The organism is Pseudomonas sp. R5-89-07 (assembly GCF_003851685.1).
GTDB lineage: Bacteria > Pseudomonadota > Gammaproteobacteria > Pseudomonadales > Pseudomonadaceae > Aquipseudomonas.
Genome location: NZ_CP027727.1, coordinates 1600257 through 1655481, shown reverse-complemented (window position 1 = coordinate 1655481; position 55225 = coordinate 1600257). Strand labels below are relative to the sequence as shown.

Genomic DNA, 55225 nt, shown 5'->3' with positions numbered 1-55225 from the left:
GCTGCCCATCGACAGGCCCATGGTCGCCAACGGAATCTGCCCACGCCCGGCGCCGAGGATTGACCACACGTAATCGTCACCAAACAGGCGGTCGGCGGTGCGGCGCATGTGTGCCAGATCTTCCGGGTGCCCGCCGATACCGCCACGCAGGCCGAACACCGATTGGATGAACAGCGGCGGTTTGAGCAGGCCGCGCTCCAGGAAATGGGCGGCGGTGTAGAGGTGGCCGATGTCGTAGCACTCGATCTCAAAGCGGGTGCGGTTCTCAGCGCACGAATTGAGGATGTGGGTGATGTCGCGGAAGGTGTTACGGAAGATCCGGTCGTCACTTTCTTCCAGATAAGGCCGCTCCCAGTCATGCTTGAATTCGGTGAAGCGGTTGAGCATTTCGTACAGGCCGAAGTTCATCGAGCCCATGTTCAGTGAGGCCAGTTCCGGCTTGAACTGCATCACCGGTTGCAAGCGCTCTTCCACGCCCATGGTCGGCGCGCCGCCGGTGGTGATATTGATCACCACGTCACTGGCGGCTTTGATGTGCGGCAAGAACTCGGCGAACAGCGCCGGGTCCTGGCTGGGACGACCGTCAAGCGGGTCACGGGCATGCAGGTGAACAATCGCCGCGCCCGCCTCGGCGGCGCCGATGGCGGCGTCGGCAATTTCCTTGGCGGTGATCGGCAAATGCGGCGACATCGATGGCGTGTGAATGGCACCGGTCACGGCGCAGGTGATGATGACAGGTCGATTTTTGGACATGACGATTCTCCGACTTTTATTCTTATGAAAAAAATCCTGGGTGCAGCGCGATGTGTTCTTGCGTGGCTTACAGGTACTCGACGTTACCGTCGACACTGATCGCCTGGCCGGTCACGTTGCGGGCGGCGGGCGAACAGAGAAACAACGCCATGGCGGCCACGTCTTCGGCGGTCACCATGCGCTTGAGGGAAATCTTGTTGAGGTATTCCTGGCGCATCTGGGCTTCGGGTACGCCGACCTGCTCGGCGCGGGCACGGATCACGCTGTCCATGCGCGGGCCTTCGACGATGCCGGGCAGCAAGGCGTTGACGCGGATGTCGCTTTCGCCCAGCTCCGAAGCGAGGGATTTCATCAGGCCGACGATGGCCCATTTCGTCGCCGCATAGGGTGTGCGCCACGCGTAGCCGAGGCGCCCCGCCACCGAGGCGATATGCAGCAAATGGGCGTGGGACGATTCCTTGAGCATCGGCACCGCATGGTGGGCAAAGCGGTATTGCGCGGTGAGATTGATGTTGATGGTGGCTTGCCATTCGGCATCGCTGATCGTGTCGATTCCGCCCGTCGGCCCGGCGATACCCGCGTTGTTGACCAGCACATCAAGGCCACCGAAATGCTCGCGCTGCAGCTTGAACACCGCCTCGATCTGATCGGCGTCGCTCACATCGGCACGGGTGGCCAGGCTGCCTGGATATTTATCGCGAAACGCCGCCAGAGCCGATTCGCTGACATCACACACATGCACCTGGGCGCCGGCCTCCAGATACGCCGCCGCCAATACCTCGCCGATGCCTGCGGCGCCGCCGGAAATCAACACACGTAAGCCGGGATAAGGCTGCAGCCGTTGTAAGACACTCATGCACGTTTACCTCCTGAAACAGACGACCGCACACGGTCGTTCTTGACGAGCAGGCGCGCCAGGGAATCGGCGGCCTGCATGATATCGTCGGTCACCGCCGCGCGAGCGCCAGCGCCATCGCGGGCGGCCAGGGCTTCAACGATGCGCGTATGCGCTTCCATCGAGCGTTGCAGGTGGGCTTTATCCGGTGCGACCAGCGCAAAACACGGCCCCATGTGCAGCCAGAAATTCTCCACGGCGGCCATGGTCAATTCGGCTTGCGCCACCGCATAGATACGCCGGTGAAAGGCGAAGTTGGTCCACAGATAGCGGGACACATCAACTTCGTCGGCGGCATGCTGCATCTGCCGACACAGGTCGGTGATTTTATCGAGGTCGGTTTTTTGCAGAAGCAGCACGGCCTTTTCCGCCAGCAGCCCTTCGAGGGCGACGCGCGCGTCGCGAATTTCGCGCAAACGCTCCACCGTCATCAGGCGGACCCGAAGGCGTGAAGTTTCGGTGACTTCAAAGGCGTTTTCAGCGCTGAGGCGCTGCAGCGCTTCGCGCACTGGCATGGGGCTGGAACCGAGGGCTTCGGCAAGGCCGCGAATGGTGAGTTTCTGGCCGGGCTGGAAGCGACCGCTCATCAGCGCTTCGCGGATCTGGCGGTAGACCTGGTCTTGCAGGGTATCGCGGGAGACCTGGCGCAGGGTGGGCAGGAGCAAAGGACCGTCTGTCATGAGGAAAACCTGTCTTGTGATGCTTATGGCTCCAATATGTGATCACAAATCAAATATGTCAAATAATTTCCCGTAGCGCCGTGCACCTATGAAAGTAGGAGTGGGCTTGCCCGCGATTGCGGTGTATCAGCCAACACATGGGTTGACTGACACACCGCAATCGCGGGCAAGCCCACTCCCACAGTTGTACTGCGTTGTGCTTGAAATCAGGGTTTCAAGGGGAATTCCTGATCCCGCTCGGAAAGCTCGGTGCCGTCGTCCGGATGTTTCCAGGTTTGCGGTTTTTCTTCTTCATGCCGCTGCGAGGGCTGCTCGCTGTCCGGCTCGTTGTGCTGCTTCGGTTCATTGCCCATAGCCACCTCCCGTCCGTAAGAATTGGACACAGCTTCAAGCATAGAACAAGGCCGGGCTTCAGGCCGGCGCCTCGATTGATAGCCAAGACACATCAATCCATCCAAATTTGTCACTTATCATTTCTAAATGTGTCAGCCACTATCCCAAGTCTTAAGCGAAACAAGCACTTTAAAAAGAACGCTGGAGACACAAAACCATGACTAGCCCTTCCCGGCCTGCGGCTGCCCCCTCGAAAGTAGGCGCCGTATTACGCGTCACTTCGGGCAACTTCCTCGAACAGTTCGATTTCTTCCTGTTCGGGTTCTACGCCACCTACATCGCTGCCGCCTTCTTCCCCGCCGCCAATGAATTTGCATCATTAATGATGACCTTTGCCGTGTTCGGTGCAGGCTTCCTGATGCGTCCTTTGGGCGCGATCATCCTGGGTGCCTATATCGACGACGTGGGTCGTCGCAAAGGCTTGATCGTGACCCTGTCGATCATGGCCAGCGGCACGCTGTTGATCGTGCTGGTGCCCGGTTATCACACCATTGGCCTGTGGGCGCCGTTGCTGGTGCTGCTGGGTCGTCTGCTGCAGGGCTTCTCGGCCGGTGCGGAATTGGGCGGGGTGTCGGTGTACCTGTCCGAGATGGCCACGCCCGGCCGCAAGGGTTTCTATACCAGCTGGCAATCGGGCAGCCAGCAGATCTCCATTGTGGTCGCCGCCGCACTGGGCTATGGCTTGAACGTATGGATGGAACCGGCCGTGGTGGCCGATTGGGGCTGGCGCATTCCGTTCGCCGTCGGTTGCGTGATCATTCCGTTTATCTTCGTGCTGCGACGCAACCTGCAGGAAACCGAAGAGTTCGCCAAACGCAAGCATCGCCCGACCATGCGTGAAGTGATGGCCACCCTGGTGAAGAACTGGACCGTGGTGATCGGCGGCATGCTGATGGTGGCAATGACCACCACCGCGTTCTACCTGATCACCGTGTACGCACCCACCTTCGGTAAGACTGTGCTGCAACTGAGCACCTCCGACGCGCTGCTGGTGACCTTGCTGGTGGCAGTGTCCAACTTTGTCTGGCTACCGATCGGCGGCACCCTGAGCGACCGCTTTGGCCGCAAGCCGGTACTGATCGCCATGACCGTGCTGACCGTTCTCACGGCTTATCCAGCGTTGTCCTACGTGGTCAACGCGCCAAGCTTTGCGCACATGCTGGAAACCCTGCTGTGGTTCTCCTTCCTCTACGGCATGTACAACGGCGCAATGATCCCGGCGCTGACTGAAATCATGCCGGTGGAAGTACGCGTTGCGGGCTTCTCCCTGGCCTATAGCCTGGCCACCGCGGTCTTCGGTGGCTTCACGCCCGCGATCTCCACCTGGTTCATCCATATCACCGAAGACAAGGCTTCACCCGCCTACTGGATGATGTTCGCTGCGCTATGCGCGCTGTGCTCTACCCTCGCGCTGTATCGCCGTGCCAACACCCGTGGCCAGGTCATGCAGGGGGCCGCGCAATGAAGCCGCTGTTCAAAACCCTGACCGCCATGGTGCTCGGCGCCCTGGCGCTGTCAGCCCAGGCTGACGAACTCAAGGTGATGACCTCCGGCGGCTTCACCGCCGCGTACAAATTGCTCGGCCCGCAATACGCCAAGCACAGCGGTGACACCCTCGACACCATCCTCGGCCCGTCGATGGGCAAGGCGCCGGAAGCGATTCCCAACCGCCTGGCCCGTGGCGAACACGCCGATGTGGTGATCATGGTCGGCTACGCCCTGGATGAGCTGATCAAGCAAGGCAAGGTCGACCCGGCTTCCCGCGTGGAACTGGCGGATTCGCGGATTGGGCTGGTGGTGAAGGAAGGCGCGGTCAAACCTCACATCGGCACCGACGCCGAACTCAAGGCCGTATTGAGCAAGGCCAAGTCAGTGGCGTATTCGGACAGCGCCAGCGGTGTGTATGTCGAGAAGGAGCTGTTCAAAAAGCTCGGCATGCCGGCCAAGGGCACCATGATCGAACGCGTGCCGGTGGGCGAGCAGGTGGCCAAGGGTGACTACGAAGTCGGCTTGCAGCAGGTGGCGGAATTGCTGCCGGTCAAGGGCGTGACGTTTGTCGGCAAGATCCCGGAAGACGTGCAGTCCGTTACCCGTTTTGCAGCGGGTATTCCAGTAAACGCCGAACACCCGGAAGAGGCCAAGGCGCTGCTGCAGTTCCTGGCATCGCCGCAAGCTCAACCGGTGGTGCAATCCACCGGCCTGGACTCGGTGTCACGCTGAGCGGAACGGCATCTCCCGCACTAATCGTTCCAACTCCAGCGCCGCCGGCGGCAATGTTCGCCCGCGGCGCTTGATCAAGCCCACGTTGCGCATCACGTGCGGCTCCACCAGCGGCACACTCACCAGAATCGGGTGTTCACCCGCCGGCATCGCAATCGACGGCACCATCGCCACACCCAAGCCCGCCTCCACCAATCCGATCATCGTGGTCACGTGGTGGGTCTCGCAGATACTCGGCTTTTTCACACGCACACCGCGCAGCGCCTGGTCCAACAGGAAGCGGTTGCCCGAGGTTTTGTCCACCGTGATGTAGTCATGCTCGTAGGCTTCGGTCCACGTCACGCTCTCACGCGTGGCCAACGGATGGTCACGACGACAGGCCAGCACATAGCGCTCCTGAAGCAACAACTCGAACTCCACTTCATCCGCCAGGCTGCCGCTGAAGCTCACGCCAAAATCCGCTTCGCCACTTTCTACCGCATTGCACACCTCACCGGCACTGGCATCCAGTACCCGCAGGCGAATCTTCGGATACAACTTGTGGAATTCGGAGATTACGTGGGGCATGAAGTAGTACGCGGTGGACGGCACGCAGGCAATGGTGACATTACCCATGCGCGTGGACGCGACGTTGCTGATGCCCATCAAGGCGATATCGAGATCGTCGAGCATGCGTTCGACCTGGGGCAGGAACGCTCGCCCGACCATGGTCAGGCTGACCCTGCGCGTGGTGCGCTCGAACAGTTTTACATCGAGTGCGGACTCAAGCTTTTCGATACGCCGGCTTAGCGCTGGCTGCGAGATCCGGATAGCTTCGGCGGCGCCGCGAAAACTGCCCTTGTCTACCACGGCGCGGAAGGCTTGGAGGTCGTTGAGGTCGAAGTTGATGATCACGGGAGGGAGCCAAAGTGGTCAGGGTGACGAGCATTATCGTATGGGAGCCGGTGGGACGCCATGCGTGCCGGGACGGGTTTTCCGGATAACCCTGTTACACATATTGAGTCATACATATCAGCAGGTTATCAGCCGCCTACGACCACGCAATCGTCAAAACGGGTCAATACTTGCGGCCTGACTTACACAACGGGAGATGTAGCACTCATGGAAACCTATCAGTTCTGGATGGACGAAGAGACGCCGGATATCGGCATCGATCAGTTGCTTCTTGCATCGCGCCAATGGTCGAGTAGGGTTGAATCCTACCCATTGTCGGCGGACACCCCAATGCGCTCAACCCAGCAAATGAGCATCACGCTCCCCCTTGAAATGGCTGCCCTGGTCAAAGCCAAGGTGGCTGCCGGCGAATACGCCACCGAGAGTGAAGTGATTCGCGACGGACTGCGGGCGCTGCTGGCTCGTGACCGAGCCGTGGAAAACTGGCTGAGGAACGAAGTCATTCCCGCAGCGACCGCCCTTGAGGCTGAGCCTGAGCTTGGGCTGTCGGCTGAGCAGGTGCGCGCGCATCTGGCAGTCAAACGTCAGCGTAAAAGCACAGGAAAAGCGTGAGCTACTCCGTAGTCTTTTCGCCTGGAGTCCTGGCACAACTCGATGCACTCGAAGATTACATCAGCGATGCCGGCTCCCCTCCTGTAGCTGCGCGTTTCATAGATAACCTCGTCAGCCACTGCGAAAGCCCTGCCCTGCTTCCCTTGCGTGGGGTGCGACGCGACGACCTGCTAACGGGCTTGCGCATCACTCATTATCGTCGCAGCACCATTATTGCCTTCAGGGTTAAGCCTGATTGCAAAACGGTGTCAATCGTGGGGGTGTTTTACGGAGGGCAAGACTACACCGCGTTGTTGCAGGGAGATGAGAATTAGCGCCCAGTGATGAATCAAAAAGCCTGCTGAAAACCGGTCGGTAGGCTTAAGTGTTCCTTCTCGCTGATCGAGTAAGCGGACGACTCGTCACATCGATAGCACTGATGATTACTATCGAAACGACCGCCTGCTCGATTGCCGATACTGATTCCTATAATCCCTTCCAAATTCCCTTCCCGCCTGGCTTCAGGCGAACTTCCTCCTGGAACCCAATCCCATGCCAAGCGCGAGCCAGGCCCCTAGCGGGCCTCCCGAACATAATCAACAAAGCGTCAAACAACAGTGGCTGGCGATTCTTTCGGTCGCCGTGGGTGCTTTTGCCCTGGTGACCAGCGAATTTCTCCCGGTGGGCGTACTTAATGATGTCGCCAGCGACTTGGGCATCAGCGCCGGTCACGCGGGCCTGATGGTGACGCTGCCCGGTATCATGGCCGCCCTCGCCGCCCCGTTCCTGTCGGTGAGCATCGGCGCCATGGACCGTCGCTATTTGCTGATCGGCCTGACGCTGGTGATGATCATCGCCAACTCGGTGGTGGCTTTCGCCAGTGATTTCAGCCTGCTGCTGTTTGGTCGCGTCTTGCTCGGCATCAGCATTGGTGGCTTCTGGGCGACGGCCATTGCGCTCAGCGGGCGGCTGGCGCCCAAGGGCGTGGGTGTTGCGAAAGCCACCTCGATCATCATGATGGGCGTGACCCTGGCCACCGTATTGGGCGTGCCTGTCGGTACCTGGCTCAGTGGTCTGATGGGCTGGCGTATGACCTTTCTCGTTACCGCGCTGGTGGGTATTCCGGTGCTGCTGGCGCAGATCTTCCTGCTGCCCCGCCTCACCCCGGAAAAAGCCATTGAGATCCGCGACCTGCCTGCCTTGTTTATCAACCCACAAGCTCGGGTCGGGTTGATCGCCGTCCTGCTGATCGGCCTGGCCCACTTTGCCGCGTACACCTATGTCGCGCCCTTTTTCAAACACAGCTCAGGCTTTGACGGACCAACCATTGGTTCGCTGTTGCTGTTGTATGGCGTGGCGGGCGTGATGGGTAACATCTTCGCTGGCTTCGCCGCCAACCGCAGCGTACGCAACACCCTGCTACTCGTTGCACTGATGATCGGTACCAGCACCGCGCTGTTCCCCTACTTCGCCACCGGCATGACCGGCGCAGCGATGCTGATCGCCCTCTGGGGCTTCGCCTTCGGCGCCTTCCCGGCCTGCGCCAGCATCTGGATGTTTGTCGTCGCGCCCAAGGATGTAGAACGCGGCATGCCACTGTTTGTGGCGCTGTTTCAGGTGATCATTGCCCTGGGCTCATTCTTTGGTGGGCGCATTGTCGATCAGATGGGTAGCTCGGTGTTGTTGAGCCTGGCCACGGTGTTGGTGGGATGTGGTTTTGCCACCGTACTGGTGCTCGGGCGCAAGGTGAGCAATAGCCTGGTGGCGCAGCCTGCCTGACTAGGTTGAAACCGCAAAAAGCCTGCTGGGCGTTGAGTTCAGCAGGCTTTTTTATTTGGGCGGGAAATTATTGAACCCGCTTATTGAAAAGCCTGGTAACGAGAATTCCCATAGTACGCGCTGCTGCGCGTAAGTCCCTCGGCTAACCTGAAAAGGTCGCTGGTGTGGCGACGTACTTCAAGGAGCTTATATGCCAACGAAATATCGGGATGCGGTTACGGGAGAGTATGTGACAGAGGATGAGGCGAAGAAGAGGCCGCGGGAAACGGTGAGGGAAACGGATAAGAAGCCGTCAGCAAAATCACAGAGTAAAAAATCGAAGCTTCAGGCGTCGCAGTGAAACCACTCACCGCTCACGCCACTCGGTTGAGAACCAGCGAGTAAAGCGTGTCTATCGGCGATCTTAGGCGACAACCGCGCCGAAGGATGCGCTGACCCCTTCCCGCTTCAAAGGCTTGCTCCATGGCGCAGTAACCCGTCACGGAGGGGCTTTTGAAGCGGCTGGCTGGCTAGAGTCCTTGGTTAAAACATGTGAGCTGAAGGCCAGAAAATCGCCAAGGTGCTTGGTAATGATCGCAACTGTGATCGGCAGCTGCAGCGTTTGATACTCATGCACCGCGATATTGCGGAAACCGACCATATTTTTCAGATTGGTCAACAAAGAAGGGTTCACCCATCCACCCTGTGCCAGCAGCTCGAACACATCACGAGCGCCCTGGGGAACGCCAAGACGCTCGCGGCGGATCAGATGCTGCCCCATGTCCAGAGCAGCCTCACAGGCGCGCTGGATGTTCAGGATGGCCGCATCCTGACGGGTAAAATCGGTGGCAAAGCTGGCGGGATCCTTTTCGTATTCCTCGCGAGCCCTAGCAACGCAGCGCTCGATGCTGGCCGCCTTGTTAATGAGTACATCATCGACCATATACCGTCCCGTCCTTATGAATGTCGACAAGCAGCCCAGCCCTGGCAGAATCCAGCGCAGTTTTCTCGCTGAGAATATAACTTTCAAAAATACCGGCCTGGCTGTCCTTAGTCCAAAGTCGACGCCCCGTGGTTATAACCTGGTATTGCATGACCGTCGAAGCCGCACGCAAGTCCAGCAGGTCGACAGGAGCTTTGACGATATCCGCCAGCTCTCCGGATAAGCGCCACAATTGTAGGGGGTCGATGATCCCTTCAATCAGCACAGCCACGTCAAGATCGCTGTCAGCATTCGCCTCGCCCGTGACTCGGCTGCCAAAGACGTACACAGCCAACAGCCCTGCAAGATTCGCCTGTAAATGCTTGAGCACTTTTTCAAAATTCATGACCGACCCGCCCTTGTCATCAGGTGATGACGACCGTAGCAGAATTCACCTGGGCATTTCTGCTACAAAAACAAAAACCCCCAACAACATAAGTTATTGGGGGTTTTCGTTTATAAATAATGGCGGAGAGATAGGGATTCGAACCCTAGGTACCGGTGAAGGTACAACGGATTTCGAATCCGTCCCATTCGGCCACTCTGGCATCTCTCCAACGGCGCGCATCATAACAGCATGGTTCGTGGATGCAAAGCGCCGAAGCGGTTTTTTTCCGTGCTATCAGATGCTTGCGTCGATTACAGCGGTACGCCGAGACGATTGGCGACTTCTTCGTAGGCTTCGATGACGTCACCAAGGCCCTGGCGGAAGCGGTCCTTGTCCATTTTCTTCTTGGTGTCCTTGTCCCACAGGCGGCAGCCGTCTGGGCTGAATTCGTCACCCAGGACGATGGAGCCGTCGTGGAAAACGCCGAATTCGAGTTTGAAGTCCACCAGCAGCAGGCCCGCGTCGTCGAACAGCTTGCTCAACACATCGTTGACCTTGAGGGACAACTCTTTCATCCGCGCCAGTTGTTCAGCGGTGCCCCAACCGAAGGCCACGACGTGGGATTCGTTGATGAACGGGTCGCCCTTGGCGTCGTCCTTCAGGAACAGCTCGAAGGTGTAGGGATTGAGCTTGAGGCCCTCTTCCACGCCCAGGCGCTTGACCAGGCTGCCGGCAGCGTAGTTACGCACGACGCATTCGACCGGGATCATGTCGAGTTTCTTGACCAGGCACTCGTTGTCGCCCAGCAGTTTGTCGAATTGGGTCGGTATGCCGGCCTCTTCGAGTTTCTGCATGATGAAGGCGTTGAACTTGTTGTTCACCATGCCCTTGCGATCAAGTTGTTCGATACGCTTGCCGTCGAACGCCGAGGTGTCGTTGCGAAACAGCAGGATCAGGCGGTTGGCGTCGTCGGTCTTGTATACCGACTTGGCTTTGCCGCGGTAGAGTTCTTCACGTTTTTCCATGATGGGCTCCGCTTTGAGTGAGGTGGGCTAGGCGATGTGGCGCCAGTCGAGCCCTGAATCTTGATCGGCCAGTTGCAGCCAGTCCGGGTCGCACCCGAGGGTGTCGACAAAACATTGCCGGGCAAGCGTCGGCAGGTTGTTCTTGCTGCTCAAGTGGGCCAGGACCAGGTGTTGCAGGTCTTGCCAGCCCAACTCATACACCAGGTACGCCGCCTGATGGTTGTTCAAATGTCCCAGCTCGCCGCCCACCCGCTGCTTCAGAAAGTAGGGGTAATGACCGCGAGCCAGCAGGTCTCGGCAGTGATTGGACTCGATCATCAAGGCATCGAGGTCGCGATAACCGTCCAGCACCCTGGCGCAGTAGGAACCCAGGTCGGTGAGTACACCGAAGCGTCGCTCGCCGTCACTGAATACATATTGCGTGGGTTCCTGGGCGTCGTGAGCGACCGCGACAACATTGATGCTCAGGGCACCGATCTGCAGTTGCTCGCCACCGGCCAGGAAACCTGCGGGTTCAATGGGTTTGCGCATCCCGCGCAACGTGCCGCGACTCAAGTACACCGGAAGATTGTAGCGCCGAGACAGCAAACCCACGCCATGCACGTGGTCGGCATGTTCGTGGGTCACCAGAATCGCACTCAGCTGCGCAGGGTGAACCCCCAGGCGCAGCAGGCGCCGCTCGGTTTCTCTTAACGAGAAACCACAATCCACCAGTACGTACGTATCGTCGTGGGCGACCAGCGTGCCGTTCCCTTGGCTACCGCTACCGAGAACAGCAAAACGCATCGGATCAGCCCAGGTTGTCCTGAATCACGCCCAACACCTTGCGCGCTGTTTCAGCTGGCGCGACGGTGTTGATGTTTTTCTCGACGGTGACTTGCACGCTTTCGCCGACCTTGCTCAAACGAACCTGGTAACGCTCGGCGCGGGTCTCGACTTCTTCCTTGGTCGGCTGGCTGCCGAACAACTTGCCGAAGAAACCTGGCTCGTCGTCTTTTTTCTCGGCCTTTTCAGCCACATTGATGTAGTACAGGCCCAGGCTGCGGTTGATGTCTTCAACGCGCCAAGGGCCCTGCTCCAACGCGCGACCTACGCTGGCCCAGGCGCGATCCAGGTCTTCACCCAGGTTCAGCACCACGTTGCCGCTGCCGTCTTCGGTGAGGCTGACGCGGCTAGGCGTATCGTAATCACGTGCGGCGAGCAGCGAAACCGAGCCACCCTTCTCGGAGATACGGCTCATGCTGGCCAGCATCTCGTCAACCAGCGCAGCATCGACGCCGGTATTGACCGAGCGATTGGTGAAATCGACGTTGGCGGTGCTGCCGGCGGGACGCTCGGCGCTGACCACATAGACTTCACTGGTATTACGCTGCACGCCAGGCTCGATGCGTACACGCACGCGGGCTTCGTTATCGGCGGCTATGCCACTGGCCTGCAGACGCTGGGCCATGTTGGCGGACAGTTCGCTGCTGCGTTGCCAGGCGGTGGTGAACTCACCGGTCTGCGGACGCTGCTGGTCGAGACGGAAACCATTGTCCTGGAAGAACTGCACGGCCACCGGCCAGACTTCGGCTGGCGGACGCTGGGCCACGATCCAGCGGTTGTCGCCGCTCTTCTGCAGGCTGTAGTCGCTGGCATCGGCCACCGCCGTGATCGGCTGCGGGCGGGGCACCACGTACTCGCCCTTTACGGTGTCGTCGGCGACATTGCGCGGAATCGGCAGCAGCGGGTCGAGGCGCTTGGCGACGCTCACGTCAGGCGGCAGTTGCATGGGTTTGGTTGCTTGCGCTTCCAGGTAATCGCTGCCGCGGTCACGGAAGTAGCCTTCCGGGCCCCATACCCAACCGCAGCCACTGGTGCTGGAGATAATCAAGGCAAGTGCGGAAAGTCCGGCCAATCGCTTCATGCGTAGTGCTTCCTCAATTAAACCAGGACGCCGGACTGGCGCAGGGCCTGTCGCAGCGGTTCGTGACAGGCTTCGCTGAGCCGGGTGAGCGGCAGACGGATACCGTCCGGCATCAGGCCCATCTCAAACAGCGCCCACTTCACGGGAATAGGGTTGGATTCGATAAACAGTGTCTTGTTGAGCGGCATCAGCTTCTCGTGGATCGCACGCGCGGTCGCGGCGTCACCGGCAATGGCGGCGGCGCACATGTCGCTCATGGCACGCGGGGCGACGTTGGCGGTCACGGAGATGTTGCCCTTGCCACCCAGCAGGATCAGTTCCACTGCGGTGGCGTCGTCACCGGAATACACCAGGAAATCGCTGCTCACGCCGGCCAGGATGTCCTTGGCGCGCTGCAGGTCGCCGGTGGCTTCCTTGATACCGATGATGTTCGGCACGGTAGACAGGCGGATCACCGTTTCGGCTTTCATGTCGCACGCGGTGCGGCCGGGTACGTTATAGAGGATCTGCGGGATGTCGACAGCTTCGGCAATGGTGCGGAAGTGCTGGTACAGGCCTTCCTGGGTCGGCTTGTTGTAGTACGGCGTCACCAGCAGGCAGGCATCGGCGCCGGCCTTCTTGGCGTTGCGGGTCAGTTCGATCGCTTCACGCGTCGAGTTGGCGCCGGTGCCGGCGATCACGGCGATGCGGCCCGCAACGCGCTTGACCACGAACTCGATCACCTGGATGTGTTCTTCCACATCGAGGGTGGCCGACTCACCTGTGGTGCCGACCGCCACGATGGCGTTGGTGCCTTCTTGCAGGTGGAAGTCCACCAGTTTGCCCAGGCTGTCCCAGTCGAGATGACCTTGTGCATCCATGGGTGTGACCAGTGCCACCATACTGCCCGCAATCATGCAACCGCTCCTGCCGGAAAAAGAGAGCGGTAATGGTACTGGCGCCAAGATGCTTGTACAAGCGAAGTACCGTGCGAGGATGCGTTCTGGCGCAACTAAACGACGGGCAATGCCATCATTGGGCCAAAGCGGCACTTGAAGCAGGCTGTTCACGTAATGAAAACGCCACCTCCTAGCCCTTGGCGATGGTTTTCGCTACCCTTCATCCTTTGATCGATACAGCCCTGACAGTATCGACCGCTCATCGCTTTAGGAAGGCTGCATGTCCACCCCCACAGTTCGCGAACAATTCCTTGTTATCAGTGCCCTCGGCGCCAACCCCATGGAGCTGACCAACGTCCTGTGCCGCGCCAGCCATGAGAACCGCTGCGCCGTCGTGACCTCCCGCCTGACCCGCCATGGCGAGTGCAGTGCGCTGGTGCTGCAGATTTCCGGCAGTTGGGACGCCCTCGCACGCCTGGAGACCGGCCTGCCGGGCCTGGCCAAGAAGCACAACTTCACCGTCAACGTCGTGCGTAGCGCAGCCCTGGAAAATCGCCCACAGGCCCTGCCTTACGTGGCCTATGTCAGCTCGGCCTACCGCTCGGACATCGTCAACGAGCTGTGCCAGTTCTTTATCGATCACAACGTCGAGCTGGAGAACCTCACCTGCGACACCTACCAGGCGCCACAAACCGGCGGCACCATGCTCAACGCCACCTTCACCGTGACCCTGCCGGCTGGCGTGCAGATCAGCTGGTTGCGCGACCAGTTCCTTGACTTCGCCGACGCCCTTAACCTTGACGCCCTGATCGAGCCTTGGCGCCCACAGAACCCTATGTAAGGACGTACCCATGCCGGTAGCCATCGACACACCCGTAGCCGATTTCGAAGCCCAGGCCACCAGCGGCCAGACCTTCAGCCTTGCCGCCCTCAAGGGCAAGCAAGTGGTGATCTATTTTTACCCGAAAGACAGCACCCCGGGTTGCACCACCGAGGGCCAGGGCTTTCGTGATCAATACGCCGCATTCAGGGCTGCCAATACCGAAGTGTTCGGCGTTTCGCGCGACAGCGTGAAATCCCATGAGAACTTCAAGAGCAAGCAGGCGTTTCCGTTCGAGCTGATCAGCGACAAGGACGAAGCGGTATGCCAGCTGTTCGACGTGATCAAGCTGAAGAAGCTATACGGCAAGGAATACCTGGGTGTGGATCGCAGCACCTTTCTGATCGACAGCGAAGGCGTGCTGCGTCAGGAATGGCGCGGCGTGAAAGTGCCGGGGCATGTGGACGCGGTTCTGGCGGCGGCGCAGGCGCTGAACAAGGCTTGATCTTCGGCTGTTGACGCAATCAGGCCTTGCGCAGCCAATAACGGAACACACCAGCCGCCTCTTCTTCCTGGACCAGCGTATGGCCCGCCAGCTTGGCGAAGGTCCGAAAATCGCGCTGGGAGCCTGCGTCGGTGGCGGTCACTTTTAGTACGGCGCCGCTGGCCAGTCGATTGAGCTCCAGCTTGGCCTTGAGCAAGGGCAACGGACAGTTGAGGCCGCTGGCATCGAGTTCGGCGTCAAAGGCTACAGCGTCGGTCATGGTGTTACTCCAGGCAAACATTTGAGCTGCTTAGAATATCTGGTCCGAAGCTCAGTGTCCGGCTACAGTAAGCTCTTTGTCGAAAGGCTTTGTGCATGAATTTTTTGCGCCCTTCCCTGCTGACGCTGGCCTGCCTGCTGGCCTCCCCGGCCTTCGCTGACGAGCTGCCGTCACTTGGCGACGCCAGTTCTGCCATTGTCTCGCCGCAACAGGAATACCAACTGGGCCGCGCATGGCTGGCCTACCTGCGGGGCCAGGTCTCGCAGCTCAATGACCCGCAGCTCAAGGATTACGTCGAAACCAGCGTGTACAAGCTGGTGGAGACCAGCCAGGTCAATGACCGGCGCCTGGAATTCATCCTGATCAACAGCCCACAGCTCAACGCCTTCGCGGCACCCGGCGGGATCGTCGGGGTCAATGGCGGCCTGTTCCTCAATGCCCAGACCGAAGGTGAATACGCTTCGGTGCTGGCCCACGAATTGGCGCACTTGTCCCAGCGCCACTTTGCCCGAGGCGTGGAAGCGCAGTCGCGCATGCAGATCCCGATGATGGCCGCCCTGCTCGGCGGCATCATTGCTGCCGCAGCCGGTGCTGGCGATGCAGGCATTGCCGCAATTGCCGGCTCCCAGGCCGCCGCGATCCAGGAGCAACGTCGATTCTCCCGGCAGAATGAACAGGAAGCCGACCGTATTGGCATCCTCAACCTGGAGAAAGCCGGCTACGACCCGCGCTCCATGCCCACCATGTTCGAGCGCTTGATGCGCCAATACCGCTTCGACGCCAAGCCGCCGGAATTCCTGTTGACGCACCCGGTTACAGAATCGCGGATCGCCGATACCCGCAACCGCGCCGAGCAGGCCAAACCCGGCGGAAAGGAAGACAGCCTGCGCTATCAGTTGATCCGCGCGCGGGTGCAGTTGAAGTACGAAGACACGCCGGGCCTCGCCGCCAAGCGTTTCCAGGCACAGCTGGACGAGAATCCAAAGAACGATGTGGCGCGCTATGGCCTGGCCATCGCCCAGATCAAAGGCACCCAGCTCAAGGAAGCCCGGGAAAGCCTGGCGCCCTTGCTGGCCAAAGCGCCCAACGACATCACCTACAACCTGGCGCAGATCGAGCTGGACATCACCAGCAATCGCATGCCGGACGCCCAACAACGCACTGACCGCATGCTGACCCAGTACCCGAGCAACTATCCGCTGAACCAGGTCCGCGTAGACCTGTTGCTGAAGCAGAACCGTACAGCTGATGCGGAAAAAGCCCTGGATGGCTTGCTCAAGTCGCGCCCGGATGATCCAGACGTGTGGTATCAGGTCGCAGAAACACGCGGCTTGTCGGGCAACATCATTGGACTGCACCAGGCACGCGCCGAGTATTTCGCCCTGGTGGGCGACTTCCAGCAGGCCATTCAGCAGCTGGACTTTGCCAAGCGTCGCGCCGGCAACAACTTCCCATTGTCCTCGCGAATCGATGCGCGCCAGCGTGAGTTGATCGAGCAGGAACGCCTGGTCAAAGGGATGATGAGCTAAACCCATCACCCACAAAAAAGCCCCGCCATCGTTTATCGATAGCGGGGCTTTTTATTGGGCTGGAAGGTTACTCGGCCAGCTTGAAGGTGATGAAGCTCGCGCGCCCCTGACGCAGCACGCGCATCGACACCGAGCGATTCTTCGGCAACGCCTTGGCGATGTCGGTGAACTCCTTGGTGGTATCGATCGCCTGGTTGTTCAGGTGGGTGATCACGTCACCGGGCTGCAGGCCGATCAACGCGGCTGGGCCGTCCTGTACTTCCTTGATCACGACACCGCTCTTGAGGTCGTAGGTCTTCTTCTGCTCGGCTGTCAGCTCAACCACGGCAATGCCCAGGCGGTTGCTGCTGCGTTCGGCACCCGGTTTTGCGTTGCCCAGGGCGTCCAGGGTCGCACCTTCTTCCGGGATTGCGCCGACGGTGAGTTCGACATTCTGACGCTTGCCATCACGAATCACTTCCAGCTTGGCTTTGCTGCCGGCCTTGAGTGCGCCTACCAGATGCGGCAAGTCAGCCGACATGATGATCGGTTGGCCGTTCATGCTCAGGATTACGTCGCCAACCTGCAGGCCGCCTTTGGCAGCCGGGCCGTCATCCTGAATCTGTGCGACCAGCGCACCCGCAGGCTTGTCGAGACCGAAAGACTCTGCAAGGTCCTTGTTCACTTCCTGGATTACCACACCCAGCCAACCGCGGCTCACTTTGCCACCGGCCTTCAGCTGATTGGAAACGTCCATGGCCACGTCGATCGGAATCGCGAAAGACACGCCCATAAAACCACCGGAACGGGTGTAGATCTGCGAGTTGATCCCTACCACTTCGCCAGCCAGATTGAACAGCGGACCACCGGAGTTGCCCGGGTTGATCGGCACGTCGGTCTGGATGAACGGCACATAATTTTCATTAGGCAGGCTGCGGCCGATGGCGCTGACAATGCCCTGGGTGACGGTGTGGTCAAAGCCGAACGGCGAACCGATCGCCACCACCCACTGGCCCGCTTTCAGGTCCTGGGATTTGCCCAGTTTAAGCACCGGCAAGTCTTTGCCTTCGATTTTCAGCAAGGCCACGTCGGAGCGCGGGTCGGTGCCGACCAGCTTGGCTTTCAACTCACTGCGATCGGCCAAGCGCACGAGGATCTCGTCAGCATCGGCAATCACATGGTTGTTGGTCAGGATATAGCCGTCAGGCGAAATGATGAACCCGGAACCCAGTGACTGCGCTTCGCGCTGCCCACCGCCGCCGCCACGTGGCGAGCGTGGTTGCGGCATGCCGCGCTCGAAGAACTCGCGCAACATCGGCGGCAAGCCTTCCAGGTCGGGCATCTGCTGGTTCGAAACTTTGCGATCCGGCAACTTCTGCGTAGTACTGATGTTCACCACCGCAGGTGAGGCTTGCTCCACTAGTTGGGTGAAGTCAGGCAGCTCGACCGCTTGCGCGGGTACCGCCTGACCCAGCACCAGCACTGTGGCAACTATGGATAGGTAAGACTTCAAACGTGGTATCGACATACAGCTCCCGTTACGACGAGCAGGGTTGAGCGACAGGGTTCAAAAAAGGCCGAAAACCGCAATCGACATTTTTTGTTCCGCGAAAAAACAAGGCCAGGGCCGACAAACCCTGACCTATAAAAAACATAAGGATTTTTTGCAAGTGAAAATGCTGATCCAGACATTTCATGCTCTCGGTAGGCACCCTGGCGTGAGCTCAGGATGAAAGATCAGGATGAACACTGGATTAACGAGTCACGGCTTGGCCGCCGTCTTTTCACCACGAACCGACAACGCGATGCGCTCGGCCGTACCAATCGGGATTTCCCCTACAACCGTTACCATCATTTCGCCGTCCACCGTATTCACGTGCCGGGACACTGCAACCGTAGGCCCGAGCTGAGTACGGGTTTCTGACACGTTCGCCCCATCAGTCGACTCAAGGAACACCGAGAAACGTGCAAGCCCATCGTCATACATCAAGCTATCGAGGGTGGATTTCGTTTGGGCGTCTTTGCGAGATGCACTACTGGTGAGCTCAAAGCCAGGCGGCAACCAATCCAAATGCCACGCATTGGAAGCGGGCGTTTGCGCTGCCTTGACGGGGCCAACCGCAACAGGCGTGCATTCGCTGCTGGGCTGCAAATCACGATCAGCGGGAACTGCCGACGTATTCAGTCGAACAAACTGAAAGCGCTCCAGCAGTTGCCCCTGCTCACTGAGCAGCAACGATTTGAGAGGTAATGCAGTTTCACGATCCAGATGCAGCTCGAAACCGTAGCGATAATGATCACGCGGGGTGATCGAAACAATCACCGCATTACGACCGGCCACGCGAGATTTGCCAATAACGGCCAAGTCATAGAATTGATTGAGTTTTTGCGGATCCAGCGAACGTGAAGCTGTGTCACGGGAGTTTCCCAGGCCGGCGACAAGCGTACCGCTGACACACTGGGTATGGCCGTCTACTCGTACGACTTCCTGGGCAGAGCCATCGAGCTGCAACAGTCGCTCGCGGACCTGACCTTCCTGGACACGATGCCAGATGTCGTGAGTAGAAAAACTGCCGTTACGCTCATAGATGAACGTACCTTGAAAGCTTTGCTGCTGCTCTGCACGCCCAAGTCGAGTCAGCCAGTCTTGGGCGTCATCGGCATGGGCGGGTAGTGCAAACCAACTACTGAGCAAAAGCGTAAGGAGCGGTATGGCGCGCATAAAGCTCCTCAGCGGTTCAGCGGTTTTCCAGGCTTGCTGCGCGAGCGTATGGCAGAGCACTTTCAGCATTCTTCCCAGCCGCTTCCTGAGCATGTTGGCGCAGGTAGCCTGGTAGACGCTGGTCCTGCCAGCCGGATTGCCCCTGAAGCACACCGTTAGCCATAGGGCCGGCGGTATCAGAGCTTTCCTTGTAGCCAGCCAGTACAGCCGGGCCTTTGACTTGCGGACCAGCCATGACCGGTTGCTGAGTCTGCTGGGCCAGTTCGGCACCGGCGATTTCGTCCTGGTTATACAGACGAACACCGGCCAGTACGGCGACGGTCACCGAAGCAGCGACTGCCAGACGACCCAGGCTACGCCATGGACCACGAGCAGCTTTTGCCGGAACGGCTTCATCGGCCAGCGCGGCAGAAACGGCCGCAGCAATATCCAGACGAGGGATTAGAAGATCCTTGTGCATCACCGCCCGAGCGACTTGGTAACGAGACCAGGTATCACGGGTTTCGGCATCATCAAATGCGTTGAGCACTCGACGAAGTTCCAGTTCATCCGCTTCGTTATCCATCACTGCGGACAGCGATTCCTGCAGGGCATCACGACTCATGGCGGTTCCTCTCTTGGCTGTCGCCGCTGTCTTTAGTTTTCCTGCAACAACGGTTGCAAGGCTTTGTCGATGGCTTCCCGGGCCCGGAAAATCCGTGACCTTACAGTCCCCACCGGACATTGCATGACGCTCGCAATGTCTTCGTAACTCAGACCATCGAATTCACGTAAAGTTAATGCCGTACGTAAATCTTCTGGCAGTTGCTGAATCGTTCGATGAACGGTTCCCTCGATTTCGTCGCGCAGCAAAGCTCGCTCCGGCGACTCGAGATCTTTGAGGCCGTGATCACCGTCATAAAATTCAGCATCTTCTGAACTGACATCACTGTCTGGTGGGCGGCGACCGCGTGACACCAAATAGTTCTTCGCCGTGTTTATGGCGATGCGGTACAGCCACGTATAAAACGCACTGTCACCGCGGAAATTGCCCAGTGCACGGTACGCCTTGATAAAGGCTTCCTGTGCAACGTCCTGCGCTTCATGGGTGTCGTGCACAAACCGCACGATCAACCCGAGAATTTTGTGCTGATATTTCAGCACTAGCAGATCAAATGCTCGCTTGTCGCCGCGTTGTACGCGCTCGACCAGCTGCTGATCCTCTTCCTGGGTTAGCATGAACACTCCTCGTTGTGCTCGAAGGAGGCTTGCATAACTAAACGATCAGGCTTGTAAACATAGACTCGGGCTTTTCGCAAAAGTTCTCCCCCTTCAAGCAAGTTTCCGGCACGCACTGATTTGGCACACACGAAAAACGCAGCTCAGGCAACGCCGGCTGCGCGAATAATCTTGTCGCCGGTCTTCTGACGCGTCCAATGCTCCCGACGGGCCAATAAACTCAACGTTTTCCCAGCTTTCGGGCAACCTGCTATTGAGTCGGGGCTTATGCAAAAAGTTCCCGCTCGCTGACTGGCTGTGTAACCAAAGCTGTGCACCGTAATCTCACAATGCCACGAATGCCTGGCTATTGTGCCGCTCCACCCCTCTATATACTAGTGGCCCGTGTGCCCCTTTGATTCGCCGATCCAGGCGTCCTGCTTGCGCCTCCTCCTCGGATCGCTTTTTGCGGAATCCATTCAATGAGCCAACAGTTTCAACACGATGTTCTGGTGATCGGCAGCGGCGCCGCCGGTTTGAGCCTGGCACTGACCCTTCCCAGTCACTTGCGTATTGCCGTTCTGAGCAAAGGCGACCTGGCCAACGGCTCGACATTCTGGGCCCAGGGCGGCGTCGCAGCCGTGCTGGATGACACTGACACCGTCCAATCCCATGTCGAAGACACCCTCAATGCCGGCGGAGGCCTGTGCAATGAAGACGCGGTGCGCTTCACGGTCGAGCATAGCCGGGAAGCCATCCAATGGCTGATCGACCAGGGCGTGCCTTTCACACGCGATGAGCATGCTGGCAACGACGACGGCGGATTTGAGTTTCACTTGACCCGCGAAGGCGGCCATAGCCATCGCCGTATCATCCATGCCGCCGACGCCACCGGCGCCGCCATCTTCAAGACGCTGCTCGAGCAGGCCCGCCAGCGCCCCAACATCGAACTGCTGGAGCAGCGTGTCGCCGTAGACCTGATCACCGAAAAACGCCTGGGCCTTAGCGGTGAGCGCTGCCTTGGCGCCTACGTGCTGAACCGCACCAGCGGCGAAGTCGACACCTACGGCGCGCGCTTCACCATCCTCGCCTCCGGTGGCGCAGCCAAGGTCTACCTCTATACCAGCAACCCCGACGGCGCCTGCGGTGACGGCATTGCCATGGCCTGGCGCTCGGGTTGCCGCGTGGCGAATCTGGAATTCAACCAGTTCCACCCCACTTGCCTGTACCACCCCCAGGCCAAGAGTTTCCTCATCACCGAGGCCCTGCGCGGTGAGGGTGCGCACTTGAAGCTGCCCAATGGCGAACGCTTCATGCAACGCTTCGACGCACGCGCAGAACTGGCGCCACGCGACATCGTCGCCCGTGCCATCGACCATGAAATGAAGCGCCTGGGCATCGACTGCGTCTACCTGGACATCAGCCACAAACCGGAAGCCTTCATCAAGACGCACTTCCCTACCGTCTACGAACGCTGCCTGACCTTCAATATCGACATCACCAAAGGCCCGATCCCGGTGGTGCCCGCTGCGCATTACACCTGCGGCGGCGTGATGGTCGACCAGCATGGCCGCACCGACGTGCCCGGCCTGTACGCCATCGGCGAAACCAGCTTCACCGGCCTGCACGGCGCCAATCGCATGGCCAGCAACTCGTTGCTCGAATGCTTTGTGTATGCGCGCTCGGCGGCGGCGGACATCCTTGAACAATTGCCACGCATCCCGGTGCCGGCCGCCCTGCCGCGCTGGGATGCCAGCCAAGTGACGGATTCGGACGAAGACGTGATCATCGCGCACAACTGGGACGAGCTGCGGCGCTTCATGTGGGACTACGTGGGGATCGTGCGCACCAACAAGCGCCTGCAACGGGCACAGCACCGGGTGCGCTTGTTGCTGGATGAAATCGATGAGTTCTACAGCAACTATAAAGTCAGCCGCGACCTGATCGAATTGCGCAACCTGGCACAAGTGGCCGAGCTGATGATTCGCTCGGCCATGGAGCGCAAGGAAAGCCGGGGCCTGCATTACACCCTTGACTACCCGCAGATGCTGCCCGAGGCACGCGACACTATTCTGGTGCCAGCCACCTACGGCGACTGAACTTCAAGCGTACGCGCAGGCGCCGGTGCATATCGGCGGTCTGAGCGTCGCGGGGCACGCACGTCGAACGCACCCACCGCTCGCCCTGCACGCGATAACGCAGCACTACGACCAGGGGCAGCGCCAGGCTGTCAGGTCGTAATTGCACGCTGTGCCAGCCACGTTCGGCGCTGAACAATTGCCAGCCGTCATCGTCGCGGCGCAGGCCCTGCACCGACGAGCGGTGAGTCAGCAGGACATGCCGCGGCAACACCCAGGCGGCGTGGGCCAGGCATGCCAGCATGCCCAATGAGGCAAAAGGCAGGTCGACAGCCAGGCAGGCACCCAGCGCGAACAGCTGGGCAAACAGATACGCCGCCAGCAACAGCCGTGAGGCCTGCCAGCGGCATTCAAAGCGGTTACTTGGGCTGGACACGATCCAGGATCATCCGAACCATGCGCTGCAGCTCCGGGTCTTCCGATTCGGCACGCTCCATGAACCAGCCGAACATGTCCTGGTCTTCGCAGGTCAGCAGTCGCACGTAAAGGTCGCGATCGACCTTGTTGAGCGTCGCGTAGACTTCCTTGGTGAAAGGCACCAGCAACACGTCCAACTCCAGCATGCCACGACGGCTGTGCCAGTAGAGGCGATTGATTTCTACATCTTCGACCATGGAGCGCTCCTCAAATAGAGCGCAAGTATACAGGCCCGACAGCACCGGAACAGTCGGCTTTGGTCGCGCCCCATGGAAACTATGCATTTGCCGGGCGCCCCTCTATGATGCACCCATGACTTTTTAACCTGCGATGACCCATGGCCGACTCTGCTTTTTTCTGCCCCCTGACCCACGAAGGCGTTCTTGCCGTCCGCGGCGCTGACGCTGCCAAGTTCCTGCAGGGCCAACTGACCTGCAACCTCAATTACCTGAGTGACACCCAGGCCAGCCTGGGTGCGCGCTGCACGCAAAAAGGCCGCATGCAGTCGAGTTTTCGCATCCTGTTACAAGGTGACGGCGTGCTGCTGGCCATGGCCCGCGAACTGCTCGAGCCGCAATTGGCGGACCTGAAGAAATACGCGGTGTTCTCCAAATCCAAACTCGCCGACGAAAGCGCCGCCTGGGTGCGTTTCGGCCTGGCGAACGCCGACCAGGCCTTATTCGCGCTTGGCTTGGCGCTGCCGGTCGAGACCGACAGCGTGGTGCGCACTGAAGCGCTGATCGCCATCCGCGTATCGCCTGGCCGCGCTGAACTGTGGGCGCCCGCCGAACAGGCCGAGCAACTGCGCAGCCAATTGGCAGCAACCCTGCCGCAAGCCGATCTGAATGAATGGCTGCTGGGCCAGATCCGCGCCGGTATCGGCCAGGTGATGCCACAGACCCGCGAACTGTTCATCCCGCAGATGCTCAATCTGCAAGCCGTGGGCGGTGTCAGTTTCAAGAAAGGCTGCTACACCGGCCAGGAAATCGTCGCGCGCATGCAGTACCTGGGCAAACTCAAACGCCGGCTGTACCGCCTGAGCCTCGCAGTCGCCGAATTACCCGAACCGGGCACCGCACTGTTTTCCCCCAGCCATAACAGTTCGGTCGGCGAAGTGGTCATTGCGGCAAAAGCCGACCAGTCCATTGAACTTCTCGCCGTGCTGCAAGCCGAAGCTGCCGACCATGGCGACGTACGCCTGGGTAGCCTGGAAGGCGCCGCCCTGCAAATGCTCGACCTGCCCTACCCGTTGGATCGCGACCGCGAGATCCAGCGTTAATCGCCGCACCTTTTTGCAGCACCCTAGAGAGCATGAATGAACAAGCTGGCGGAAAAAGTCCAACAGGCTTTGATGAAGGCCATCGATAACGATGACCTGGTTCTGCCGACATTACCGGAGGTGGCCCTGAAGATTCGTCAGGCCGCCGAAGATCCGGAAATCAGCATCAGCCACTTGAGTAAAGTGATCAGTCGCGATACCGCCCTGTCGGCGCGCCTGATCAAAGTGGTCAACAGCCCGTTGCTGAGGGCGACCCAGGAAGTTACCGACCTGCACACAGCCATCACACGGCTCGGCACCAATTACAGCAGCAACCTGGCCATCGGCCTGGTCATGGAGCAGATCTTCCACGCCCGCTCCGAGGTGGTAGAACAGAAAATGCGCGATGTGTGGCGCCGCAGCCTGGAGGTGGCGGGCGTCAGCTATGCCTTGTGTCGTCGCCACAGCCATCTCAAGCCCGACCAGGCAGCCTTGGGCGGCCTGGTGCACCAGATCGGCGTGCTGCCGATCCTCACCTACGCCGAAGACCATTACGAGCTGCTGTCCGACCCAGTCAGCCTCAACCACGTGATCGACAGCATCCACCCGGTTTTGGGCGACAAGTTGCTCGGTGGCTGGGACTTCCCTGAAATGCTGGCAAAACTGCCGGGCCAGTACCTGAACCTGGAACGCGACGGCACCCAGCTCGATTACATCGATGTGGTGCAAGTCGCCGTGCTCTACTGTCACCGCCACACCGGACACGCACTGGCGAACGTTGATATGACCGGCGTACCGGCAACGAAAAAACTGCGGATTGATCCCTACAGCGAAAAATTGCGCACCGAGCTGGACGAAGCACGCTCGATGTTCTACTGATCAACCGGCGATAAAACTCACCCGCACTTTCAACCCCGCCAACTCGCCATCATGCAGGCTGATCTGCGCCAGATGCGCACGGCAGATTTCCCCGACAATCGCCAGCCCCAGGCCCGACCCCATGCCCTGCTGACTGCGCCGATAAAAACGCTCGAACACCCGGTCCCGCTCATCCAGCGGGATACCCGGGCCATCGTCTTCGACTTCCAGCACCGCCGGCGCCGCCACCCGCAAAATCACATTGCCGCCCGGCGGTGTGTGCGCCAGCGCGTTGTCCACCAGATTGCTCAGCAATTCATTAAGCAGCGTCGGCTCGCCGCGCAGCCACACCGGCTCGTCCGCCTCAAGCGCCAAGGCAACGCCTCGCGCATGGGCCAGAGGCGCCATCGCCATCCCGAGCTCTCGGGCCAATTGACTGAGGTCAAGCAACTGCGCGCCGCCTTCGGCAATGGCCCGGGCACCGTTTTCGATGCGGGCCAGGGACAACAATTGATTAGCCAGATGAGTGAGACGATCGGTGCCCTGGGCCGCGGTTTCCAGGGTGCTGCGCCACGTGGCCGGTTCTTCGGCGCGCAGGCCCAGTTCCAGGCGGGCCTTGAGCGCCGCCAGCGGCGTGCGCAACTCGTGGGCGGCGTCGGCTATGAACTGCGCCTGGCGTTCGAACTGGCCGCGCAAGCGTTCGGTGAAATGGTTGAGAGAACGCACCAGCGGGCCGAACTCATCCTGCACCTCCACCAGCGGCAAGGGCCGCAGGTCGTCGGGCTGACGCTCCTCCACCGCCGTGCGCAGGCGCTCCAGCGGGCGCAGCGCCGCGCTCACGGCAAACCACACCAGCAACAGCGCACCAACGGCAAGCATGCCCAGGCGCAACAAGGTGTCGGCCATCAGGCTGCGGGCCATGGCGACACGGGCTTCGTCGGTTTCCGCCACACGCACCTCTGCCATGCCGTTCATGTTCGGCTCGGAGACAGCCTTGAGCAGGCTCACCACGCGCACGGGCTGGCCCTGATACACGGCGTCGTAGAACCGCGCCAAGGCCGGGTAATCGTCCGTGCGCGGGGTGCCGGGGGGTGGACCGGGCAGGTTTTCGTAACCCGATATCAGTTTTTGGTTGATGTCATTGACCTGGTAATAGATACGCCCGGCGCTGTCGTAGGCAAAGGTATCCAGGGCCACATAGGGCACGTTGGCACTGAGCGTGCCGTCCACCTGGGTCAAGCCGGCGGCAATGGTGCGCGCCGAGGCCAGCAGCGTGCGGTCGTAGGCGGTGTCGGCGGCTTCGCGACCGTTCCAGTAGGCACTCATGCCACTGGCGAGCATCAGCAGCACCAGCAGCAGCGCCAGGTTCCACAGCAGGCGCCAGCGCAGACTGCTGGGCTTATGCATCGCGAGCTTCCAACAGGTAGCCGAGGCCACGGAAGGTGACAATCGCGATGGGCTGGCCGTCGAGTTTCTTGCGCAGCCGGTGTACGTAGATTTCGATGGCATCCGGGCTGGCTTCCTCGTCGAGACCGAACACCTGGGAGGCCAGTTGCTCCTTGCTCATCACCCGACCAGGCCGGGCAATGAGCGCCTCGAGCACGGCTTGCTCGCGGGAGGTCAGCGTCATCAATTCGCCACCGACCGTAAAACGCCGCGTGTCGAGGTCGTAAACCAGCACGCCGCACGCCTGCTGGCGTTCGCCGCCCAGAACGCTGCGCCGTAGCAGCGCCTTGACCCGTGCCTCCAGCTCGGTCAGTTCGAACGGTTTGGCGAGGTAATCGTCGGCGCCCAGGTTCAAGCCATGCACACGGTCCTTTACATCGCTGCGTGCCGTCAGCATCAACACCGGCAGGTTTTTTCCACGGGCACGCAAGCGTGCCAGTACTTCGAAACCATCCATGCGCGGCAGCCCAACATCCAGAATCACGGCCGCGTATTCCTCGCTGCTCAAGGCCAGGTCCGCGGCCACGCCATCATGCAGCACATCGACGGTCAAGCCCGTGCTCTTGAGCGCTTGGGCGACACTTTCGGCGAGTTGCAAATGGTCTTCAACCAGGAGGACGCGCATGGATTTGTACCTCGTTCAGGAGTGGTCGACGCCACGCTTTGGCGGGCAGTTTACAGGCGCAACCTGCCCTGTGAAGCCCGAAAACATTGAAAGGCAATTGAAAGGTTAGTGAAAGCTTCGCCCTTTAGCATCCAGTCACGGTGGCTGTACCCGCCGAGCTACTTCACCGGTAGCGCCCGAAAAACGCCTCGACGCGTTTTCGCCAAAATAAGAACAATAACGGAGTGCACCACGATGCTGTCGACACAGCCCAGACTTGCCCGCCTGTTCATAATTCCCGCCTCAGCCACACCGCTTTCGTCAGCGCCGCCGCACTTGCTGGCTTTTTGCCGCCTGGCCAGGCCCGGGACAACTTCGCGCTTGCCTCTCAATACAGCATCGTACTTCGATAAGTAGTGCCTGATTAAGTAGTGCCTGATAAGCCACTCATAACAACAAGACGGAGATCACCATGACCCTTTCACTGCGTAAATTTGCCCTCGCCGCTGGCTGCATGCTGTTTGCCGGCCAACTGTTGGCGGCCGGCGAGCCCAAGCGACCTGAATGCATCGCCCCGGCCTCACCAGGCGGCGGTTTTGACCTGACCTGCAAACTGGCGCAAAGCGCGCTGGTCAACGAGAAGCTCTTGAGCAAGCCGATGCGCGTGACCTACATGCCGGGCGGCGTGGGCGCGGTGGCCTACAACGCGGTGGTCGCGCAGCGCCCTGCAGACGGCGGCACCCTGGTTGCGTGGTCCAGCGGTTCGCTGCTGAACCTGGCCCAGGGCAAGTTCGGTCGCTTCGATGAAAGCGCCGTGCGCTGGCTGGCGGCGGTGGGCACCAGTTACGGCGCCATCGCGGTGAAAAGCGATTCGCCTTACAAGACTCTCGACGATCTCGTACAGGCGCTGAAGAAAGATCCAAGCAAAGTAGTGATTGGTTCCGGCGGCACCGTCGGCAGCCAGGACTGGATGCAAACCGCACTGATCGCCAAGGCCGCCGGGATCAACCCGCGTGACCTGCGCTACGTGGCATTGGAAGGCGGCGGCGAAATCGTCACCGCGTTGATGGGCAACCACATCCAGGTCGGCAGTACCGACATCTCCGACTCCATGCCGCACATCCAGAGCGGTGACATGCGCCTGCTGGCGGTGTTCGCCGAGAAGCGCCTGGACGAGCCGGAAATGAAGGACATCCCAACCGCCAAGGAACAGGGCTATGACATCGTCTGGCCGGTAGTGCGGGGCTTTTACCTCGGGCCAAAGGTCAGCGATGAAGACTACGCCTGGTGGAAAGACGCCTTCGACAAACTGCTGGTTTCCGACAAATTCAACGAGCTGCGTGACCAGCGCGAGCTGTTCCCGTTCGCCCTCACCGGCCCGGAACTGGACACCTATGTGAAGAAACAGGTGGCTGACTACAAAGTACTGGCCAAAGAGTTCGGCCTGATCCAGTAATCGCCCCTTGTTCGCGCGGCCACGCCCTTGAAGATCAGGGGTGTGGCCCAGGAGTTTCCCATGCTCTTACAACGCATTTTTGCCGCTGCGCTGCTGCTGACCTGTGCCGGCCTGGCACTGATGGCCTGGCCGTATCAGGCGGCGTTTTCCTACGAGCCTGTAGGGCCGCGCGCCTACCCGCTGCTGATGCTCGGGCTGATGAGCCTGGCGCTGATCTACATGCTGTTCCGTCCGCAGCCGACCAAACACACGGAAGACGAGCCGCCGCTGGATCGCCCTACCCTGATCAAGATCGGCCTCTGCGTGGTGCTGTTGCTGGTGTTTGCCGGCACCTTCGAACCCCTGGGTTTCATTCTCAGCAGCATGCTGATCGGCATCCCGATGGCCCGGTTGTACGGCGGCCGCTGGCTGCCCGGCGCGGTGATCATCACTTTGATGAGCGTCGGCCTTTATCTGCTGTTCGATAAAGTCATGGACGTGCCACTACCCCTCGGCCTGCTCGACGTTCTGGAGAACTGATATGGATACGCTTGGCTATTTGGGCCAGGGTTTCGGCGTTGCGCTGACCCCTTACAACCTGGTGACCGCGCTGTGCGGTACCCTGATCGGTACCGTGGTCGGCCTGTTGCCGGGCCTGGGCCCGATCAACGGCGTGGCGCTGTTGATCCCGATTGCCTTTGCACTGGGGCTGCCGCCCGAGTCGGCATTGATCCTGTTGGCAGCCGTGTACCTGGGCTGCGAATACGGCGGCCGGATCAGCTCGATCCTGCTGAACATCCCGGGTGAAGCCTCCACCGTGATGACCACCCTCGACGGCTACCCGATGGCTCGCAAAGGCCTGGCAGGCGTGGCGTTGTCGCTGTCGGCATGGAGCTCGTTCATCGGCGCGTTCATCGCCACCTGCGGTATGGTGCTGTTTGCTCCGCTGCTGGCCAAGTGGGCGATTGCCTTCGGCCCGGCGGAATATTTCGTACTGATGGTGTTCGCCATCGTGTGCCTGGGCGGCATGGCCGGTGACAAACCGCTGAAGACGTTTGTCGCGGCGCTGATCGGCCTGTTTCTGTCAGCCGTGGGTATCGATGCCAACAGCGGCGTGTACCGTTTCACCGGGGACAATATCCACCTGACTGACGGCATCCAATTCGTGGTGCTGGTGCTGGGCCTGTTCTCCATCAGCGAGATCCTGTTGCTGCTGGAAAAAACTCACCACGGCCAGGAAGCGGTGAAAGCCACCGGGCGCATGATGTTCAACTTCAAGGAAGCGTCGTCGGTGTTCGTGGTAAACATCCGTTGCGGCGTGCTGGGTTTCATCATGGGCGTGTTGCCGGGCGCCGGCGCGACACTGGCCAGCGCGGTGGCCTACATGACCGAGAAACGCATCGCCGGGGCCAAGGGCGAGTTCGGCAAGGGCGACAAACGCGGCCTCGCCGCCCCGGAAACCGCCATCGGCGCCGCCGCCTGTGGCGCGCTCGTACCGATGCTGACCCTCGGCGTACCGGGTTCGGGCACCACAGCCGTGATGATCGGCGCCCTGTCGCTGTACAACATCACGCCGGGCCCGCTGCTGTTCCAACAGCAACCGGACATCGTCTGGGGCCTGATCGCCTCGTTGTTCATTGCCAACATCATGCTGGTGATCCTCAACATCCCGATGATCCGCATCTTCACGCGCATCCTCGCCGTGCCGAACTGGGCACTGGTACCGGTGATCGCGATCATCACCGCGATCGGTGTGTACGCTGTACACGCCACCACCTTCGACCTGTTCCTGATGATCGGCATCGGCATCTTTGGCTACATCCTGCGCAAGCTGGATTTCCCGCTGTCACCGGTCCTGCTGGGCTTTATCCTCGGTGGCTTGATGGAGCAGAACCTGCGTCGTGCGCTGTCGATTTCCAACGGTGCGGTGGAGATCCTCTGGTCGAGCCCGATCACCTTCGGCGTGTGGGTACTCACTGCGATCATGCTGCTGATGCCGATCCTGCGCATCTGGCGCAAGCGCTCCCTGCAGCGTCGTGCCCTGGCCGATGTCTGAGGTCACCTTCAAACATTGGTGGGGAACACCGCTGGTCGGCCTGGCCGGCGGTTACCTGGCCAGCCTCGTCGGCTGGCCTTTGCCCTACATGGTCGGCTCGTTGCTGGCGATCATCCTGGTGCGTTGCCTGACGCCGTGGCAATTGGCGGAGATCCCCGGCGGGCGCAAATGCGGCCAATGGGTGGTGGGCATTGGCATCGGCCTGCACTTCACACCGGTGGTGATCGAGCAAGTGATGAGCCACTTCGGGCTGATTTTCTTTGGCGCGCTGGTCACCAGCCTGTCGAGCGTGGTCGGCGTGTGGCTGATGCGCCGCAGTGGCGAAGACCGTGCCACCGCGTTTTTCTCCAGCATGCCCGGCGGTTCCGGCGAGATGGTCAACCTCGGCGCGCGCAACGGTGCGGTGCTTAGCCGTGTTGCCGCCGGCCAGAGTTTGCGCGTTCTGCTCGTGGTGTTGTGTGTACCGGCGATCTTCAAGTATGTGCTGGGCGGTGGCGCGCCTCAGTTTCATCCCGCGCCAGTGAGCTGGCCTTGGCTGTTGATGCTGTTTCCACTCGGCGCAATGGTGGCTTGGGCGTGGCAGCGTTTGCGTCAGCCGAACCCGTGGTTGTTCGGGCCATTGCTGGTGAGTGCGACGGCCAGTGTCGTGTTTGACCTGCATATCGGGCTGCCCGATGGCGGTAGCCAGATCGGCCAGTGGCTGATCGGCAGCGGCCTGGGATGTCACTTCAACCGCCAGTTCTTTCGCCGGGCGCCGTCGTTCATGGCCCGCACCTTGATCGGCACGGTCTTGACCATGGCGCTGGCGACCCTGGCGGCCGTGGGCCTGAGTGCCCTGACCCACCTGGATCTGCGCTCGCTGACCCTGGGCATGATGCCCGGAGGCATTGCCGAGATGAGCCTCACAGCCGAAACCCTGCAATTGTCCGTCCCGTTGGTTACGGCCATGCAGGTGATGCGCCTGCTGTTCGTGCTGTTCCTGGCCGAGCCGCTATTCCGGCACTGGAACCGCCAACCCTGACAATCCACCGCGAAAATGGCCCGAACCCGGGCCGCTACCGTTGGTCGGTACTGTCAACTCTCACAGCTGGTTGCGCCTCCCATCGCACGTTACACCTCTTCGCAGCTACGGCCACCCCGAAATGGCCGTAGACATCGTGTGTCTCACTGACTGAAGAGGGTTCCACCATGGCTAACAATGAAGAGTCTTCACCATCCGGCCAACACCTGACCGAGCACTCAGAGCAGCAATCACTGTCCGCCCCGCCCCCTTGCGCGCAGGAGGAAAGAGAAAAGGCACCGTCTGCACGGCGGTCCCACATCGATACGCGTTACCTGGTCCCCCCGCCCTCCGATGCCACCTTGAATTCGATAAAGGCCGGCGAAAGAGTGCCGCTCTCAGACCTGACACTGTACATACCGGCACGCACCCCGGGCGTGCAGGGTGTCGACGCAGGTATCAACCGCATCGCGGTGATGTCGCAGGAGGAAGGGTTGCTGATCGCCTTATTGCCTTTTCTGGAGGCGGCCGAGCTGGACGATGTGGAATGTTATTGGGGAACGCTTGAGAAACCCGTTGCGCATACGATCATTCAGAAGCAACACCTTGACGGCCACCAATTGATAGTCCTGTTTGTACCGCGGTCGGTGATCTCCGATGGTTTGGTTTCCGCATACATTAAAGTGACGCGTCTCGGCCAAGCCGTCGGAGAAACAAGAAAAACCTTACTTAAAGTCGATACACGCCAGCCCGGCGGGGAGAACCCGGCCAGCCCGTCCCCAGTAAACCCGAACCTGCGCAAGCCGGTCATTGACCCGAGGTACCTGCGAGATGGCATCACCGAGACGGACATCAGTAATGGCAAGTGCATAGCCATTGGAATTCCTTCCTATCCCGCCGACACTTCGTTGCCCCCGCCCACTCATCGAGCAGTACGTGATGTTATTCACTTGAAAATCGGTGACTACACCATTAAGCGCACTGTATTGCCGGAAGAGGTTGGAACCTATCAAGACATCGTCATTGACGTGTGTCAGAGCGATTGGCAAAGCATCGGCAACGGTTCTCACGCTTGCTCGTTCAGCGTGGAAGATGAAGTTGGCAACCCTTCCGACGGTTGGTCGGAGGCCGAATATCTCCAACTCTACCTGGACGATGGGTCAAAATACTTGTTGCCAGCTTGCCACTTCCTGGAGGCTGACGAAGGTAAACTCGACCTGAGCAAGGTGACTGGCCCGACAGTGACAATCCTCGTTTCGATCGAACCTCGCAACTATGCCATTAACGATGTGATCAGGGTACGCCTCAGCGGCACGGCGGCTGGGTTAGCGGTGAGGAAAATCTACAATTCAGAGCCGCTGCAATCCACGACATCGCGACTGCTTAGAATCCCATGCCCGGTGATCGACCTGGAGCCTCTCACGGGCGGTCGTAGTTTCCTTCAATATGAACGAATCCGTTACAACGAGCCGAATCTAGGCTCCTTTATCACGGAAGTCTACGTGACCGGCACTGGCTCCGGAGGCCTTCGCGCGCCCAAAGTGCGGGAAGCCGTCAACGGACGAATTCTTGATGATCTAACCCAAGTGCACGTCGACATCGAAGTGCACGGCTTCGGTTACTACGACCAAATCGAACTCCATGTGTTGGGCAAGTCCCCAGGGCACAATTACTACGACATTGCGCTCGACAAAGTCGGCTCCGGTCAAGTGTCCTTTGAGCTTATCCAAGGACTGGGCGTGCCTGTTGCCCTGCTCACGGGTGGCACCTTGGAAATCTGGTACTTCACGATAACTGCCGATGGTAAACATCGTTCTCCGATAACAACGGTTTATATTGATGCGCGATATGCCGCCCTGCCCGCGCCGGAAATCGACGAGGCGCCGCCGCCCGATTACGAGTTTGACGTAGGGACGTCCGAAAGGGCCAACATTTGGGTCCGTGCCAACTCCGATATCAAAGTCGGGGATACCGTCATCTTGTATGCCAGAGGTGACGCGCCTGGAGGAACCCCACCCACACAAACATTTCCAATCGACCTCTTCTGGGAAGGCCGGGATTTGCCATTCAAGCTGGACATTGACTACATCAAACCCAATAAACAGATGGATATTTCTTACGAGCGTGTACGATCAAACGCAGCGCGCCCTTCGCAAATCGTCCCCATGAAAATCATCACCCAGCATGATCTGCCCGCGCCGCTGGTTTATAACAGCACGCCCTTGGACGACGAAAACGCTACGATTGATCTGAAAATGGCCGACAGCACGCCAAATGTGACCGTTCGGGTGCAGTTTACAATGTCTGACCGGGACCTTATTAAACTCGAATTGACAGGCAGGCCTGGTATCGCCCTGCCGACCATTGAGCCTCAATACGGCAACCCGCGTTTGGGCTATGTGCTGTTTGAGTTTCCCAATTGGGTACTGGCCTACCAGCTCGCCAGCGTTCTGCGTATTCAGTACCACGTGACAAACAACGGCTCCACCAGGGACTCAAGGGTGCTGAACCTGCGCGTCCTGGGCTTCGATGAGATTCCGGGCGGCAATCCACTGCCGCTGCCGATGCTCAACAGTTTGAAACCTGGCTCGGTCCTGGACCTCAATACCGTCAGCACCAACTATTGCTGGGTGGATCTGGCAAAATGGCCGACCAGCAGGGAGGGCCAACGGATCTGGCTCAAATGCCACAGCACAGATGCATTTGAACCGTTAACGCTGCTTAACGGTGATCCCATCACTCAGGAGCAGGCCAAACACGGGATTGTTCGCCAGCCGGCGGAGCTCGGTTGGTTCACTGCGCTTCCCGATGGCAGCCCGGTTAAAGTGACGGCCGCAGTGGGGTACACCGGCAAAGAGAGTGAAGCGGACGCGACGCTCTTTCCGCCGAGTACTTACTTCATCAAAGCGCGGCGCCTCTCTGACTTCACGGATTTTGAAGTGTTCTTCTGGAATGGCTGGGCCAACTTGATCAATGGGCTTGGCGAGATCAGAAACTTCAACAACAATAATTACTGGCATGCAAAGCTCACTAGCGGCAGCCCTATCAAGCCGGGCGTGATCAAAACCTTTTTTATCGAAAGCGCTAGAACCTACCGGATCAGTTTCAAAATGAAAGTCGACTTATCTCCTTACCAACCTCAGGCATTCGTTGAGTTCGGTACTCAGTCAAAAGACTTCGTCTACATTCACGAGGGTAACTGGTACACCTACCATCTGGACTTTGCGTTGCCTGCCGGGGCGCCTTCTCAGGACTTGCCGCTGCGCATTTCCTTCAAAAGCGGTTTTTCAGCGGCGGAATTTTCACTGGATGATATTCTGGTAGCAGAACTTCCATAGCTGCATTGTCAGAAACGGTACCGAGTGGCGTTGTTGCGCGGAACGTTCCCGCACGTTATTCAACACTCACTTCAAAGCCACTCGGCGCCCTTATTCTGCAAACAAAAAAAGCCTCTCGACCGTACGGCAGAGAGGCTTATTGATGCAGCATTTACTTTATTCGCACCTATTTGTGGCGGGATTAAACTCCTGGCCGGCTGGGCATTGTCTCGGATACCTTATCCAACGATTAATGCTTGAGTTGTAGACGCACCTGTAATACCAACCAGGCGATACGCTTTTGAAGTAGCCCGCACTGGTGCAAGGTGGATCCAGGTCCGGATAACCCTCCACCCCGATAGGTTCCGGACTGCTGGTACACGCAGCAAGCAACACTGCCACCCCAGCCGCCAATAACGCCTTAGGGACAGTTCGCATCAGTTTCTTCTTCAACGAGTAACCCATGGGAATCTCCTTATATTAAAGAATGCCCATCCAGTTAGCGTCAAAAAAAAATAACCGCCTACTGTCAAACCTGACAGGTTTGAAACTTGACCGACGAACGGAATGCACCTCCTTCAACACAAAAGGAGGCGCTCGTCCAAATTACCCGCGCTACTTAAAACGCGTAGCGCAACCCGACATTGATTCCCAACGGTTGCTTGATATTCTTGCCCACGCTGCGTTCCACGTCCGCGTGCACGCTCAACGCTTGCGAGACCGACATCGCCACACCCGCGCCCAGCTTCAAGCGTGAGCCCGACAGGTCGTTGTTGAACGCGTTGTCGTTGACGAACACTTTGTTGCTCTGGTCGAACTCATGGCTGACGGCGGCCTTCAAATAAGGCTGCAGAATGCCGCCGCTGTCGAGTTGGATGTTATTGCCGGCAGTGATCCCCAGTTCACCGATGACCGAACTCGAGCGGTCACCCTTGGCTTTCAGACCGTTGTCCAGCGTGTAGCTCTGGGCCTGAGTGATCACCGCCGACAATTGGCCATAGGGTTCCACGAAGTAACCGTCATCCAGCGTGATATGCCGACCGAATTCCGCCGAAGCACCAGTGGCATTCTGGGTGTAGTTGCCTTTGCTCTTTTTGCCGTCGCTCATGGCGACGTTGGATTCATTGTGCAAGCGGTTGAACTTGAGTACGCCGTCGAAATAAAAGCCGCTCTCGCTGTCCAGCCAGGTCGCATAGCCGCCCATGTAGTAACTGTTGATGGTCGCTTTGCTGCCCAGGTTCAGGTCCAGGTCCGATTGGCTGTGCCCGGCCATGACGCCGACCAGCCACTGCCCGTCGCCCGCCTCCAGCGGCGCATCCGCGCCCAGGGTGAAACCGCGCTGGCTCTGGTTATAACCCAGGCCTGTCTTGTTGTTGGACACTTCATATTTGTTGCCATAGGCGCGGGTCCACAAGCCGGCGCTCTGACCACCATTGAAACGCAGTTCACCCATGCGCGTGCGCAAGGTGGTCATTTCACCCAACAACACACTCGGCGCCGCGTTGAACAGCGCCAGCACAGAGTTGGTGCTTGGGCTGATGACTTTGTTCTCGGGGTCAAGGTACCAGTCATGGTTCTGGTTGTCGGACACCAGGTCGTATGAATAGGTACCGAGGTCGACCCGCCCACCCACCAGGCTGAAGTTCGCGACACCGTCGGCGGTGTGCACCATCTGCAGGCGCTCGGACAGCGGGTCAGCCCCCGTGCTGGCGATCAGCAGTTGATGATCACCGGAAGAGGTACCCGTCACATTCAGGAAGTCTCCGGTCAGTTGGCCAAAATCGGCCTTCATGATGAACGTACCGCCCGTGCCGGACAGGTTGGCCACATCCAACTTATAGAAGGCCCCCGAATCGCCAAACTTGACGTTACCGCCATTCATCGACAACGCGTTGAGCGCCTGCTGCCCGTCGACCATCACCCAGGTGGCATCACTGTTGACCGACAGTTTGTCGACATTGTCCAGACGCCCGGTCAGTACCGAGCCGTTGTTCAAGCCAACGTTGGCGGTACCGCCGCTGTTGACGATATCGCCATTCATGAAGGCGGCATCCATCTTAAAGTCCAGGGCGCTGTCTTTGCCGACTTGAACATTACCGCTCAGGGCACTGTTGAACACATTCACATCGGCCGCACCGCCATGGTCGATTTCGAGCATGTTGCCGTTGCCGCCGACCAGGGTGGTGCCATCGTTGATATTGATCCGGGTGCCGCCGGGGTAGTCCACCAGGATGGCGGCGCCTGTGCCGCCCACCACCTCGGTCTGGTTGAGGTTCAGCACGGAGGGGTTGTCCACCGTGGGCAAGCGATACGCCACGATCCCATGGGTGCCGCCGTATATCCGGCCGCCCTGGGTGGTGAGTTGTCCGTCGTACGCTCTCAAGCCGGCTTTTTGACCGCTGACCTGGGTGTTGTTCAAGGCCAGCGTGCTGGAGCCACTGAGCGCGATGCCATCTGTGCCGCCGGATATCGTGCTATCGAACACCACCACCGTCGAGCCACGATTCGATTGGGTGCCGACAATCATGCCTTCGGCCCCACCGCTGGAGACGGAAGCATCGCGCAGTGTGCCTTTGCTGCCGTAAAGCGCCACGCCGACTTCCTTACCTGCGGTATTTTTGACCGTGCCGCCATTCATGGTGAACGTGGAGTCATGCGCCTGGACGCCCACAATCTTCGCCCCATTGGAGGTCAGGGTCGCCTCTTTGACGACGTACCGATCAACCTGCGAGGCGCCGTCTATCACCACGTTCTGGCCTGGGTAGATGTTCAGTGCGTTGGCCTGTGTGGCCAAGAATGTCATGGGCATCACAGCCATTACTTTGATAGCCAGCGATAAGCGAGAAAGACAAAATGTTGTTTCAGTAGTCATGGTAAGTACCTCTAGTCGGTGACTGAACAAGCCAAGCGATTTAAGGACCATCGACTCTGGCTTTCAGAAGCGGCAGGGTACTTATAAGAAGGATAGGTTCATGTAGGCATAGTCCCTGTGGTCGTAGGACTAATCCTAAGTATGCGTAGGTAGCAAGTTTATAGCGGATAGGTATTTACAACGAACGAAGAATACGAACCGTCAGTACTGCCAATGACGGTTCGTACATTGATGCGCTTAAGGCGTAACGGGCGGGGCGCCGCAAATGCCGAACTCGGCATTGCGCCGGCTCACAAGAAGCACTGCCGTGGGCGACTTGCCCTGTGTCACGCCGTCGGCCTTGAGTACTGTGTAATAGGATTCAACACGGCCCAAAATCGCCGGCTGCACATAGGTGGCGAAGTCCACGAGGAAATTCTCCCCACCGCCGGGCAGGCTATGATCATTTGCGACCACAATCGGGGGCAGTATTTCCGCTTCGACGAGCTTGTTGGTGGAGTTAAACCCCTCACCGTACAGGGTCCAGAAGCGCCTGATCGTGTCACCCTGTTTCAAGTTGACCTTGTCCACGATGCTCGTATCGATACCCAGCTCAACAGACTGAGCGCAATTGATCGAACGAAACCCGCCGCCTATGTCTATAGACTTGGGGAACTGTGGTGCCGTCAAATTCTGCAGCTCACTGGCAAGCACATCGACCGGCGTAGACTGGGAGGTGTCCACGTTGTCGTTCACCCCATTCGTCAGGCTGTACCAAACCTTCTTGCCCAGTTCGTTTCCGCCTTCTGCGATCACGGCCGCCGTAATAGTGACGGCGAATGTCCCTTCGTCTATGTCAGCCTGAGTCACGGTACGAGGGGGGGTATAAATCGGTACCCCCCCCCAGTAGAACTGAAGCTGGTGTCCTTCGGCCGCGCCCGTATACACATTACACTTAGCCGTCGCATTGCCGGTATCACCCGGGCCGATTTTATTGACAAGCCCCTCGCTGGACGTCACGGTGACCAACGGCAGGTAATCCCTGACCGGGCCCGGATCGTCAGGGTCCCCAGCGGCGGAGCTGAAGTCGGCGGCCACCGTGATCGTGTTGGACCAGGCCGAAGGTTTGCCCTCCTCTACCACGCGGTAACGAAGGCTGGCAGTGCCCGGCCCGGTGATTCCATAGATCGCGACGAGAATGAGCCAGGGAATTTCGATTTTTGCCGGCTCAGTGGGGGTAGGCTCGGTGGGCAATGTATGAGGGAATATCTGAGTACTCAGCGCACTAACGAGCTCGATTTGCACGATCTGGCCGGGTCTGAAATTGTCATAGCCGAAAAGATGCACTTCTGCCAATTTCAATTGCGCGTCCCGAAGATCCAACGGCGCCGCCGGTACCGCTGGATCGCTCAAATTCTCCGGTTGCGGTGTCAATATATACTCAATTTCTCTAAGCTTTGGCGGATAAATGGTTGAGTTTTTGGAATAGTCAAAGTAACGATACGCCATATAATCCACGCGTGTACCGTCATCGATAAGATCGTCCTTGGGCAGCGAAACCTCGATCGGCGATGTATCAAGCGGCAAGTTTGTTATTATTTTTATCGGCTCAGCATCCGTATAAGTCTTATAAATGTGAAGTGTATCGAGCGGACGCGCAATCAAGCGCCCAGGAACACTGCAGGTCAGCTTATCGCCATTGGCCGCAAGAGAAGTCAGCGTGACCTTCCCGTCCACCGCCCCCGCGCCCAAGGTAATAGCGTCCAACAACATACCGCCGGCAGGGCCAACCGTATCGACGTTCACCAGCGTAGTGCCGGAAGGCTCATTCTTTCCAGTCGCCAAAAAAAGCTCATAGCTTAAGCGATACTCCCCGTGGTTGGCGATATCATCGCCTTTGATGTTCGATTTATAGGGCCACGTCAGGTCGTCCAATGGTTTGATAAACTCAATACGTTTTCCGTAGGGTACGCCATTAACGTAGAGCTGTAACTCATCAGGATTAGTACCGGGTTGAGGAAATGTATCTGTCCACTTTTTAATTTCGAAATTTACCCCTACGGTTTGTGCGACGATAGTTTCCATCAGGTTAGGCGGCAGACCCGGGTCGTGGGGCAGGGCATTGGTGACTACAATGTCGTCCACAGCGCGTGGTGCGCGAGGCGCAAGCCCTTGAGGTACGGGCTCTGCCAATGGACCGTTACTTGAGTTAAAGTTAACCTCCGTAGCACTCGACCTGCTTTTTTTATCGGTTGAAGCGGGTTGTGTATTGTTCGACTTAGCCATTGCTACATACTCCTTTGAGTGAGAGATACTTTGCATTTATCGCCAGCCGCACGAGACGATTGACCGTTTGATTAAACCCCCTTCTTCCACACTGCACAGCCTGTCAAACTTGACAGCTGCGTACTGGCGCAAAATGTGCTTCTAACTAAAAGCATGACATGGGTGTTTTTTAATAGCCTACTTACGCAAAAACCAGCGCTGTTGACGCTATTTAATCTAAATCCGCCGCAGTCGATCTTTATCAGACAAAAAAAGGGGCTTTCGCCCCTCTTAACCAGCACCCTCATTTATTCACTGCCGTTATGCGGCCCCAGGCAAGTTCCACCGCCAGGTCTTTTCAAATCGATATAGATGAGTTTTCTGGAAGACAGGCCGGTGTCCCCTGTTCTCTTGAACAATCGATACTGTACGATCGCCGAGCCAAACCCCGGTACCAATCCCGGCGCGGTGATCAAGTCGAAGGGCAGAATGCGAATTTGCGCATAGCCCCTGTCGTAATCATCGCGGGTCAGTTCATGCTCAAAAAATACCTCAGTGCCTGGGAACGGTTTACCACTGCCGTCATTGGTCGGGTAACTTGCCCAATATAAATGCACGGTGTCGCCAGGCTCGAAATGCACCGGATGCCAAGGTATGCCGATATATACGCCCTCATAAGGTGCCGGCCTGGTCCCGCACGCGATAAAGCCCAGTTCGCTGTCATTGAGTAATAACGGGCTTTTCAAACCCGTCAGCGTATCAAGACGCACCCGTACCGAAGCAGAGGGACTGCGCTGTCGGTTTAGTCCGTTGTCTGTCCAGTAATAGACCTCGGCCAAGGCAATGGAGGATGCCACTGCCCACGAAACCCATAAGGTGATTAATTTCCCGGCATGATCGCCCGGCTGCACGTCATAGATCCCAACGATACGGTCATCGCTGTTCCAACACAGTTCCAAGTGTTCACCCACTGTGGGGTTTACAAATAAAAGCACTTCTACCGGCACTGGCCCCGGACTGTCAGCGGAGGTGAGTATATTGTCGCCCGTTCTGCCTTTCACGATAGGAAGGGCCAACTTGCGATTGATCGGATCAGGCCCGCTCGGGTCAGGGCCGGCCACCCTTAAATCGACTTCATAGAAGCTGTCCGGCGAATCCTTTGAGGCAGTGCCTCGCCTATACACGTAGCGCACACGTAACGGGTAGCGCGTGGAGAAGCCGCCCGCCGCAACAATGGACCACGGCACGCTCACGGGAATCGGCCACGTCTGCACTTCGCCAATCGGTTTGACTTCAAGGGCATGGGTATTCCAGAAGGGATGAATCTCATCGCCCGCCTCTGCCTCGCCTATACGCGGGATAGTGACCGCCAACCACTGCCTGACATCGTCCAGAGTGATCAACCCGTCCAGCTCAGCCGACTCAATGAAGGGGCGTGGCAAATCCGGCAAAACAACGGGTGAGGCGTTGAGCGTGATGGGGTCGGAAAACTGGCCGACGTTCCCGGCCCGGTCTTCAAGCCGGCAGGAAGCGAACCTTGCACCCCGGCCACTGGCGCGCACGTGCGCCTCAGGAATGACGTATAGGATGGGCGCGCCGAGGACGTGCTCTCTCGTAATGAAAAGAGTGCCTGCCGGAACCACATTCGGCAGAACTGCGTAAAAAAAGTGGCACGCATCCCCAGTGCGCATATCAAACCAACGCGCCAGCTCGACAGGCAAGCCGCCATGCCTGACCAGATAATCATCGGTAAGCTCATCGCGAGCCTCCTCATCAATCTGCAACTGCGGCCCTGGATTGCCGCCATTGGGCGGCGTTTTATCGACATTGACCAGGGTCGGAAACGAGTCGGTCGGGCCGATTAAAGGCGCGCTCACCCTGATTGTCAGTCGGCTGATACCGCCGCTCGACAGAATCGACTTGGGTAGATACTGCACCAATGGGAATATAGCGTCAGGGTCGTATGGGCCCTTAATACAGTGGGTGTGCTCTGTCACACCATCCCAACGATATTCCACCGTCGTCTCCATCTTCACCTCATGGAGATTGAATGGCCAGACCTGTGCAATCGTCACCTCCAGGTCCTGATCATGGAGGCTGAGCGGCAAAGTCCTGGCCGCTTCGTCCCACTCCATAGGCAATGCCTGGGAAGGGTTCGGAGCGTCCAGCTCCAGTATCGTCGGGTCATCTGCGCCTGGAGTTCGCGGCCGCAGAGCGCGCTGGTGTCGTGTGGGTGAGTTCGAATCAGACATATCCACGCCTCCTTGAACAATCAATAGGTAATCGACCGAGACGGTCGGCACGCTCAGGTCTGGCTACTTATTGAATGCGCAAAAAAGTGCGGCGGATACTGTCAGATATAACAGGTGCCCGGCGTGATGGACGTACACACCAGGAAGAGGGTCAAGCAAAGGGCGTTGTACCACCGCCCGATCGTATCAAACGGGCGGCAACATCCAGTTGATCGGCGTCTCGCCGTTCTGCTCAAGGAATTTGTTGGTACGACTGAAATGCCCGCACCCGAGGAACCCGCGATACGCCGACAACGGCGACGGGTGCACCGAGGTCAGCACCAGGTGCTTGGTGGCATCGATCAGCTTCTGCTTGCTCTGGGCATGCGCGCCCCACAACAGGAACACCAAGTGCGGCTGATGCTCGCTGACCACCTCGATAACCCGGTCGGTAAAAAACTGCCAGCCCTTGCCGGCGTGGGCGTTGGCATTGGCGCGCTCCACGGTCAGGGTGGTGTTGAGCATCAGCACGCCCTGGTCGGCCCAGCTTTGCAGATAGCCGTGGTTGGGGATGTCGATGTTCAGGTCACGCTTGAGTTCTTTATAGATATTGACCAGGGAGGGCGGCGCCGGCACGCCCGGTTGCACCGAGAAGCACAGCCCGTGAGCCTGGCCGGGGCCGTGGTACGGGTCCTGGCCAAGGATCACCACCTTGACCTTGTCCAGCGGCGTTGAATTGAGCGCATTGAAGATCAGCGGGCCCGGCGGATAGATCTCTTTGCCTGCAGCGTGTTCCTGACGCAGAAACTCGCGCAGTTCGCCCATGTAGGGCTTGTCGAACTCCTCGCGCAGAGCGTGTTTCCAGCTGGGTTCGAGTTTGATACGGTCGCCGTCGGTCATGATGAGGTCATCGAGTAAAAAACAATGGGCGAACCCTAGGAAAGCCGACCCCGCTTGTCAATTGATCTGACACACCCCCGGCACTTTCCCATGGAGCGATCATACTGATCCTTCACCTTCTGGATTGAGGTCACGATGAATCTGCACTTCGAAGAACTCACCGGCAACCACGGCGCCCGCATCGGCATCGCCAGCCTGGATGCGCAACCATCGCTCAACGCCCTCTCCCTGCCGATGATCCTGACCCTGGGCGAACGCCTGGATGCCTGGGCCAAGGACCCGAGCATCGTCTGCGTGCTGCTGCGCGGCAACGGCCCCAAGGCTTTTTGCGCAGGTGGCGAGGTGCGCAGCCTGGCGATGGCCTGCCGTGAACAACCTGGCGTTGTGCCCGGCTTGGCTGCGCAATTTTTTGCCGCCGAATATCGCCTGGATTATCGCCTGCATACCTACCCGAAACCGCTGATCTGCTGGGGCCACGGCTATGTGCTGGGCGGCGGCATGGGCCTGTTGCAGAGCGCGTCCGTGCGCGTCGTGACGCCGAGCAGTCGCTTGGCCATGCCGGAAATCAGTATCGGGCTGTACCCGGATGTGGGCGCCAGCTGGTTTCTGTCGCGCCTGCCCGGCAAGCTCGGGTTGTTCCTTGGCCTGACCGGCGCCCATATCAACGGTCGCGATGCCCTGGACCTGGGCCTGGCCGACCGTTTCCTGCGCGATGACCAGCAAGACGAACTGCTCGATGGCCTGTTGCAATTGAACTGGCAGGAGCAGACCGCGATGCAGCTCAACAGTTTGCTCAAGGCCTTGGCCCAGGAAGCCGTCGACCAGCTACCCGAGGCACAATGGTTGCCGCGTCGTGCGCAGATCGACGAGTGGCTGGATGTGGGAGACGTACGCTGCGCCTGGCGTACGTTGGCTCTGCTGCGGGATCACGCTGATCCGCTGCTGGCTCGCGCCGGCAAGACCCTCAGCGAAGGCTGCCCATTGACTGCCCATCTGGTGTGGGAGCAAATCCGGCGGGCTCAGCATTTGTCGTTGGCCCAGGTGTTCCAGATGGAATACACCCTAAGCCTCAATTGCTGCCGTCATCCGGAATTCGCCGAAGGGGTACGGGCAAGGCTGATCGATAAGGATCAGGCGCCGCGCTGGCACTGGCCGGACATCAATACGATTCCCGAAGCTGTGGTGCAGGCGCACTTTAACAAGGTATGGGAGGGTAGGAATCCTCTGGCAGACTTGTCCGACTATTGACAGCTTATCATCGAGCACCATTGACCGTGAATGCGCAGTTATCCGGTAAGTTGTCCTGGCATACATAAACCGGTTGATCGAATGAGATCCCGCCCTGCGCCCAATGCAAGCTGTCGGTCAGCGACATGCTGTTCGCGGCGCCCGAAAAGCACGGACGCAAGACCACCAACTCCTCACGGTGGTTTTTATAAACGCACTTTTCCAGATAGCCGACTTTTCGGTCACTCCCCTTCTCTGGCGCGAATACAGCGCCCAGGAAGCCATTTATGTATTCGTTAGGGTCTACCTTGGGCCCTCGCCAAAGCACTCCGTCCTTTTGGTATTGAAAGTAGCCATTGACGTTTCGGATCATCGATTTATCCGGGCAAAACTGCCTCGCCTGCGTTTGGCCAATGACGCAGCCAATCAGTAAAAGCACGCACATCAATTGTTTGAACATAGAGAATTTCCTTCGACAAGCACACCGCGCTTCCCGCAGTGAAATACAACTTGAGCCTCAAAGATAGCTGTTAAATCTGACAGTAACGACAAACGGCAGGCAAAAAAAAGCGGCGCATCGTGCGCCGCTTCGTTCAAAGCCTTTCTTCAACGGTGACCACCGCGGCCACCACCATGATCGCCACCGCGTCCATGACCGCCGTTGCCCCAACGATTTCCTCCCCACTCCTGGTTCGGATAGGACCGGTAAGCGGACCTTGGATAATAACGTGGCGCGGGCTGGTAATAACGCGGCGCCGAGTAGTAACGCGGGGCCGGATAGTAGCGCGGGGCCGGCGTGTAATAGCTGCGCCCGTAATAGCGGGGGCCGCCGTCGTAATAGGTAGGCGTCGGTGCGGTATAAACCTCGGAGCGATAGTAGGTGGCGCCTCCATCGTAGTAGGGCACGCAGGCTGAAAGGGTCAGGCCGAGTAATGCAGTGAGCAGCAGTCGTCGATACATGGCGGCCTCCTGGACCGCGGAAGAGCACCTCCAGCGACGCTGGAGAGCGGCATTCGGCTTGCCGCCGAATGACACAATATCTGACATCAAAAACCACACCTGGTGCGTTTCAGTAACAACTTGATACATCAATACCCAGCCCCTTTAGAGCCCCCCAGGCAGGCACTCAGGCGGTATCGTTTCAGTAGCCCGCCGCAGGTTGGCGCTGTATTGTGCAAGGCCACGCACACCTACCGACACAGCCTGCCCCTGCCATGACCATACCCACGCTTTGCCCCGCCTGCGGCGCCGTCAACGACTGCACCCTGGCCGACCCACGCACGGCTGACCAGGCTTGCTGGTGCTTCAATGTCACCATCGACCCAGCGGTACTCAAGGCGCTGCCAGACGAATTGCGTAATAACGCCTGCCTGTGCCCGCGGTGCGCCCACGTGGACGAACAGGTGCGAAACCCCGATGCGCCTTGACCGGTTCCTCAGCAACCTGCCGCGTTTCAATCGCAAGCAAGTACGCCTGCTGTTGGTGGAGCGTCGCGTCAGCGTGGATGGGGTGACGGTTAGTGATTCCCAGCATGAGGTCCGCGAGTTCAGCCAGGTGTGCGTAGATGGTGAGGTGCTGCAGGCGGGTAAACCGGCGCGCTATTTCATGCTGCATAAACCGCAGGGCTGCGTAAGCGCCACAGCGGATCTGCAACACCCTACCGTGCTCGACCTGCTCAATGAGCCCGACAAAGACACGCTGCATATTGCAGGGCGGCTGGACTACAACACCACCGGTCTGATGCTCATTACCAACGACGGCCAGTGGTCGCGGCGCCTGACCCAACCGACGACCAAGTTGCCCAAGGTCTACCGCGTGGAAACACAGCAGGAAATCGGCCCCGAATACGCAGTGACCTTCAAGGCGGGCCTGTACTTCGCATTCGAAGACCTCACCACCCAACCCGCCGAGCTGGAGTTACTGGGGCCGAACACCGCGCGGTTGAGCATCATCGAAGGCCGTTATCACCAGGTCAAACGCATGTTCGGGCACTTCAACAACAAGGTGATCGCACTGCATCGTGAGCGCATGGGGCCACTGCAGTTGGATACGTCCCTCGCTCCGGGGGAGTACCGAGCCCTGACTGAGGATGAAATCCGACAAGTCTGACGACCGTTCAGCCGCTGATAGCAAAAAACCCGTCAGGCGGCTTGCGACCTGCCGAGTCTGTGCTTGAATCAAGTTCACCGGCTCAAACATGACCGGCGAGTCACCTATAACCTCCAAGAAACACCTTGCCCCGCCCGCGCTTGATCAACGGGCTTTCCCGGCAAACCTCCCGCCCTGAAAACCGCTGTCGGCCCGCCGCAATCGGACCGACCTGGGCGCTCATCTTCCAGGCGTATGCCTACCTGTCATAAAGCTCGTGCAAAGTTGTTTGCGCGCCCTACCCGCTTGCCAGGAGTCTTACGACATGAGGCCAGAAATCGCTGTGTTGGATATACAGGGTCAGTACCGGGTTTACACGGAGTTCTATCGCGCGGATGCAGCTGAAAAGACCATCATTCTGGTCAACGGCTCGATGGCCACCACGGCCTCGTTCGCCCAAACCGTGAAAAGCCTGTACCCGCAATTCAATGTGGTGCTGTACGACCAGCCCTACGCCGGCCGTTCCAAAATCCACAACCGCCACGAGCGGATGCTGACCAAGGAAACTGAAGGCCAGATCCTACTGGAGCTTATCGACCGCTTTGCCGCCGAACACGTACTCTCGTTCTCGTGGGGCGGTGCCGCCACCCTCTTCGCCCTCGCCCAACGCCCGCAACGCGTTGAAAAGGCCGTGATCAGCTCGTTTTCTCCAGTGATCAACGCCCCCATGCGCGACTACCTTGAGCGCGGCGTCGATTATCTGGGTAACCTGGACCGCGACCGCGTCGGCCATCTGGTCAACAACACCATCGGCAAACATCTGCCGTCGCTGTTCAAGCGCTTCAACTACAAGCACGTAAGCAGCCTGGCCGAACATGAATACGGGCAAATGCACTTCCACATCAGCCAAGTGCTCAACAGCGACCGGCTGTGCTACCTCAATGCAGCCAGGCAGATCGACATTCCGGTACTGTTCCTGAATGGCGAATGGGATGAGTACACCAGTGCCGAGGATGCCAGGCTGTTTGGGCAACATATAACCAACAGCAGCTTCAGCACGGTTCAAGCGACGGGGCATTTCCTGGATATGGAGCATAAAGCGGCATGCCGGGACAGCCGGGAGGCGGTGGTAGGCTTTTTGAAAGGGCAGCGGGCGGTGAGCCGGTTACGGTATCAATCAGGTCAGACGCAACATGCATTTGCAGTCTGAAATGAAGCCCACTGCAGGAGCGGGTTCCTGCAGTGGTGCCGCTTATCGACAAGCGATGCGAGCGCAACTTGCGATTTTTTCGAAGAAAAACTTCAAATCCAGGTGAACATCTGGTACAAAGTCAGCCGCTTTGAGCGGGTATAGTTTAGTGGCAAAACGAAAGCTTCCCAAGCTTTAGTTGAGGGTTCGATTCCCTCTACCCGCTCCACTCATACTGGCTTTCCTGTCATGCCATGGCTGACACGGAGCGCATAAAGAACCGGTCCTTGTGGCCGGTTTTTTTATGCCTGGCATTCAGGGGCCGACAACGCTTTTCGGCGCCCCGCAGCAAACCTGTACAAATATTAAATTATGTACAAGTATTGATGTGTGAGCGCAGACACCACGCCTGACGCGATAGAGGAGCATGGCCATGCCACGTCTTCTGGCTTCACTGTTGTTGATGCTGAGCCTGTGCAGTTGCACGGGGGTCGGCGTCGAGCACTACGCCGACCAGCAACCGAAACTGGACCTGGAGCGCTTCTTCAGCAAACCGGTCAAGGCCTGGGGGATATTCGAAAAGCGTTCCGGCGAAGTGGCCAAGCGCTTTGAAGTGGACATTGCCAGCCGGCGCGAGGGCAATAACCTGATTCTCGATGAACGCTTCCTGTACAGCGACGGCACGCGCCAGCGTCGGGTATGGACGCTCACACCCGATGGCCCGCACCGCTGGCGTGGGCGCGCCGGCGATGTGGTGGGCGAAGCCATTGGCGAAGTGGCCGGTAACACCTTGCGTTGGCGCTACCGGCTCAATCTGCCAGTGGACGGTTCGGTTTACGAAGTCAGCTTTGACGACTGGATGTACCTGATGGACGAAGACACCTTGATCAACCGTTCGAGCATGTCCAAATTCGGCGTGGAATGGGGTCAGGTCACCCTGTTCTTTCGGCGCCAATGAATCCCTGAGTGAGGCTCCATCATGAACGTGCATAGGCTGAGCGAACTGGCTGTGAAAGGCGAAATTCTCGAACTGCAGTTGTTATCGCTGGAGGGCGGCTTCTACCTGGCGCGGGTCCGGCTGGAGGGTGTCGAGAAGACGCTGCTGGGCGATGATCAGCAGCCGCTGCGCATCCGCTCTACCACCCACTTGCGCGACCTGCTGCAGGGGTTGCCCGCGTGTCCCTGCGTGCTGGTGCAACACAGCGTGCACGATGAAATGTGCGGGGTACGCGAAGGGCCGATTGGTGGGTTGCGCATTCCGTTTTCGTTGAACGCGGCGCTCTAAGCTACATTTATGTCGGACCCGTTTGCCGAGTCTCCGCGATAGTGATTTTTAAGCAGCGTCCTATAGAAAAGGGCCGTCCAGACCAAGAGAATGCAGCAACTTCAGTCAGCAGCAGGACCTACAGGATGTCTTCCCCTGAGCAGGAAAATTCAAGGCAAGCGGTGAGAAAAGTCGTGGGGCTTGTGCTGATCATCCCATTGTTGCTGCCACTGACCCCGATCCCGTTCGGACTGGGTTCCATGGCAGTAGCAGCGACCCTCGTGGGTTCTGTCTACGGCGCCTGGTACTCTATGCGACACACCAGCCGAGGGGTAGCCTTCAGCGCTATCATGCTGGCCCTGTTCAATCTCGGCGCGTGGGTGGCAATGTCGGTCCCCTCGATCATCTGGTTGATCTTCTATGTCGCGGTGGCCTATGGGTCTGGCAATTGGATTCACTGGCGTTTTTAGCGTCGCAAATTCGACCGCAAGAAACCGGTTTATCCTACGACTTAGTCAGGGGATAGTTGCACCGTACAGCCTCAAGGATCAAGCCCATGCCATACGCCTACAAACTCATGCCCTCCCCCGTCGGCCGACTCACCCTGGTAGCACGCAATGGCAAGCTCGGCGCCGTGCTATGGGAAACAGAACGCGACAATCGAGTGCGCCTGGGTGACTTGCACGAAGCCAACGACAGCCCGGTGCTCATGGAAACAGAGCGCCAACTGGCGGAGTATTTCGCTGGCACGCGCAACCGTTTCGAGTTGGAACTGGATTTCTACGGCACTGATTTTCAGAAGCAAGTCTGGCAGGCTTTGCTGACCATTCCGTTTGGCGAAACCCGCAGCTACAGCCAGATAGCGCAGCAGATCGGCAACCCAAACGCCGTGCGCGCCGTAGGGGCGGCAAATGGGCGTAACCCCATCTCGATCATTGCACCCTGTCACCGCGTAGTGGGGGCTTCGGGAGCGCTGACGGGGTTTGCCGGTGGGCTTGAGGCCAAGCAGTACTTGTTGACGCTGGAAGATCGCGGCCAGGCAAAACTGGCCTTTTGATCCTGGGGTTGGAACAGGCCCGCGAATAAAAGAGGCACCGTCGAATAACCGTTGAAAACCCAGTCTTGCGCTCGAAATTGCGCGGCGCCGTAGGCCCGTTCCTGAAGCCCAGACGGAAAAACGCATACGTTGCCCAACCGCAAAGTTGTAAAAAGAAATTTCAGCGAGTGCCTGCGGTCAGAATTCTCATCACCCTTTACGAGGAAAACGGTCATGAAATTCTCCGCAATCTCCCAAACCCTATCGCGCTGGGCCGGCAGCCCCCGGACGTTCTACACAGCGGTGGCGTTGATTCTGGCGTGGAGCCTGAGCGGGCCGTACTTTCATTACAACGACACCTGGCAACTGATCATCAACACCTCGACCACCATCATCACCTTCCTGATGGTGTTTCTGATCCAGAACACCCAGAACCGCGACAATGACATCCTGCACATCAAGATCGACGAGCTGTTGCGTGTGTCCAAGGATGCGCAGAACGCCGTGTTGAGCCTGGACGGCCTGGACCGTAAAGAGCTTGAAAAACTGCGCCAGGAATATCGCGATATCGGCAAAGCCGGCAGCTTGAACCCCCACAGCAGTAGCGGCCCCGCCGCCGACGCTGCGCAGCACAAAACCGATTTGAACCAGGCATGAAAAAACGGCGGTTGGAGAGGATCCAACCGCCGTTTTCAGGTCAGGTGACAGCTTCAACCGTCGCCTTGGTGCCCCTTGCCGTACGTCGATGCCAGGGCGCGGGCTTTTTGCAGGCGCTCCTCCAGCTTGGGCAGCGTTTCATCCACCAGCGCTTTTATCTCTGGAACGTCCGATGCGGCCCCTTCCTGCTTGAACAGGGCGATAGCGTCTTCACTTTCCTTGACCTGCTGCGCGGTATAGGCGGCGTCGAAGGAGTCACCGTCCTTGAGTTCGGGCATCAGGGTTTCGGCCTTGTCGACGATCTTCTCGCGCGGGGCCACCGGCAAGTCGAGTTTTTTCGCGATAGCCGCCAGATGCTGGTTGGCCAGGGTGCGCTCGTTGATCACCTCAATGGTGTAATCCTTGATTTCCTGGGACGAGGTCTTGGCGTGGGCCATGCGACTGGTTTCGATATCGGCCATGCCTTTGGCCGAAGCCTGCTCGATGAATTCGGCAGGCGACTGGGCGAAAGCATTGCTGGCGCCGAGGCCCAGCAGCATCGCGAAACTGGCGGTGCGTAACCGGATAGCCATGCGGCTCATGATAGGTTCCTCCAGGGCAAAAATGAGTGCGAGGCAATTGCACCCCGTCCTGGATTCGAATTTTGCGCGGGGCAAAGGTTTAGAAAAAACTTTCCAGTGCGACGAACGGTCTTGCTCGACTCAGGCAGGCTTGCTGGCAAACAAGCCCGGCAACGCATGCGCCAGAGCATTGATGGCAAACCCGATAAACATCACGCCGCACAGTTTGGTGATGAGTATTTCGTGACGCTGATACAGCGTGCGCACACGTTGGGCGCCGACCACGCCGATCAGGATCGCGTAAGCCAGCAGGCCGCCGATAAAGCTAAGGACAATCAGCGCCGGCAGCATCGACCACGTCAGCAATTCGGCACGGCTGGAGAGCAATGCCGTGAATGTCGCCACCGCCACCGGGTACGCCTTGGGATTGGTCAGGCCGAACACAATGCCGTGCCAGAACGGATGCCGCGCCGCCCCCTCGGGCGCATCACTGCTGCGGCGCTGAGTGCGAATCGCGCGCCAGCCGAGCCAGAACAGATACAGGCCGCTGAGCACGCCCAACACATCAAACGCGCTGCTGCCAACTTCCCGCGCCCCCACAATCGCAATCAGCGCGGTGCTGCACCACACCACGTCGCCGAGCAAATGCCCAGCCAGGAAACCCGCCCCGGCACGACGGCCTCGGGCGGCGCCAATGCCAAACACCGCCAGCACACCGGGACCGGGGGTAATACCGTAGATAAACCCGGACGCAAGGACCGCGAGCAACAAGGAGGGAGTCATGGGCGTGGCTCTGATAGCAGTTCAAAGGTGCAGCGATTCTGCACCTTTCCAGGCTAAGGGTAAAACCTCATGCCGGCATAAGGCTTGGCGCGACAGGCCTGCAGCCGCGAGGCCAGGTCGCCCACATGAAGTTCGAGCTTATGGCCATCGGGGTCGAGAAAATAGAACGAGGCGCCTTCACTGCGGTTGTCGCGCCATTCGTCCACGCCGGCATCGTGCAAGCGTTCGACTACCCTGGCGAAATCATGCGCCTCGACGCTCCACGCATAGTGCGTGTAATCGGCCACAGGGGCCGGGTGACGCAACGGGTCGTGGGATAAACATAACCACAGCCCAGGCAGCGACAGGTAGGCGCCGTTATCCCAGGTGGCCTCGAGCCGAAGCTGCAACAGCCCATGGTAGAAACGGATGCTGCGCTGCAGATCGGTGACCGCCAGGGTCAGGTGGTTGAGGCCTGAGAGCATCGTGTTTTTCCTAGGGTTCATGACCAGACAGCACACCTTGCACCCGCCCACTCAACCACTGCAACCCTGCATCGCCACCGCGTCGCGCATGCCAGGCCAGCTCAAACGCAAACGATGGAATATGAAACGGCGGCGGCACGGCAATCAGATGAGCGTGATCGATATTCAGCAGGCCTCGGGACGAGACGGTCAGGATCAAGTCCGTGCCCTGAATCAACTGCGGCGCCACCCCCCAGTGCGGCAGGCTGACGGCCACATGCCGCCGCTCACGAATCGCGGCCAGCGCACGCTCGATTTCCGGCGTGCCGCTGCCGCGCATTTCCAGCAGGACATGGGGGCGTGACAAGTAGGTCGGCAGGTCCAGTACGCCCGTGGCCGGCAGGCTGTCGCGGTCGACCACGCAGGTGTAATGCTCTTCGAATAATGGCGTGGTGCGCAGTTCGCCAGGCAGGTCAGGGAAAACCCCGGCGGCCAGGTCCAGGTCGCCATTGAGCACGCCGTCGACCATGCCTTCGCGGCTGGCCTGGATGACCTGCAAGTCGATGCCCGGCGCTTCGCGACGCAACAGGCGCACCAAGCCTGGCAGGAAAATCGCCGCGCCGTAGTCCGACATCGCCACGCGAAACCGACGCTTGGCCGAAGCCGGGTCAAAGCGGTTCGGCGCCAGCAGGTCCTGCACCTGGGCCAGCGCCTCTGCCAACGGCGTGGCGAGTTCCAGCGCGCGGGCAGTCGGTATCAGTGAGCCGCCCTGGCGCACCAGCAACGGGTCCCCCAGCAGGTCACGCAAGCGTGCCAGCGCATGGCTGACCGCCGGTTGACTCAGGTGCAGCCGTTCGGCAGCGCGGGTGACGTGTTGCTCGCTGAGCAACGCGTCGAGCACCACCAGCAGGCTCAGGTCGACGCGCCTGAGATCATTCATCAGCTGCATGCTCGGCATAAGAACTTGGAATTTAAATTTGCGCGACGAATAACCTAGAGTCCAGCAAAACCTTTGGGAGATTCGACATGACCACATTGCATTGGCTGGGCTTGTTGCTGCTGGCGGTAATCGCCGGGGCCGTGGTGCCGTTTCAAAGTGCGATCAACGCCAACCTGGGTCGCGGGCTCGGCCACCCGCTGTGGGCGACGCTGGCGTCGCTGTTGGTGAGCATCATCGTGTTGCTGCCGGTGATCATCGCACTGCGCCTACCCTTGCCGAGCCTGGCGTTTATCACCCAGGCACCGCTGTGGATGTGGGCCGGTGGCGCATTCGGCGTGTGCTTTATCTCGCTGGCCCTGGTGCTACTGCCCAAGCTGGGCGCATCCGGGTTTATCGCCCTGGCCATGGCCGGGCAGATACTGGCGTCGCTGCTGCTCGACCATTTCGGGCTGTTCGGCCTGGTGCAGCGCCCACTGACAACGCCCCGTGTGCTGGGGGCGTTGCTGTTGATGGGCGGCGTGGCACTGATTCAGTTCAGTACCGCGCCGGCCCGTGCACTGGCACCGGCTGGCTGATCAGCCCTTATCCAGCGTGCGCAGCTTTTGCGGCAAGCCCCACAGCAGCAACGCCGCCGCCAGCAAGGCGCACACGCCGATCACATACAGCGCCGGCGTGGTGCTGCCGGTAAGGTCCTTGATACGCCCCACCATCAGCGGGCTGACGATACCGCCGAACTGGCCCAGAGTATTGATCACCGCAATCCCGCCCGCCGCCCCCGCGCCGGCACCGGCCAGCAATTTGGGTGGCAGCGTCCAGAAGGTCGGAATCGACGCAATGATCCCCGCGCCGAGCATGCCCAAGGCAATGATCAGGAAGGTGGTGTGGTCGGCGAAGATGCCAGCGCAGAAGAATCCCACCGCGCCGAGCACCACCAGCCCACAGACAAACTTGCGGCGCTCACCGGTGGCGTCCGACAAGCGTCCGATCACCACCATGCTGATCGCACCGCATATGTAGGGAATCGCCGTGAGCAGGCCGATCATCACCGGGCTCTGGGTGCCGGCGCTGCGAATCAACTGGGGTGCCCAGAAGTTCAGGCCGTAGGATGCCACCTGGATCAGAAAATAGATGAAGCCCAGCATCAGGAAACCGGGAATGCGCATCGCCGACCACAGCGAACCGCCGTGCTGGTTGGGCTCATGTTTGGCGATCCGGCTCGACAGCAAGGCCTTCTCTGTCGCCGTCAGCCAATGGGCGTCTTCAATGCGGTCCTTGAGCAACGTCAGCACCAGAAGGCCCAGGCCGATGCATGGCAGGCCGCCGAGCAGGAACAACCAATGCCAGCCGCGCATCTGCAGCACGCCGTCGAGATGCTCCAGCACCAGCCCGGAGAACGGCGCGCCCACCAGGCCGGCAAACGCCGACGCCAGGAACAGCAATGACGTGATGCGCCCCCTGAAGTGCTGCGGGAACCACAGCGTCAGGTAATACAGCACCCCCGGCGCAAACCCGGCCTCCATCGCGCCGATAATGAAGCGCAACCCATAGAACTGCCATTCGGCGGTGACAAACACCATGGCCGCCGTGGCCAGGCCCCAGGACATCATGATCCGCGCGATCCAGCGCCGCGCGCCGACCTTGTACAGCATCATGTTGCTGGGCACTTCAAAAATCACGTAGCCCACCACAAACAAGCCGGCGCCCAGACCGTAGGCGGTGTCACTCAGGCTCAGATCGGCCTGCAGCTGGAACTTGGCGAAGCTGATGTTGATGCGGTCAAAAAACGCGAACAGGTAGCACACCATGATCAGCGGCATCAGGCGCCAGGCGACCTTGCTGACCAGGGCTTTTTCCGCGTCGATCTCGGCGGCCGGACGCGCGCCGGCCTCTAACGTATTAGTGTCCATGTGTCTCTCCAGCGGACTGCTCACAGGCGTCCGATTGTTTT

Annotated in this window: 58 protein-coding genes and 2 tRNA genes (1 of these 60 running past the window's edge); 27 read left to right on the top strand and 33 right to left on the bottom strand. The window is 59.2% G+C overall.

The window, feature by feature from the left end:
* The 4 genes from C4J94_RS07585 to C4J94_RS27575 all read right to left on the bottom strand — a co-directional run.
* A protein-coding gene (locus C4J94_RS07585; RefSeq protein ID WP_124385602.1) for a 3-keto-5-aminohexanoate cleavage protein crosses the window boundary here: on the bottom strand, positions 1–753 show its 5' portion. 180 nt of this gene lie to the left of the window's left edge; the window shows 753 of its 933 coding nt (coding positions 1–753); the start codon lies at positions 751–753; its stop codon lies off the left edge, out of view.
* A gap of 67 nt (positions 754–820) precedes the next feature.
* Positions 821–1609: an SDR family oxidoreductase gene (locus tag C4J94_RS07580; protein ID WP_124385601.1), complete on the bottom strand. Its 789-nt coding sequence runs from the start codon at positions 1607–1609 to the stop codon at positions 821–823.
* A complete protein-coding gene (locus C4J94_RS07575; RefSeq protein WP_124385600.1) occupies positions 1606–2328 on the bottom strand; it encodes a GntR family transcriptional regulator in 723 nt (240 codons plus the stop codon). The genes C4J94_RS07580 and C4J94_RS07575 overlap by 4 nt, the downstream gene beginning before the upstream one ends.
* A 206-nt stretch (positions 2329–2534) precedes the next feature.
* A complete protein-coding gene (locus tag C4J94_RS27575) occupies positions 2535–2681 on the bottom strand; it encodes a hypothetical protein (protein ID WP_164485561.1) in 147 nt (48 codons plus the stop codon).
* A gap of 197 nt (positions 2682–2878) precedes the next feature.
* Between C4J94_RS27575 and C4J94_RS07570 the strand changes: the two genes are divergently transcribed.
* On the top strand, positions 2879–4186 hold the full coding sequence (locus tag C4J94_RS07570) for an MFS transporter (RefSeq protein WP_124385599.1): 1308 nt from the start codon (positions 2879–2881) through the stop codon (positions 4184–4186).
* Positions 4183–4941 (top strand): substrate-binding domain-containing protein, encoded by a 759-nt coding sequence (locus C4J94_RS07565; protein ID WP_124385598.1) that lies wholly within the window; start codon positions 4183–4185, stop codon positions 4939–4941. The genes C4J94_RS07570 and C4J94_RS07565 overlap by 4 nt, the downstream gene beginning before the upstream one ends.
* On the opposite strand, the gene C4J94_RS07560 is transcribed toward C4J94_RS07565, so the two are convergent.
* Positions 4933–5835 carry a LysR family transcriptional regulator gene (locus tag C4J94_RS07560; protein ID WP_124385597.1) on the bottom strand — a complete coding sequence of 301 codons (903 nt, stop codon included), beginning with the start codon at positions 5833–5835 and terminating at the stop codon, positions 4933–4935. The genes C4J94_RS07565 and C4J94_RS07560 overlap by 9 nt on opposite strands.
* A 330-nt stretch (positions 5836–6165) precedes the next feature.
* On the opposite strand from C4J94_RS07560, the gene C4J94_RS07555 reads away from it, so the two are divergent.
* The 3 genes from C4J94_RS07555 (at position 6166) to C4J94_RS07545 (ending at position 8205) form a co-directional block, all read left to right on the top strand.
* Positions 6166–6447: a type II toxin-antitoxin system ParD family antitoxin gene (locus C4J94_RS07555; RefSeq protein ID WP_164485609.1), complete on the top strand. Its 282-nt coding sequence runs from the start codon at positions 6166–6168 to the stop codon at positions 6445–6447.
* Complete coding sequence (locus C4J94_RS07550) at positions 6444–6761, top strand: type II toxin-antitoxin system RelE/ParE family toxin (RefSeq protein WP_124385595.1); 318 nt, start codon at positions 6444–6446, stop codon at positions 6759–6761. The genes C4J94_RS07555 and C4J94_RS07550 overlap by 4 nt, the downstream gene beginning before the upstream one ends.
* Before the next feature lie 217 nt (positions 6762–6978).
* The gene (locus C4J94_RS07545; RefSeq protein WP_124385594.1) at positions 6979–8205 is read left to right on the top strand and encodes an MFS transporter; all 1227 of its coding nucleotides are present in this window, start codon (positions 6979–6981) and stop codon (positions 8203–8205) included.
* Between the two features lie 478 nt (positions 8206–8683).
* Here C4J94_RS07545 and C4J94_RS07535 read toward each other — a convergent pair whose 3' ends face one another.
* The 7 genes from C4J94_RS07535 to dapA all read right to left on the bottom strand — a co-directional run bounded on the left by C4J94_RS07535 (position 8684) and on the right by dapA (position 13321).
* Positions 8684–9127, bottom strand: coding sequence for a DUF86 domain-containing protein (locus C4J94_RS07535; RefSeq protein ID WP_124385592.1), 444 nt, complete (start codon positions 9125–9127; stop codon positions 8684–8686).
* Positions 9117–9512 carry a nucleotidyltransferase domain-containing protein gene (locus tag C4J94_RS07530; RefSeq protein ID WP_124385591.1) on the bottom strand — a complete coding sequence of 132 codons (396 nt, stop codon included), beginning with the start codon at positions 9510–9512 and terminating at the stop codon, positions 9117–9119. The genes C4J94_RS07535 and C4J94_RS07530 overlap by 11 nt, the downstream gene beginning before the upstream one ends.
* 120 nt (positions 9513–9632) lie before the next feature.
* Positions 9633–9722 (bottom strand) — tRNA-Ser (locus C4J94_RS07525).
* Between the two features lie 83 nt (positions 9723–9805).
* Positions 9806–10519, bottom strand: a complete 714-nt coding sequence (gene purC, locus C4J94_RS07520) for a phosphoribosylaminoimidazolesuccinocarboxamide synthase (RefSeq protein ID WP_003172493.1) — start codon at positions 10517–10519, stop codon at positions 9806–9808.
* 27 nt (positions 10520–10546) lie between these two features.
* On the bottom strand, positions 10547–11305 hold the full coding sequence (locus tag C4J94_RS07515; RefSeq protein WP_124385590.1) for an MBL fold metallo-hydrolase: 759 nt from the start codon (positions 11303–11305) through the stop codon (positions 10547–10549).
* Positions 11306–11309: 4 nt separating this feature from the next.
* The gene (gene bamC / locus C4J94_RS07510) at positions 11310–12425 is read right to left on the bottom strand and encodes an outer membrane protein assembly factor BamC (protein WP_124385589.1); all 1116 of its coding nucleotides are present in this window, start codon (positions 12423–12425) and stop codon (positions 11310–11312) included.
* Positions 12426–12442: 17 nt separating this feature from the next.
* Positions 12443–13321 (bottom strand): 4-hydroxy-tetrahydrodipicolinate synthase, encoded by an 879-nt coding sequence (gene dapA, locus C4J94_RS07505; RefSeq protein ID WP_124385588.1) that lies wholly within the window; start codon positions 13319–13321, stop codon positions 12443–12445.
* 262 nt (positions 13322–13583) lie between these two features.
* Here dapA and C4J94_RS07500 point away from each other — a divergent pair, with 262 nt between their 5' ends.
* Entirely contained in the window at positions 13584–14144 is a 561-nt protein-coding gene (locus C4J94_RS07500) for a glycine cleavage system protein R (RefSeq protein WP_017137336.1), read from the top strand.
* A 10-nt stretch (positions 14145–14154) separates the two neighbouring features.
* Positions 14155–14628 (top strand): peroxiredoxin, encoded by a 474-nt coding sequence (locus C4J94_RS07495; RefSeq protein ID WP_124385587.1) that lies wholly within the window; start codon positions 14155–14157, stop codon positions 14626–14628.
* Between the two features lie 19 nt (positions 14629–14647).
* Here the strand turns inward: C4J94_RS07495 and C4J94_RS07490 are convergent, their stop codons facing one another.
* The gene (locus C4J94_RS07490) at positions 14648–14887 is read right to left on the bottom strand and encodes a sulfurtransferase TusA family protein (RefSeq protein WP_124385586.1); all 240 of its coding nucleotides are present in this window, start codon (positions 14885–14887) and stop codon (positions 14648–14650) included.
* Positions 14888–14982: 95 nt separating this feature from the next.
* On the opposite strand from C4J94_RS07490, the gene C4J94_RS07485 reads away from it, so the two are divergent.
* A complete protein-coding gene (locus C4J94_RS07485; RefSeq protein WP_124385585.1) occupies positions 14983–16416 on the top strand; it encodes a M48 family metalloprotease in 1434 nt (477 codons plus the stop codon).
* Between the two features lie 67 nt (positions 16417–16483).
* Here the strand turns inward: C4J94_RS07485 and C4J94_RS07480 are convergent, their stop codons facing one another.
* From C4J94_RS07480 to rpoE, 4 genes are all read right to left on the bottom strand, one after another.
* Positions 16484–17923 carry a DegQ family serine endoprotease gene (locus tag C4J94_RS07480; RefSeq protein WP_124385584.1) on the bottom strand — a complete coding sequence of 480 codons (1440 nt, stop codon included), beginning with the start codon at positions 17921–17923 and terminating at the stop codon, positions 16484–16486.
* Positions 17924–18157: 234 nt separating this feature from the next.
* Positions 18158–19117 carry a MucB/RseB C-terminal domain-containing protein gene (locus C4J94_RS07470; RefSeq protein ID WP_124388934.1) on the bottom strand — a complete coding sequence of 320 codons (960 nt, stop codon included), beginning with the start codon at positions 19115–19117 and terminating at the stop codon, positions 18158–18160.
* A gap of 16 nt (positions 19118–19133) precedes the next feature.
* Positions 19134–19721: a sigma-E factor negative regulatory protein gene (locus tag C4J94_RS07465; protein WP_124385582.1), complete on the bottom strand. Its 588-nt coding sequence runs from the start codon at positions 19719–19721 to the stop codon at positions 19134–19136.
* A 32-nt stretch (positions 19722–19753) separates the two neighbouring features.
* Positions 19754–20335 (bottom strand): RNA polymerase sigma factor RpoE, encoded by a 582-nt coding sequence (rpoE, locus tag C4J94_RS07460; protein WP_003172477.1) that lies wholly within the window; start codon positions 20333–20335, stop codon positions 19754–19756.
* A 461-nt stretch (positions 20336–20796) separates the two neighbouring features.
* On the opposite strand from rpoE, the gene nadB reads away from it, so the two are divergent.
* Positions 20797–22413 carry an L-aspartate oxidase gene (gene nadB, locus C4J94_RS07455; RefSeq protein ID WP_124385581.1) on the top strand — a complete coding sequence of 539 codons (1617 nt, stop codon included), beginning with the start codon at positions 20797–20799 and terminating at the stop codon, positions 22411–22413.
* Here the strand turns inward: nadB and C4J94_RS07450 are convergent.
* Positions 22382–22828 (bottom strand): protein YgfX, encoded by a 447-nt coding sequence (locus C4J94_RS07450; RefSeq protein WP_124385580.1) that lies wholly within the window; start codon positions 22826–22828, stop codon positions 22382–22384. The two genes, nadB and C4J94_RS07450, sit on opposite strands and share 32 nt — an antisense overlap.
* On the bottom strand, positions 22812–23066 hold the full coding sequence (locus tag C4J94_RS07445; RefSeq protein WP_010212215.1) for a succinate dehydrogenase assembly factor 2: 255 nt from the start codon (positions 23064–23066) through the stop codon (positions 22812–22814). The genes C4J94_RS07450 and C4J94_RS07445 overlap by 17 nt, the downstream gene beginning before the upstream one ends.
* 140 nt (positions 23067–23206) lie before the next feature.
* On the opposite strand from C4J94_RS07445, the gene C4J94_RS07440 reads away from it, so the two are divergent.
* Together C4J94_RS07440 and C4J94_RS07435 are read left to right on the top strand one after the other, a co-directional pair.
* A complete protein-coding gene (locus C4J94_RS07440) occupies positions 23207–24148 on the top strand; it encodes a folate-binding protein YgfZ (RefSeq protein ID WP_124385579.1) in 942 nt (313 codons plus the stop codon).
* 36 nt (positions 24149–24184) lie between these two features.
* Positions 24185–25006, top strand: a complete 822-nt coding sequence (locus tag C4J94_RS07435) for an HDOD domain-containing protein (RefSeq protein WP_124385578.1) — start codon at positions 24185–24187, stop codon at positions 25004–25006.
* Here C4J94_RS07435 and C4J94_RS07430 read toward each other — a convergent pair whose 3' ends face one another.
* Entirely contained in the window at positions 25007–26392 is a 1386-nt protein-coding gene (locus C4J94_RS07430; protein WP_124385577.1) for a sensor histidine kinase, read from the bottom strand. It abuts the gene before it with no gap.
* On the bottom strand, positions 26385–27056 hold the full coding sequence (locus tag C4J94_RS07425; protein WP_099587506.1) for a response regulator: 672 nt from the start codon (positions 27054–27056) through the stop codon (positions 26385–26387). Before C4J94_RS07425 ends, C4J94_RS07430 begins: the two co-directional genes overlap by 8 nt.
* Before the next feature lie 445 nt (positions 27057–27501).
* Here C4J94_RS07425 and C4J94_RS07420 point away from each other — a divergent pair, with 445 nt between their 5' ends.
* The 5 genes from C4J94_RS07420 (at position 27502) to C4J94_RS07400 (ending at position 34864) form a co-directional block, all read left to right on the top strand.
* On the top strand, positions 27502–28491 hold the full coding sequence (locus tag C4J94_RS07420; RefSeq protein WP_177413478.1) for a tripartite tricarboxylate transporter substrate binding protein: 990 nt from the start codon (positions 27502–27504) through the stop codon (positions 28489–28491).
* A gap of 60 nt (positions 28492–28551) precedes the next feature.
* Positions 28552–29010: a tripartite tricarboxylate transporter TctB family protein gene (locus C4J94_RS07415; RefSeq protein WP_124385575.1), complete on the top strand. Its 459-nt coding sequence runs from the start codon at positions 28552–28554 to the stop codon at positions 29008–29010.
* Between the two features lies 1 nt (position 29011).
* Complete coding sequence (locus C4J94_RS07410; protein WP_124385574.1) at positions 29012–30526, top strand: tripartite tricarboxylate transporter permease; 1515 nt, start codon at positions 29012–29014, stop codon at positions 30524–30526.
* Positions 30519–31547: an AbrB family transcriptional regulator gene (locus tag C4J94_RS07405; protein ID WP_124385573.1), complete on the top strand. Its 1029-nt coding sequence runs from the start codon at positions 30519–30521 to the stop codon at positions 31545–31547. The genes C4J94_RS07410 and C4J94_RS07405 overlap by 8 nt, the downstream gene beginning before the upstream one ends.
* Positions 31548–31714: 167 nt before the next feature.
* Entirely contained in the window at positions 31715–34864 is a 3150-nt protein-coding gene (locus C4J94_RS07400; protein WP_124385572.1) for a hypothetical protein, read from the top strand.
* A gap of 156 nt (positions 34865–35020) precedes the next feature.
* Here the strand turns inward: C4J94_RS07400 and C4J94_RS28080 are convergent, their stop codons facing one another.
* The 5 genes from C4J94_RS28080 to ung all read right to left on the bottom strand — a co-directional run bounded on the left by C4J94_RS28080 (position 35021) and on the right by ung (position 43090).
* The gene (locus C4J94_RS28080) at positions 35021–35281 is read right to left on the bottom strand and encodes a chitin-binding domain-containing protein (protein ID WP_372240891.1); all 261 of its coding nucleotides are present in this window, start codon (positions 35279–35281) and stop codon (positions 35021–35023) included.
* Positions 35282–35462: 181 nt separating this feature from the next.
* Complete coding sequence (locus C4J94_RS07390; RefSeq protein ID WP_372240869.1) at positions 35463–37652, bottom strand: autotransporter outer membrane beta-barrel domain-containing protein; 2190 nt, start codon at positions 37650–37652, stop codon at positions 35463–35465.
* 300 nt (positions 37653–37952) lie between these two features.
* Positions 37953–39980 carry a hypothetical protein gene (locus C4J94_RS07385; RefSeq protein WP_124385569.1) on the bottom strand — a complete coding sequence of 676 codons (2028 nt, stop codon included), beginning with the start codon at positions 39978–39980 and terminating at the stop codon, positions 37953–37955.
* 287 nt (positions 39981–40267) lie between these two features.
* Positions 40268–42094: a hypothetical protein gene (locus tag C4J94_RS07380; RefSeq protein ID WP_124385568.1), complete on the bottom strand. Its 1827-nt coding sequence runs from the start codon at positions 42092–42094 to the stop codon at positions 40268–40270.
* Between the two features lie 303 nt (positions 42095–42397).
* Positions 42398–43090, bottom strand: a complete 693-nt coding sequence (ung, locus tag C4J94_RS07375; protein WP_124385567.1) for a uracil-DNA glycosylase — start codon at positions 43088–43090, stop codon at positions 42398–42400.
* A gap of 135 nt (positions 43091–43225) precedes the next feature.
* On the opposite strand from ung, the gene C4J94_RS07370 reads away from it, so the two are divergent.
* Complete coding sequence (locus tag C4J94_RS07370) at positions 43226–44338, top strand: enoyl-CoA hydratase/isomerase family protein (protein WP_124385566.1); 1113 nt, start codon at positions 43226–43228, stop codon at positions 44336–44338.
* Between the two features lie 7 nt (positions 44339–44345).
* Here C4J94_RS07370 and C4J94_RS07365 read toward each other — a convergent pair whose 3' ends face one another.
* Both C4J94_RS07365 and C4J94_RS07360 read right to left on the bottom strand, forming a co-directional pair.
* Entirely contained in the window at positions 44346–44777 is a 432-nt protein-coding gene (locus C4J94_RS07365) for a DUF3757 domain-containing protein (RefSeq protein WP_124385565.1), read from the bottom strand.
* Between the two features lie 146 nt (positions 44778–44923).
* The gene (locus C4J94_RS07360; protein WP_124388933.1) at positions 44924–45277 is read right to left on the bottom strand and encodes a hypothetical protein; all 354 of its coding nucleotides are present in this window, start codon (positions 45275–45277) and stop codon (positions 44924–44926) included.
* Between the two features lie 254 nt (positions 45278–45531).
* On the opposite strand from C4J94_RS07360, the gene C4J94_RS07355 reads away from it, so the two are divergent.
* From C4J94_RS07355 to C4J94_RS07315, 9 genes are all read left to right on the top strand, one after another.
* Positions 45532–45744: a cysteine-rich CWC family protein gene (locus tag C4J94_RS07355; RefSeq protein ID WP_124385564.1), complete on the top strand. Its 213-nt coding sequence runs from the start codon at positions 45532–45534 to the stop codon at positions 45742–45744.
* Positions 45734–46426: a pseudouridine synthase gene (locus C4J94_RS07350; protein WP_124385563.1), complete on the top strand. Its 693-nt coding sequence runs from the start codon at positions 45734–45736 to the stop codon at positions 46424–46426. Before C4J94_RS07355 ends, C4J94_RS07350 begins: the two co-directional genes overlap by 11 nt.
* 304 nt (positions 46427–46730) lie before the next feature.
* Positions 46731–47615 carry an alpha/beta fold hydrolase gene (locus C4J94_RS07345; RefSeq protein ID WP_124385562.1) on the top strand — a complete coding sequence of 295 codons (885 nt, stop codon included), beginning with the start codon at positions 46731–46733 and terminating at the stop codon, positions 47613–47615.
* A gap of 134 nt (positions 47616–47749) precedes the next feature.
* Positions 47750–47823, top strand: a tRNA-Gly gene (locus tag C4J94_RS07340).
* 204 nt (positions 47824–48027) lie between these two features.
* The gene (locus C4J94_RS07335) at positions 48028–48552 is read left to right on the top strand and encodes a DUF3833 domain-containing protein (RefSeq protein ID WP_124385561.1); all 525 of its coding nucleotides are present in this window, start codon (positions 48028–48030) and stop codon (positions 48550–48552) included.
* 21 nt (positions 48553–48573) lie between these two features.
* Positions 48574–48879, top strand: coding sequence for a DUF6482 family protein (locus C4J94_RS07330; RefSeq protein WP_124385560.1), 306 nt, complete (start codon positions 48574–48576; stop codon positions 48877–48879).
* A gap of 125 nt (positions 48880–49004) precedes the next feature.
* The gene (locus C4J94_RS07325; protein ID WP_124385559.1) at positions 49005–49328 is read left to right on the top strand and encodes a hypothetical protein; all 324 of its coding nucleotides are present in this window, start codon (positions 49005–49007) and stop codon (positions 49326–49328) included.
* An 86-nt stretch (positions 49329–49414) separates the two neighbouring features.
* A complete protein-coding gene (locus tag C4J94_RS07320) occupies positions 49415–49915 on the top strand; it encodes a methylated-DNA--[protein]-cysteine S-methyltransferase (RefSeq protein ID WP_124385558.1) in 501 nt (166 codons plus the stop codon).
* Between the two features lie 213 nt (positions 49916–50128).
* Entirely contained in the window at positions 50129–50551 is a 423-nt protein-coding gene (locus C4J94_RS07315) for a low affinity iron permease family protein (protein WP_124385557.1), read from the top strand.
* Positions 50552–50604: 53 nt separating this feature from the next.
* Here the strand turns inward: C4J94_RS07315 and C4J94_RS07310 are convergent, their stop codons facing one another.
* The 4 genes from C4J94_RS07310 to C4J94_RS07295 form a co-directional block, all read right to left on the bottom strand.
* The gene (locus tag C4J94_RS07310; RefSeq protein ID WP_124385556.1) at positions 50605–51132 is read right to left on the bottom strand and encodes a DUF4142 domain-containing protein; all 528 of its coding nucleotides are present in this window, start codon (positions 51130–51132) and stop codon (positions 50605–50607) included.
* Between the two features lie 120 nt (positions 51133–51252).
* The gene (locus C4J94_RS07305; RefSeq protein WP_124385555.1) at positions 51253–51894 is read right to left on the bottom strand and encodes a LysE family translocator; all 642 of its coding nucleotides are present in this window, start codon (positions 51892–51894) and stop codon (positions 51253–51255) included.
* A gap of 53 nt (positions 51895–51947) precedes the next feature.
* On the bottom strand, positions 51948–52358 hold the full coding sequence (gene fos / locus C4J94_RS07300; protein WP_124385554.1) for a fosfomycin resistance glutathione transferase: 411 nt from the start codon (positions 52356–52358) through the stop codon (positions 51948–51950).
* Positions 52359–52368: 10 nt separating this feature from the next.
* Entirely contained in the window at positions 52369–53295 is a 927-nt protein-coding gene (locus tag C4J94_RS07295) for a LysR family transcriptional regulator (RefSeq protein ID WP_124385553.1), read from the bottom strand.
* A 68-nt stretch (positions 53296–53363) separates the two neighbouring features.
* Between C4J94_RS07295 and C4J94_RS07290 the strand changes: the two genes are divergently transcribed.
* Positions 53364–53852, top strand: a complete 489-nt coding sequence (locus C4J94_RS07290) for a DMT family transporter (RefSeq protein WP_124385552.1) — start codon at positions 53364–53366, stop codon at positions 53850–53852.
* On the opposite strand, the gene C4J94_RS07285 is transcribed toward C4J94_RS07290, so the two are convergent.
* Positions 53853–55184, bottom strand: coding sequence for an MFS transporter (locus tag C4J94_RS07285; RefSeq protein WP_124385551.1), 1332 nt, complete (start codon positions 55182–55184; stop codon positions 53853–53855). It lies immediately after the preceding gene.
* Positions 55185–55225: the final 41 nt, after the last annotated feature.

Excerpts from the sequence above, each read along its gene's own strand:
- C4J94_RS07580 (WP_124385601.1), bottom strand. The coding sequence starts at position 1,609 with ATGAGTGTCTTACAACGGCTGCAGCCTTATCCCGGCTTACGTGTGTTG.
- C4J94_RS07575 (WP_124385600.1), bottom strand. The coding sequence starts at position 2,328 with ATGACAGACGGTCCTTTGCTCCTGCCCACCCTGCGCCAGGTCTCCCGC.
- C4J94_RS27575 (WP_164485561.1), bottom strand. The coding sequence starts at position 2,681 with ATGGGCAATGAACCGAAGCAGCACAACGAGCCGGACAGCGAGCAGCCC.
- C4J94_RS07570 (WP_124385599.1), top strand. The coding sequence starts at position 2,879 with ATGACTAGCCCTTCCCGGCCTGCGGCTGCCCCCTCGAAAGTAGGCGCC.
- C4J94_RS07565 (WP_124385598.1), top strand. The coding sequence starts at position 4,183 with ATGAAGCCGCTGTTCAAAACCCTGACCGCCATGGTGCTCGGCGCCCTG.
- C4J94_RS07555 (WP_164485609.1), top strand. The coding sequence starts at position 6,166 with ATGCGCTCAACCCAGCAAATGAGCATCACGCTCCCCCTTGAAATGGCT.
- C4J94_RS07545 (WP_124385594.1), top strand. The coding sequence starts at position 6,979 with ATGCCAAGCGCGAGCCAGGCCCCTAGCGGGCCTCCCGAACATAATCAA.
- C4J94_RS07535 (WP_124385592.1), bottom strand. The coding sequence starts at position 9,127 with ATGGTCGATGATGTACTCATTAACAAGGCGGCCAGCATCGAGCGCTGC.
- C4J94_RS07530 (WP_124385591.1), bottom strand. The coding sequence starts at position 9,512 with ATGAATTTTGAAAAAGTGCTCAAGCATTTACAGGCGAATCTTGCAGGG.
- purC (WP_003172493.1), bottom strand. The coding sequence starts at position 10,519 with ATGGAAAAACGTGAAGAACTCTACCGCGGCAAAGCCAAGTCGGTATAC.
- C4J94_RS07515 (WP_124385590.1), bottom strand. The coding sequence starts at position 11,305 with ATGCGTTTTGCTGTTCTCGGTAGCGGTAGCCAAGGGAACGGCACGCTG.
- bamC (WP_124385589.1), bottom strand. The coding sequence starts at position 12,425 with ATGAAGCGATTGGCCGGACTTTCCGCACTTGCCTTGATTATCTCCAGC.
- dapA (WP_124385588.1), bottom strand. The coding sequence starts at position 13,321 with ATGATTGCGGGCAGTATGGTGGCACTGGTCACACCCATGGATGCACAA.
- C4J94_RS07500 (WP_017137336.1), top strand. The coding sequence starts at position 13,584 with ATGTCCACCCCCACAGTTCGCGAACAATTCCTTGTTATCAGTGCCCTC.
- C4J94_RS07495 (WP_124385587.1), top strand. The coding sequence starts at position 14,155 with ATGCCGGTAGCCATCGACACACCCGTAGCCGATTTCGAAGCCCAGGCC.
- C4J94_RS07490 (WP_124385586.1), bottom strand. The coding sequence starts at position 14,887 with ATGACCGACGCTGTAGCCTTTGACGCCGAACTCGATGCCAGCGGCCTC.
- C4J94_RS07485 (WP_124385585.1), top strand. The coding sequence starts at position 14,983 with ATGAATTTTTTGCGCCCTTCCCTGCTGACGCTGGCCTGCCTGCTGGCC.
- C4J94_RS07480 (WP_124385584.1), bottom strand. The coding sequence starts at position 17,923 with ATGTCGATACCACGTTTGAAGTCTTACCTATCCATAGTTGCCACAGTG.
- C4J94_RS07470 (WP_124388934.1), bottom strand. The coding sequence starts at position 19,117 with ATGCGCGCCATACCGCTCCTTACGCTTTTGCTCAGTAGTTGGTTTGCA.
- C4J94_RS07465 (WP_124385582.1), bottom strand. The coding sequence starts at position 19,721 with ATGAGTCGTGATGCCCTGCAGGAATCGCTGTCCGCAGTGATGGATAAC.
- rpoE (WP_003172477.1), bottom strand. The coding sequence starts at position 20,335 with ATGCTAACCCAGGAAGAGGATCAGCAGCTGGTCGAGCGCGTACAACGC.
- nadB (WP_124385581.1), top strand. The coding sequence starts at position 20,797 with ATGAGCCAACAGTTTCAACACGATGTTCTGGTGATCGGCAGCGGCGCC.
- C4J94_RS07445 (WP_010212215.1), bottom strand. The coding sequence starts at position 23,066 with ATGGTCGAAGATGTAGAAATCAATCGCCTCTACTGGCACAGCCGTCGT.
- C4J94_RS07440 (WP_124385579.1), top strand. The coding sequence starts at position 23,207 with ATGGCCGACTCTGCTTTTTTCTGCCCCCTGACCCACGAAGGCGTTCTT.
- C4J94_RS07435 (WP_124385578.1), top strand. The coding sequence starts at position 24,185 with ATGAACAAGCTGGCGGAAAAAGTCCAACAGGCTTTGATGAAGGCCATC.
- C4J94_RS07430 (WP_124385577.1), bottom strand. The coding sequence starts at position 26,392 with ATGCATAAGCCCAGCAGTCTGCGCTGGCGCCTGCTGTGGAACCTGGCG.
- C4J94_RS07425 (WP_099587506.1), bottom strand. The coding sequence starts at position 27,056 with ATGCGCGTCCTCCTGGTTGAAGACCATTTGCAACTCGCCGAAAGTGTC.
- C4J94_RS07415 (WP_124385575.1), top strand. The coding sequence starts at position 28,552 with ATGCTCTTACAACGCATTTTTGCCGCTGCGCTGCTGCTGACCTGTGCC.
- C4J94_RS07410 (WP_124385574.1), top strand. The coding sequence starts at position 29,012 with ATGGATACGCTTGGCTATTTGGGCCAGGGTTTCGGCGTTGCGCTGACC.
- C4J94_RS07405 (WP_124385573.1), top strand. The coding sequence starts at position 30,519 with ATGTCTGAGGTCACCTTCAAACATTGGTGGGGAACACCGCTGGTCGGC.
- C4J94_RS07400 (WP_124385572.1), top strand. The coding sequence starts at position 31,715 with ATGGCTAACAATGAAGAGTCTTCACCATCCGGCCAACACCTGACCGAG.
- C4J94_RS28080 (WP_372240891.1), bottom strand. The coding sequence starts at position 35,281 with ATGCGAACTGTCCCTAAGGCGTTATTGGCGGCTGGGGTGGCAGTGTTG.
- C4J94_RS07390 (WP_372240869.1), bottom strand. The coding sequence starts at position 37,652 with ATGCCCATGACATTCTTGGCCACACAGGCCAACGCACTGAACATCTAC.
- C4J94_RS07385 (WP_124385569.1), bottom strand. The coding sequence starts at position 39,980 with ATGGCTAAGTCGAACAATACACAACCCGCTTCAACCGATAAAAAAAGC.
- C4J94_RS07380 (WP_124385568.1), bottom strand. The coding sequence starts at position 42,094 with ATGGAGTGGGACGAAGCGGCCAGGACTTTGCCGCTCAGCCTCCATGAT.
- ung (WP_124385567.1), bottom strand. The coding sequence starts at position 43,090 with ATGACCGACGGCGACCGTATCAAACTCGAACCCAGCTGGAAACACGCT.
- C4J94_RS07370 (WP_124385566.1), top strand. The coding sequence starts at position 43,226 with ATGAATCTGCACTTCGAAGAACTCACCGGCAACCACGGCGCCCGCATC.
- C4J94_RS07365 (WP_124385565.1), bottom strand. The coding sequence starts at position 44,777 with ATGTTCAAACAATTGATGTGCGTGCTTTTACTGATTGGCTGCGTCATT.
- C4J94_RS07360 (WP_124388933.1), bottom strand. The coding sequence starts at position 45,277 with ATGTATCGACGACTGCTGCTCACTGCATTACTCGGCCTGACCCTTTCA.
- C4J94_RS07355 (WP_124385564.1), top strand. The coding sequence starts at position 45,532 with ATGACCATACCCACGCTTTGCCCCGCCTGCGGCGCCGTCAACGACTGC.
- C4J94_RS07350 (WP_124385563.1), top strand. The coding sequence starts at position 45,734 with ATGCGCCTTGACCGGTTCCTCAGCAACCTGCCGCGTTTCAATCGCAAG.
- C4J94_RS07345 (WP_124385562.1), top strand. The coding sequence starts at position 46,731 with ATGAGGCCAGAAATCGCTGTGTTGGATATACAGGGTCAGTACCGGGTT.
- C4J94_RS07335 (WP_124385561.1), top strand. The coding sequence starts at position 48,028 with ATGCCACGTCTTCTGGCTTCACTGTTGTTGATGCTGAGCCTGTGCAGT.
- C4J94_RS07330 (WP_124385560.1), top strand. The coding sequence starts at position 48,574 with ATGAACGTGCATAGGCTGAGCGAACTGGCTGTGAAAGGCGAAATTCTC.
- C4J94_RS07325 (WP_124385559.1), top strand. The coding sequence starts at position 49,005 with ATGTCTTCCCCTGAGCAGGAAAATTCAAGGCAAGCGGTGAGAAAAGTC.
- C4J94_RS07320 (WP_124385558.1), top strand. The coding sequence starts at position 49,415 with ATGCCATACGCCTACAAACTCATGCCCTCCCCCGTCGGCCGACTCACC.
- C4J94_RS07315 (WP_124385557.1), top strand. The coding sequence starts at position 50,129 with ATGAAATTCTCCGCAATCTCCCAAACCCTATCGCGCTGGGCCGGCAGC.
- C4J94_RS07310 (WP_124385556.1), bottom strand. The coding sequence starts at position 51,132 with ATGAGCCGCATGGCTATCCGGTTACGCACCGCCAGTTTCGCGATGCTG.
- C4J94_RS07305 (WP_124385555.1), bottom strand. The coding sequence starts at position 51,894 with ATGACTCCCTCCTTGTTGCTCGCGGTCCTTGCGTCCGGGTTTATCTAC.
- fos (WP_124385554.1), bottom strand. The coding sequence starts at position 52,358 with ATGCTCTCAGGCCTCAACCACCTGACCCTGGCGGTCACCGATCTGCAG.
- C4J94_RS07295 (WP_124385553.1), bottom strand. The coding sequence starts at position 53,295 with ATGCCGAGCATGCAGCTGATGAATGATCTCAGGCGCGTCGACCTGAGC.
- C4J94_RS07290 (WP_124385552.1), top strand. The coding sequence starts at position 53,364 with ATGACCACATTGCATTGGCTGGGCTTGTTGCTGCTGGCGGTAATCGCC.
- C4J94_RS07285 (WP_124385551.1), bottom strand. The coding sequence starts at position 55,184 with ATGGACACTAATACGTTAGAGGCCGGCGCGCGTCCGGCCGCCGAGATC.